Source organism: Stieleria varia (assembly GCF_038443385.1).
Classification (GTDB): Bacteria; Planctomycetota; Planctomycetia; order Pirellulales; family Pirellulaceae; genus Stieleria; species Stieleria varia.
Window position 1 is genome coordinate 1,614,803 of sequence record NZ_CP151726.1, and the last position, 57,671, is coordinate 1,672,473.

52 protein-coding genes (1 of these 52 cut by a window edge) are annotated in these 57,671 nt (G+C 54.5%); 32 read left to right on the forward strand and 20 right to left on the reverse strand.

What is annotated here, in order from left to right; all coding sequences use genetic code 11:
• The 3 genes in view from modA to Pla52nx_RS05625 are tightly spaced (each overlapping or abutting the next) and all read left to right on the forward strand, a layout consistent with a single transcriptional unit that may run on beyond the window.
• Positions 1-1,194, forward strand: the 3' portion of a protein-coding gene (gene modA, locus Pla52nx_RS05615; RefSeq protein WP_146519566.1) for a molybdate ABC transporter substrate-binding protein. The gene continues 333 nt to the left of window position 1, outside the view; only the last 1,194 of its 1,527 coding nucleotides appear in the window; its start codon lies beyond the left edge, outside the window; it ends in the stop codon at positions 1,192-1,194.
• The gene (locus tag Pla52nx_RS05620; protein ID WP_197454486.1) at positions 1,187-2,029 is read left to right on the forward strand and encodes an ABC transporter permease; all 843 of its coding nucleotides are present in this window, start codon (positions 1,187-1,189) and stop codon (positions 2,027-2,029) included. The genes modA and Pla52nx_RS05620 overlap by 8 nt, the downstream gene beginning before the upstream one ends.
• Positions 2,026-2,679 carry an ABC transporter ATP-binding protein gene (locus Pla52nx_RS05625; RefSeq protein WP_146519567.1) on the forward strand — a complete coding sequence of 218 codons (654 nt, stop codon included), beginning with the start codon at positions 2,026-2,028 and terminating at the stop codon, positions 2,677-2,679. The genes Pla52nx_RS05620 and Pla52nx_RS05625 overlap by 4 nt, the downstream gene beginning before the upstream one ends.
• Before the next feature lie 686 nt (positions 2,680-3,365).
• On the opposite strand, the gene moeB is transcribed toward Pla52nx_RS05625, so the two are convergent.
• From moeB to Pla52nx_RS05640, 3 genes are read right to left on the reverse strand one after another with little or no spacing between them, the layout of a single operon-like run.
• Positions 3,366-4,511 (reverse strand): molybdopterin-synthase adenylyltransferase MoeB, encoded by a 1,146-nt coding sequence (gene moeB, locus Pla52nx_RS05630; RefSeq protein ID WP_197454487.1) that lies wholly within the window; start codon positions 4,509-4,511, stop codon positions 3,366-3,368.
• A gap of 3 nt (positions 4,512-4,514) precedes the next feature.
• The gene (locus tag Pla52nx_RS05635) at positions 4,515-4,784 is read right to left on the reverse strand and encodes a ubiquitin-like small modifier protein 1 (RefSeq protein WP_197454488.1); all 270 of its coding nucleotides are present in this window, start codon (positions 4,782-4,784) and stop codon (positions 4,515-4,517) included.
• Positions 4,781-5,560, reverse strand: a complete 780-nt coding sequence (locus Pla52nx_RS05640; protein ID WP_146519568.1) for a HesA/MoeB/ThiF family protein — start codon at positions 5,558-5,560, stop codon at positions 4,781-4,783. Before Pla52nx_RS05640 ends, Pla52nx_RS05635 begins: the two co-directional genes overlap by 4 nt.
• A 188-nt stretch (positions 5,561-5,748) precedes the next feature.
• Here Pla52nx_RS05640 and Pla52nx_RS05645 point away from each other — a divergent pair, with 188 nt between their 5' ends.
• Both Pla52nx_RS05645 and Pla52nx_RS05650 read left to right on the forward strand, forming a co-directional pair.
• A complete protein-coding gene (locus tag Pla52nx_RS05645) occupies positions 5,749-7,074 on the forward strand; it encodes a protein kinase domain-containing protein (RefSeq protein WP_146519569.1) in 1,326 nt (441 codons plus the stop codon).
• Positions 7,075-7,190: 116 nt separating this feature from the next.
• Positions 7,191-8,030, forward strand: a complete 840-nt coding sequence (locus tag Pla52nx_RS05650; protein WP_146519570.1) for a glycerophosphodiester phosphodiesterase — start codon at positions 7,191-7,193, stop codon at positions 8,028-8,030.
• Positions 8,031-8,131: 101 nt separating this feature from the next.
• Here Pla52nx_RS05650 and Pla52nx_RS05655 read toward each other — a convergent pair whose 3' ends face one another.
• The 5 genes from Pla52nx_RS05655 to Pla52nx_RS05675 all read right to left on the reverse strand — a co-directional run bounded on the left by Pla52nx_RS05655 (position 8,132) and on the right by Pla52nx_RS05675 (position 15,897).
• Positions 8,132-9,445: a DUF1552 domain-containing protein gene (locus Pla52nx_RS05655; protein ID WP_146519571.1), complete on the reverse strand. Its 1,314-nt coding sequence runs from the start codon at positions 9,443-9,445 to the stop codon at positions 8,132-8,134.
• A 35-nt stretch (positions 9,446-9,480) separates the two neighbouring features.
• Complete coding sequence (locus tag Pla52nx_RS05660) at positions 9,481-12,420, reverse strand: DUF1592 domain-containing protein (RefSeq protein ID WP_231741894.1); 2,940 nt, start codon at positions 12,418-12,420, stop codon at positions 9,481-9,483.
• Positions 12,421-12,732: 312 nt separating this feature from the next.
• Positions 12,733-13,734 carry a threonine ammonia-lyase gene (locus tag Pla52nx_RS05665; protein WP_146519573.1) on the reverse strand — a complete coding sequence of 334 codons (1,002 nt, stop codon included), beginning with the start codon at positions 13,732-13,734 and terminating at the stop codon, positions 12,733-12,735.
• Between the two features lie 4 nt (positions 13,735-13,738).
• Positions 13,739-14,686: an amidohydrolase family protein gene (locus tag Pla52nx_RS05670; protein WP_197454489.1), complete on the reverse strand. Its 948-nt coding sequence runs from the start codon at positions 14,684-14,686 to the stop codon at positions 13,739-13,741.
• Positions 14,683-15,897 carry an ArgE/DapE family deacylase gene (locus Pla52nx_RS05675; protein WP_342190344.1) on the reverse strand — a complete coding sequence of 405 codons (1,215 nt, stop codon included), beginning with the start codon at positions 15,895-15,897 and terminating at the stop codon, positions 14,683-14,685. Before Pla52nx_RS05675 ends, Pla52nx_RS05670 begins: the two co-directional genes overlap by 4 nt.
• 443 nt (positions 15,898-16,340) lie before the next feature.
• Here Pla52nx_RS05675 and Pla52nx_RS05680 point away from each other — a divergent pair, with 443 nt between their 5' ends.
• The 6 genes from Pla52nx_RS05680 (at position 16,341) to Pla52nx_RS05705 (ending at position 24,487) form a co-directional block, all read left to right on the forward strand.
• Positions 16,341-17,867, forward strand: a complete 1,527-nt coding sequence (locus Pla52nx_RS05680; RefSeq protein WP_197454490.1) for a sodium:solute symporter family transporter — start codon at positions 16,341-16,343, stop codon at positions 17,865-17,867.
• A gap of 100 nt (positions 17,868-17,967) precedes the next feature.
• The gene (locus Pla52nx_RS05685) at positions 17,968-19,221 is read left to right on the forward strand and encodes a Glu/Leu/Phe/Val family dehydrogenase (RefSeq protein ID WP_146519575.1); all 1,254 of its coding nucleotides are present in this window, start codon (positions 17,968-17,970) and stop codon (positions 19,219-19,221) included.
• 394 nt (positions 19,222-19,615) lie between these two features.
• Complete coding sequence (locus tag Pla52nx_RS05690; RefSeq protein WP_146519576.1) at positions 19,616-20,674, forward strand: transposase; 1,059 nt, start codon at positions 19,616-19,618, stop codon at positions 20,672-20,674.
• Positions 20,675-21,530: 856 nt separating this feature from the next.
• A complete protein-coding gene (locus Pla52nx_RS05695) occupies positions 21,531-23,378 on the forward strand; it encodes a hypothetical protein (protein WP_146519577.1) in 1,848 nt (615 codons plus the stop codon).
• Positions 23,371-24,129: a hypothetical protein gene (locus Pla52nx_RS05700; protein ID WP_146519578.1), complete on the forward strand. Its 759-nt coding sequence runs from the start codon at positions 23,371-23,373 to the stop codon at positions 24,127-24,129. The genes Pla52nx_RS05695 and Pla52nx_RS05700 overlap by 8 nt, the downstream gene beginning before the upstream one ends.
• A 229-nt stretch (positions 24,130-24,358) precedes the next feature.
• Positions 24,359-24,487, forward strand: a complete 129-nt coding sequence (locus Pla52nx_RS05705) for a hypothetical protein (protein ID WP_261344240.1) — start codon at positions 24,359-24,361, stop codon at positions 24,485-24,487.
• 372 nt (positions 24,488-24,859) lie between these two features.
• On the opposite strand, the gene Pla52nx_RS05710 is transcribed toward Pla52nx_RS05705, so the two are convergent.
• The gene (locus tag Pla52nx_RS05710; RefSeq protein WP_146519579.1) at positions 24,860-25,627 is read right to left on the reverse strand and encodes a hypothetical protein; all 768 of its coding nucleotides are present in this window, start codon (positions 25,625-25,627) and stop codon (positions 24,860-24,862) included.
• A gap of 236 nt (positions 25,628-25,863) precedes the next feature.
• Here Pla52nx_RS05710 and Pla52nx_RS05715 point away from each other — a divergent pair, with 236 nt between their 5' ends.
• Positions 25,864-26,331, forward strand: coding sequence for a hypothetical protein (locus tag Pla52nx_RS05715; RefSeq protein ID WP_146519580.1), 468 nt, complete (start codon positions 25,864-25,866; stop codon positions 26,329-26,331).
• Here the strand turns inward: Pla52nx_RS05715 and Pla52nx_RS05720 are convergent.
• The 3 genes from Pla52nx_RS05720 to Pla52nx_RS05730 form a co-directional block, all read right to left on the reverse strand.
• The gene (locus Pla52nx_RS05720) at positions 26,309-26,905 is read right to left on the reverse strand and encodes a LysR family transcriptional regulator (RefSeq protein WP_146519581.1); all 597 of its coding nucleotides are present in this window, start codon (positions 26,903-26,905) and stop codon (positions 26,309-26,311) included. The two genes, Pla52nx_RS05715 and Pla52nx_RS05720, sit on opposite strands and share 23 nt — an antisense overlap.
• 154 nt (positions 26,906-27,059) lie before the next feature.
• Positions 27,060-28,649, reverse strand: coding sequence for a hypothetical protein (locus Pla52nx_RS05725; protein WP_146519582.1), 1,590 nt, complete (start codon positions 28,647-28,649; stop codon positions 27,060-27,062).
• 142 nt (positions 28,650-28,791) lie between these two features.
• On the reverse strand, positions 28,792-29,169 hold the full coding sequence (locus Pla52nx_RS05730) for an SLOG family protein (protein ID WP_197454491.1): 378 nt from the start codon (positions 29,167-29,169) through the stop codon (positions 28,792-28,794).
• A gap of 311 nt (positions 29,170-29,480) precedes the next feature.
• Here Pla52nx_RS05730 and Pla52nx_RS05735 point away from each other — a divergent pair, with 311 nt between their 5' ends.
• From Pla52nx_RS05735 to Pla52nx_RS05750, 4 genes are all read left to right on the forward strand, one after another.
• On the forward strand, positions 29,481-29,909 hold the full coding sequence (locus tag Pla52nx_RS05735) for an NADAR family protein (RefSeq protein WP_146519584.1): 429 nt from the start codon (positions 29,481-29,483) through the stop codon (positions 29,907-29,909).
• 212 nt (positions 29,910-30,121) lie between these two features.
• Entirely contained in the window at positions 30,122-30,286 is a 165-nt protein-coding gene (locus Pla52nx_RS05740; RefSeq protein ID WP_197454492.1) for a hypothetical protein, read from the forward strand.
• A gap of 325 nt (positions 30,287-30,611) precedes the next feature.
• Positions 30,612-30,896: a hypothetical protein gene (locus Pla52nx_RS05745; protein WP_146519585.1), complete on the forward strand. Its 285-nt coding sequence runs from the start codon at positions 30,612-30,614 to the stop codon at positions 30,894-30,896.
• A 79-nt stretch (positions 30,897-30,975) separates the two neighbouring features.
• Entirely contained in the window at positions 30,976-31,251 is a 276-nt protein-coding gene (locus Pla52nx_RS05750) for a hypothetical protein (RefSeq protein ID WP_146519586.1), read from the forward strand.
• Positions 31,252-31,647: 396 nt separating this feature from the next.
• On the opposite strand, the gene Pla52nx_RS05755 is transcribed toward Pla52nx_RS05750, so the two are convergent.
• On the reverse strand, positions 31,648-31,887 hold the full coding sequence (locus Pla52nx_RS05755; RefSeq protein ID WP_146519587.1) for a hypothetical protein: 240 nt from the start codon (positions 31,885-31,887) through the stop codon (positions 31,648-31,650).
• Between the two features lie 256 nt (positions 31,888-32,143).
• Here Pla52nx_RS05755 and Pla52nx_RS05760 point away from each other — a divergent pair, with 256 nt between their 5' ends.
• The 5 genes from Pla52nx_RS05760 (at position 32,144) to Pla52nx_RS05780 (ending at position 37,535) form a co-directional block, all read left to right on the forward strand.
• Complete coding sequence (locus Pla52nx_RS05760) at positions 32,144-32,515, forward strand: hypothetical protein (protein ID WP_146519588.1); 372 nt, start codon at positions 32,144-32,146, stop codon at positions 32,513-32,515.
• A gap of 12 nt (positions 32,516-32,527) precedes the next feature.
• The gene (locus Pla52nx_RS05765; protein WP_146519589.1) at positions 32,528-32,983 is read left to right on the forward strand and encodes a hypothetical protein; all 456 of its coding nucleotides are present in this window, start codon (positions 32,528-32,530) and stop codon (positions 32,981-32,983) included.
• Between the two features lie 251 nt (positions 32,984-33,234).
• The gene (locus tag Pla52nx_RS05770) at positions 33,235-33,600 is read left to right on the forward strand and encodes a hypothetical protein (RefSeq protein WP_146519590.1); all 366 of its coding nucleotides are present in this window, start codon (positions 33,235-33,237) and stop codon (positions 33,598-33,600) included.
• Between the two features lie 1,148 nt (positions 33,601-34,748).
• The gene (locus Pla52nx_RS05775; RefSeq protein WP_146519591.1) at positions 34,749-36,011 is read left to right on the forward strand and encodes a DUF1254 domain-containing protein; all 1,263 of its coding nucleotides are present in this window, start codon (positions 34,749-34,751) and stop codon (positions 36,009-36,011) included.
• Positions 36,012-36,065: 54 nt separating this feature from the next.
• On the forward strand, positions 36,066-37,535 hold the full coding sequence (locus Pla52nx_RS05780) for a DUF1254 domain-containing protein (protein WP_146519592.1): 1,470 nt from the start codon (positions 36,066-36,068) through the stop codon (positions 37,533-37,535).
• 615 nt (positions 37,536-38,150) lie between these two features.
• Here the strand turns inward: Pla52nx_RS05780 and Pla52nx_RS05785 are convergent.
• The 3 genes from Pla52nx_RS05785 to Pla52nx_RS05795 form a co-directional block, all read right to left on the reverse strand.
• Positions 38,151-38,348, reverse strand: coding sequence for a hypothetical protein (locus tag Pla52nx_RS05785; protein WP_146519593.1), 198 nt, complete (start codon positions 38,346-38,348; stop codon positions 38,151-38,153).
• 85 nt (positions 38,349-38,433) lie between these two features.
• Positions 38,434-38,661, reverse strand: a complete 228-nt coding sequence (locus tag Pla52nx_RS05790) for a hypothetical protein (RefSeq protein WP_146519594.1) — start codon at positions 38,659-38,661, stop codon at positions 38,434-38,436.
• A gap of 58 nt (positions 38,662-38,719) precedes the next feature.
• On the reverse strand, positions 38,720-39,685 hold the full coding sequence (locus Pla52nx_RS05795) for an AraC family transcriptional regulator (RefSeq protein WP_146519595.1): 966 nt from the start codon (positions 39,683-39,685) through the stop codon (positions 38,720-38,722).
• A 227-nt stretch (positions 39,686-39,912) separates the two neighbouring features.
• On the opposite strand from Pla52nx_RS05795, the gene Pla52nx_RS05800 reads away from it, so the two are divergent.
• The 4 genes from Pla52nx_RS05800 to Pla52nx_RS05815 all read left to right on the forward strand — a co-directional run bounded on the left by Pla52nx_RS05800 (position 39,913) and on the right by Pla52nx_RS05815 (position 45,644).
• Positions 39,913-41,433: an arylsulfatase gene (locus Pla52nx_RS05800; protein WP_197454518.1), complete on the forward strand. Its 1,521-nt coding sequence runs from the start codon at positions 39,913-39,915 to the stop codon at positions 41,431-41,433.
• Between the two features lie 90 nt (positions 41,434-41,523).
• On the forward strand, positions 41,524-43,074 hold the full coding sequence (locus tag Pla52nx_RS05805; RefSeq protein ID WP_146519597.1) for an arylsulfatase: 1,551 nt from the start codon (positions 41,524-41,526) through the stop codon (positions 43,072-43,074).
• A gap of 176 nt (positions 43,075-43,250) precedes the next feature.
• Entirely contained in the window at positions 43,251-44,828 is a 1,578-nt protein-coding gene (locus tag Pla52nx_RS05810; protein WP_197455184.1) for an ISKra4 family transposase, read from the forward strand.
• Between the two features lie 213 nt (positions 44,829-45,041).
• Positions 45,042-45,644 carry a hypothetical protein gene (locus Pla52nx_RS05815; protein ID WP_146517957.1) on the forward strand — a complete coding sequence of 201 codons (603 nt, stop codon included), beginning with the start codon at positions 45,042-45,044 and terminating at the stop codon, positions 45,642-45,644.
• 476 nt (positions 45,645-46,120) lie between these two features.
• Here the strand turns inward: Pla52nx_RS05815 and Pla52nx_RS05820 are convergent, their stop codons facing one another.
• The 4 genes from Pla52nx_RS05820 to Pla52nx_RS05835 are packed head-to-tail and all read right to left on the reverse strand — an operon-like array spanning position 46,121 to position 53,162.
• A complete protein-coding gene (locus Pla52nx_RS05820; RefSeq protein WP_146517958.1) occupies positions 46,121-48,925 on the reverse strand; it encodes a protein kinase domain-containing protein in 2,805 nt (934 codons plus the stop codon).
• Complete coding sequence (locus Pla52nx_RS05825; RefSeq protein WP_146517959.1) at positions 48,922-49,521, reverse strand: RNA polymerase sigma factor; 600 nt, start codon at positions 49,519-49,521, stop codon at positions 48,922-48,924. Before Pla52nx_RS05825 ends, Pla52nx_RS05820 begins: the two co-directional genes overlap by 4 nt.
• Positions 49,522-49,578: 57 nt before the next feature.
• Positions 49,579-52,779 carry a M56 family metallopeptidase gene (locus tag Pla52nx_RS05830; protein ID WP_146517960.1) on the reverse strand — a complete coding sequence of 1,067 codons (3,201 nt, stop codon included), beginning with the start codon at positions 52,777-52,779 and terminating at the stop codon, positions 49,579-49,581.
• Entirely contained in the window at positions 52,776-53,162 is a 387-nt protein-coding gene (locus Pla52nx_RS05835; RefSeq protein WP_146517961.1) for a BlaI/MecI/CopY family transcriptional regulator, read from the reverse strand. Before Pla52nx_RS05835 ends, Pla52nx_RS05830 begins: the two co-directional genes overlap by 4 nt.
• Positions 53,163-53,265: 103 nt before the next feature.
• Here Pla52nx_RS05835 and Pla52nx_RS05840 point away from each other — a divergent pair, with 103 nt between their 5' ends.
• From Pla52nx_RS05840 to Pla52nx_RS05870, 7 genes are all read left to right on the forward strand, one after another.
• Entirely contained in the window at positions 53,266-53,592 is a 327-nt protein-coding gene (locus Pla52nx_RS05840; RefSeq protein ID WP_146517962.1) for a hypothetical protein, read from the forward strand.
• A 34-nt stretch (positions 53,593-53,626) separates the two neighbouring features.
• Positions 53,627-54,403 (forward strand): hypothetical protein, encoded by a 777-nt coding sequence (locus Pla52nx_RS05845; RefSeq protein ID WP_146517963.1) that lies wholly within the window; start codon positions 53,627-53,629, stop codon positions 54,401-54,403.
• A gap of 5 nt (positions 54,404-54,408) precedes the next feature.
• Positions 54,409-55,389 carry an imm11 family protein gene (locus tag Pla52nx_RS05850; protein ID WP_146517964.1) on the forward strand — a complete coding sequence of 327 codons (981 nt, stop codon included), beginning with the start codon at positions 54,409-54,411 and terminating at the stop codon, positions 55,387-55,389.
• Between the two features lie 25 nt (positions 55,390-55,414).
• Positions 55,415-55,828: an SUKH-3 domain-containing protein gene (locus Pla52nx_RS05855; RefSeq protein WP_146517965.1), complete on the forward strand. Its 414-nt coding sequence runs from the start codon at positions 55,415-55,417 to the stop codon at positions 55,826-55,828.
• Between the two features lie 72 nt (positions 55,829-55,900).
• Positions 55,901-56,245 (forward strand): hypothetical protein, encoded by a 345-nt coding sequence (locus Pla52nx_RS05860; RefSeq protein WP_146517966.1) that lies wholly within the window; start codon positions 55,901-55,903, stop codon positions 56,243-56,245.
• 3 nt (positions 56,246-56,248) lie between these two features.
• Positions 56,249-56,968, forward strand: a complete 720-nt coding sequence (locus Pla52nx_RS05865) for a DUF4262 domain-containing protein (protein WP_146517967.1) — start codon at positions 56,249-56,251, stop codon at positions 56,966-56,968.
• A 31-nt stretch (positions 56,969-56,999) separates the two neighbouring features.
• Complete coding sequence (locus tag Pla52nx_RS05870; RefSeq protein ID WP_197454193.1) at positions 57,000-57,464, forward strand: DUF4265 domain-containing protein; 465 nt, start codon at positions 57,000-57,002, stop codon at positions 57,462-57,464.
• The last annotated feature ends 207 nt before the right edge of the window (positions 57,465-57,671 follow it).

Sequence of the window (57,671 nt, forward strand, 5' to 3'; positions counted from 1 at the left end):
ATCGCCAGCATGCGTGCCGTCGTGGCTGTCCGTAAAGACAATCCCTTGGCGATTTCCCGACTGGACGATCTGCTCGATGAAAACGTGCGGTTGGTGCAAGCCAATCCAGACACCGCGGCGATCGGCAAAGTCGTGCGAAAGACACTGACCGCATCCGGCCGCTGGAGCGACTTGGATCAGGCCACGATGGCATACCGGGCGACGGTCAATGAAGTGGCCAATGATGTTTCGGTCGGTGCCGCCGATGCGGGGATCGTTTACGACGCGGTCTTGCACACGTATACCGATTTGACATATGTCAAACTGCCCGAGTTGGACGGCACCGCGTCCGACATCGCCGTCGGCGTGTTGCAGACTGCCAAGGATTCCGCATCGGCACTTCATTTTGCACGATACATTGCCGCCAGTGATCGGGGATTGGTTCACTATCGCGAGCATGGATTTCGCGTCGGCGCCGGCGACCAGTGGAGCGACCGACCAGAGTTGTCTGTTTTCGCCGGTTCGATGTTGCGACCGGCGATCGAAGAAACGATCACGGCATTCGAGAAACGCGAGGGCGTCAACGTGACGCGGGTCTACAACGGATGCGGAAATTTGGTCGCGCAGATGAAAGCCGGGCAGCGCCCCGATGCCTATTTCGCCTGCGACAGCGAGTTCATGGATCAAGTCCACGATCTGTTCCCCGAACCGGTGCCGGTGTCACAGAACGAACTGGTTATCTTGGTCCCCAAGGGCAACCCGAAAGGGATCCGATCGCTGCGGGATCTGACACGTCCTGGCTTGGAGATCGGCATCGGTCACGAGAAACAATGCGCCATGGGATGGCTGACGCAAAACACTTTCCGAGAAGGCGGCGTGCAAGAATCCATCATGCCGAACGTCAAGGTTCAATCACCGACCGGCGATATGTTGGTCAATCAGATGCAAGCCGGTTCGTTGGACGCTGCGGTCGCTTATTTGAGTAATGCGGCGGGGGCCAGTGAGTCCCTCGACGCAATCCGAATCACCGGTTTGGAGTGCAGCGTGGCAACGCAACCTTGGGCGGTTGCCAAGGAGTCCAAGTACCCGCAACTCGCCGGGCGATTGTTCGAAAGAATTTGTTCAGCCGAGTCACAGCAGGTGTTCGCTGCGGAAGGCTTTCGCTGGCAAGAACTCAGCAGCAAGGCGTCATCGGATCCGGTCAGCGATGAGTGACGTTCCGAGTTCCAGGCCGACACGCAGTGGCCGCAGAAGCGACAAGCCTTTCTTTTTGGTGATGGGCGGGATCTCATCATGCTTTGTGATTTTGATCTTGTTGTTGCTGCTGGCCGATCTGCGATTCACATCGCTCGCAGATTTCCGCGACGCGCTATCGAAGCCTGAGATCAGAGCCGCGTTTCGGCTGACACTTTTGACTTGTTCAGCGGCCGCGATCATGTCCCTGTGGGTGGCGACGCCGCTTGCTTACGTGCTGTCCCGCTATCGGTTCCCAGGTCGATGGTTGATCGACACACTCGTCGACATTCCCATCGTGTTGCCGCCGCTGGTGATGGGGCTCAGCCTATTGATCCTGTTTCATTTGACGATTGGTGATTGGCAGCTGGAAAGATTCCTCCGCGATCGTGTCGGATTTCCCGTGACTTATAAAGTGCCTGCCGTCATCCTGGCGCAGTTTTCCGTCGCATGTGCTTTCGCTGTGCGGACCATGCGAGTGACATTTGATCAGATTGATCCACGCGTGGAAGACGTCGCGCGGACACTGGGTTGTACCCGCAGCCAAGCGTTCTTGCAGATCGCGTTGCCGCAAGCTTGGCGGGGAATGATCGCCGCGACAACGATCGCATGGGCACGGGCTTTGGGGGAATTTGGCCCGATCCTGGTATTCGCGGGTGCCACTCGTATGCGTACCGAAGTCCTGTCGACGACGGTTTTTTTGGAACTCAGCATCGGAGAGCTTGATGCCGCCGTCGCAGTCTCGTTATTGATGGTGGCCATGGCCGTGGTGGTGCTGTTGATTCTCAGGTTGCTCGGGACGGGGTTGAGCGATTGATCGAGTTGCATAAAGTGACGATCGACTCCGGTGGATTCCGTCTGCCGAATGTTTCATTTCGTATTCCTCAAGGTGCGTACGCTGTTTTGATGGGACGCACGGGATTGGGAAAGACAACGATCCTAGAATCCATATGTGGCTTGCGTCGCGTCACGGCTGGCAAAGTGTTGATCGGCGGGATTGACATGACCCATTGGCTGCCCGGTGATCGTCAGATCGGCTACGTGCCTCAGGATCTGGCGTTGTTTCCCACACTCAGCGTGGAGGAACATCTCGCGTTTGCACTCCGCTTGCGAAAATGGCCGACGGCCGAGATTCGCTCTCGCGTGGCAGAACTCTCAGATGTTCTGGGGATTCGACATCTGCTGCTGCGGAGCGTTGCCATGCTCAGCGGCGGAGAATCGCAGCGGGTGGCTCTCGGGCGCGCGATCTCCTTTCGCCCTGCTGTCTTGCTGCTCGATGAACCGCTCAGCGCCTTGGATGAATCGACACGCGGTGAAATGCAGAATCTGTTGTTGCAAATCAAGCAAACGACGGGCGTGACAGCGTTGCACGTTACGCACAGCAGCGAAGAAGCCAACGCGCTTGCCGATTATCGATTGCTGATCGACAGCGACGGAATCAAAGGGCTCAAATCAAAATCGCCGTAATGGATTTCGCCAGAAATCCCCCTCATCTCACCGTAGTGGTAGGCTGTTTAAAACTTGGTGTCGACTGGGCTGTCAAAATGTTGGGGTTGTACGGGGATTGGCATGCGCAACTTTTCTCCCAATACGCCGAAGGCGTTCAACAATTACGCCGAAGGCGTTAAACAACATAGCCCAGGGTTAAAGCCGTCATTCGCCTTGGCGAATTGACGCTGCAACCCTGGGTATTGATAAAGTCCCCACCAGTACCTCACTCCCGCTCCGATTTTGGCGGCTTCGCCGCCAAAATCGGAGCGGGAGTGAGGTGAGAGTCGATCGCGTTTTCAACCCAGGGTGGCGGTCCCACTCGTTACACTCGCGGGAACCTTACCCTGGGCTATGTTGTTAAACGCCTTCGGCGTATCTTCCAAATGGAGGAACAAAACTGGTCAATTGAAGTTGCGTGTCAAGACCAACGTTTTGACAGCCCACGCTCAGCCTTCTAGCCCCGATTATTCATCAGCCGGCACGCGATAGCGTCCGGTTCCCGATTACAGGCGAAAGAACCGGACGCTATCGCGTGGCGGCTGGTGCATCAAACGGTAACGTTCTACTTTCAAAGTAAACCAAATCGTTACTACCCCTTGCGTTATAGCGGCCGGTATCCCATGCAATATCCAGGCTTCGAAGGATTGGATCGTCGCCATAAGTTAATAGCTGGGCATAGACGGATCGATTTCTTTTGCCCAACGCAGAATGCCACCGTTGAGATTCCACACGTCAGGGAATCCGAGTGCACGGAGTTGCTCGACAGCCTGAGCACTCCGTCGCCCGGATTTGCAGTGAACGATGATGGTCTCTGTGCGGGGTAAATCGGTGTGTTGCTGGGCGAGGTTTCCCAAGGGAATCAAAACACCACCGAGGTTGCAGATCGCGAATTCATCGGGCTCTCGAACATCCAAAATCATCATCCGATCGCCGGAATCGATTCTTTGTTTCAGCTCGGCGGGTTGAATATCGAAATCACTTTGAGGTGAGTTCGGACTGGCAACACCACAGAACTGCTCATAGTCGACAGGCTCTGTGATTGTCGGCGAGTCACCGCAAACCGGACAAGCAGAATCACGTTTGACGGTCAGCTGCCGAAACGACATTTCCAACGCATCGAACAGCAGCAGTCGACCTGAAAGTGAATCGCCGATTTCGAGCAACAGTTTGATCGCTTCGGTGGCCTGGATCGTGCCCACGATTCCTGGCAACACTCCTAAGACGCCGCCTTCGGCGCAATTGGGGATCATCCCGACCGGCGGCGGTTTGGGATACAAGCAACGATAGCAAGGTCCGTCTTGCCAACTGAACACGGACGCTTGGCCTTCGAAGCCAAAGATGCTGCCGTAGCAATTCGGTTTGCCCAGCAGCACGCACACGTCGTTGACCAAATAGCGTGTCGCAAAGTTGTCGGTGCCGTCGATCACAACGTCGTAGTCTGCGGCGATATCAAGGGCATTGGTACTGGACAACGCGGTTTCGTAACGCTCGACGGTGATCAGCGGATTGACTTGTGCGAGTGACTCAGCCGCCGAGTCCACTTTGCTGCGTCCGACGTCTGATGTGCCGTGGATGATTTGCCGTTGCAAATTGGTTTCGTCGACGCGATCAAAATCAACCAACCCGATACGTCCCACTCCTGCGGCAGCGAGATACAAGGCCACTGGCGACCCCAATCCTCCCGTGCCCACCACCAGCACGGAGCTTGCTTTGAGCCGTTGTTGTCCAGCGACTCCGATCTCGCGCAGCGAAAGATGCCTGGCGTAGCGAGAGAGTTCCTGTGGCGTCAATGGTTCGGAGTCTCGCATGATTCAGCCGCCTGCGATCGCGGGAACCAACAGGATTTCATCGGAATCATTCAACACGGTTTGTGTTTGCTGCAAGTCTCGAATGTTCTCGTTGTTGACAAAGACATTGACGAAAGATGCTAATTGATTTGAATCATCCAGCAACTTGTCGCTCAGGTCGGGGTACTGTTGGATCAAGCTTCGTATCGCCTCATCGATGGTGTCACCGTTCACCGTGACCGTTTTCAGTCCGGCGGTGTGTTTTCGTAGCGCGGTGGGGATCAGAACTTTCATGATTCGGTAGTTGGGAGGGAATCAGCGAGGTGTCCGCAAACGGTGCAATTGGATTCTCGTTTGACACGCAGCATGTGAAAACTCATGTCTCTCAAATCCATTTTAAGCAAACGATTGGCCATGGGTTCTCCGATACCAGAGATCAGCTTGATCGTTTCGACGGCAGCCATGCAAGCGACCGTTCCCGAGACAGCACCGAACACGGGGAACTCTCTTGTCCAAGTCGGCGGTTCGACGGGAAAGTAGCATTTCAAGCAGCCAGTTTGGCCGGGAATGATCGTCGTCAGATGAGCTTCCATTTCGTACATCGCGCATTCCACCATCGACTTGCCCTGCCGGACGGCTTGCTCATTCATAGCGTATCGCTCAGGAAACAGCGGAGCGCAGTCGACAACTACGTCGCACTGCCGGACCAGGTCCGCGGCATTGGATGGGTCAACGTTTTGAGCAACATCGATGATTTCAAGTCTCGGATTGAGTTCCAGCAGGCGTCGTCGAATTGATTCGATGCGAGGCTTGCCGATCCAGTCGTGGGTCATGAGCAACTGGCGATTGAGGTCGCTCGGTTTGACGTTTCCCGCATGGGCGAGCACAAGTTTTCCGATGCCGGCCGCTGCCAGTTCATAGGCGACGACGCTGCCAACGCCGCCCACACGCGAGATCATGACTGATGCAGCTTTTAGTTTTTCTTGGCCGATTTCGCCGAAATCCGGAACCCACATCTGCCATTGGTAGACGGCACGTTCCTCATCGGTGAGTGGTTTTTGGGCTTTCATACCATTGCTTGTAAAGTTGATCCAAGAGGTGATTGATTTGCCAGCGACGGAAGCCATCGTTCACTGTATCTTTGCACACCAGCGGTAAACGAGTGTTTTCGTTGAGATTAAGAGTTCGAATGGTCGGAAAATCCGTTATTCTAGTGTAAAGGCGAAGTCCAAAAACATTGATTTTGGAGATCGTCACGATGGCACGTGACAATGAGCGAAGTGAATCGTCGCGGAATACGGGTGATACAACCTGTGTTGTGACTGGGTCTCTAACTGGGCCAGACGCCAATTCGACAGACTTCGAACTAAATGTCGAAGCGCCAGCGTTCGAGCGATACGATGTCATCGGCGAAATCGAACGCGGTGGTCAAGGTGTGATCTACAAAGCGATCGACAAAAGGTTGCCACGTGAAGTCGCGATCAAAGTCCTGCATCCGGGGCACTGTGGCAACGAAGTGGTCGCAAACGGTTTGGCAAATGAAGCTCGCGTGATGAGCTATCTGTCTCATCCGAACATCACGCCGATCTTTGAAAGCGGAGTCAGCAAAGGCGGCCGTCCTTATTATGTGATGAAGTACATCGATGGAACAACGCTGGCAAAGGTGCTGGCCAAAGGTGACGTTCCTCCGCCGCTCTGCTTGAAGATTTTTGCCGATATTTGTCAAGCGATGGCGTATGCACACTCACGTGGCGTGATCCACTTGGATTTGAAGCCACAGAACGTGATGGTGGGGCAGTTCGGCGAAGTACACGTGATGGACTGGGGACTTGCCCGCTTTGCCGAAAAACCGCCTCCGATCATTCTGAGTCACGGTTGGGCTGAAAGCGTGGAGCCCGGCAAACGCATCAATGGAACCTTGAGCTACATGTCGCCCGAACAAGCACGCGGCGAACCATTGACCACGGCGACTGATGTATTCGGCCTCGGTGCGATTCTCTGTGAAATCATTCTCGGGCATGCTCCCTACGTTGCCGACAGCTGCAGAAAGCTGTTTCGGCGTGCTCGAAAGGCATCAATGCCGGAAACACTCTCGGGGCTCGATGAATCTGAAACGGATCGCGTGTTGGTTCGGTTGGCCAAGAAGTGTTTGGCAGTTGACCCGCGGGATCGACCCCAGGATGCGATTGCCGTGGCCCAAGAGGTTGCCGACTATCAGTCGTCCGCCTTCGAACGAGTCGAGAGCGACATGAATCGATTCTTTGAACTTTCACTGGACCTGTTCTGCATCGCCGACACGCATGGCTACTTTCGTCGCGTCAATGAGAACTTCACACGAGTGCTGGGCTATTCCAAGAGCGAGTTGCTGGCTCGCCCGTTTCTCGATTTTGTCATCGAAGAAGACAAGGAAAACACGCTGGATCGCATGAGCGTTTTGAGCCAAGGACAGCACGTGGTCCGATTTCGCAACCGCTATATCAGTGCCTACGGCAGCATCGTGACGTTGGAATGGATGGCAAAGTCGATCTCTGGCGAAGGCCTCGTCTTTGCCGTTGCCCGCGACGTCTCACAGTCTCTCGCTTGACCCGCTTCTCGCGTAGCCTATTCTGGTGTGCCGTCGAATCCTCTTCCGTCAGCGTGAGGCCTCTTTCGTCAGCCTCGCTCAGCCCACCATAATATCACCATCCCAAGCCGATCATGATGTCCTGCCGACCCTACCTCTTTGTGATTCTCGTTGTGATCCACAGCATTGCTGCCTCCGATAGCGTGTTTGCTCAGATGATCGTCGGCCACCGCGGCGCATCGGCCGACGCGCCGGAGAACACGTTGTCCGCTTTTCGGCTCGCGTGGGAACATGATGCCGATGGCGTGGAAGGTGATTTCTATTTGACGTCGGATCGACAGATCGTTTGTATCCACGACAAAGACACCGAGCGGACGGCCGGCGTGAAACTGCTCGTGAAAGAGTCCACGCTTCAGCAACTTCGGCAACTTGAATACGGCAAATGGAAAGCCGACAAGTGGGCGGGTGAACCCATCGCCACGCTGGAGCAGGTTTTCGATACGGTCCCCGACGGCAAGACTATGGTCATCGAATTGAAATCCGGACCCGAGATCGTCCCCGTGCTGGCGGCAGAGTTGAAACGACTGGACACCGACAAGATTAAGATTCTCGTCATCGCGTTTGATCAGGACAACGTGGTGGCATGTAAGCGACTTCTGCCCGATGTTCGCGTGCATTGGCTGACCAGCCTGAAGCAAAAGACGCCGGCGTCCTCTTTTCGCCCTACCGCAGAAGAGATCGCCAAGACGGTTCGAGAAACGGGGGCCGACGGGGTTGGACTGCAATCTCGCCCCGAAGTCATCACGAGTACCTTCGTCGAAAAACTCAGGCAAGGTGATTGCAACGAGTTCCATGTCTGGACCGTCAATGATCCCGGCGACGCAGAACATTATGCAAAACTTGGGTCCATCGGAATCACCACTGATCATCCGAAACTCATCCGACAAACTCTGCAGCGCCGCTCCAAGACGAACTGACTCTCCTCGTAACAGTATGTCAGCCTTTCCAGGTTGACACTCACCTCTCTTGTGTTGACCGATATAAAAAAACCGCTGAAATCAGCGGGAAGGGTCGTGAATCACAGCCGCGCGAGCTGCTTTTCGGCATCGCCGAACCGACCCAGTTTCACGTCCATGCGATCCATGATCGACAAGTACATGCTGCACAACTTGCGATCCTCGTCGTTCTCACCGATGTAGTCCAGCACGCGTCCGGTCTCCAATCGGCCAGACAATCCGCCGGTCAACAGAACCGGCACCTTGCTAGAATCATGGGCGTTTCCCGACCACATGCTTGAGATGAACAGCAGGCAGGAGTGATCCAGGACCGTTGCGTCCCCTTCCGGCATCGCATCGAGTCGTTTCGCCAGATAGGCGTACTGATCACAGTAGTACCTAGAGATGCGTTCGTATTCGTCGGAGCGGTCGTTGTGAGACGCCGAATGGTGGGTGCTCTGGACGTCCAGGAATGGATAGAACAATCCGGACAGATCGCGATTCAACAGCAGCGTCGCCACACGTGACTTGTCCGTCTGGAAGCCGATGGCCACGATGTCGCACATCAATCGCATGTGTTCACGAATGTCCTCCGGCAGCCCATCATCGGGACGCTTCATGGCAGCCAGTGGCTTACCCTGATCCTTGGCCCGCGAAGCCGCCTTGGCTTGAGCCGCTCGCATCGATGCGGCCCGCTTTTCTACTTCGCGAACGCTATTCAAATACTCATCGAGTTTTGCTCGATCGGACTTACTGACTTGTCGACTCAGCGATACCGCATCTTCTCGAACACGGTCCAAGATGCTCTCGTTGCGTCGGGTCCCCTGATTGTCGAACAACGCGTCAAAGGCCAGCGACGGGTAGACCTCCATCGGAACCGGCGACGTTGCATTCTGCCACGAGATGTGCGAACTGTACGCCATCGAAAAATTTGTTTCGTGGTATCCGGTGACTGGCTGTTCACATCCGAGCACCAAACTCGGGACGACCGTGGTTTCCGCGAAATGATTGGCGAGCACTTGGTCCATGCTGATGTCACCACGCAACTCAGATCCTTTCTGCAACGATGCTCCCGAAAGAATGTTGCCAGTTTGACCGGGATGGATTCCGACGTGTGTCGCGTTCTCGTTGAACAATCCCGTGATGAAGTTCATCTTGTGCTTGATCGGCTCCATGGGGGCAAGGCTTTTGCCCAGTTCCATCTCTTGCCCACTGCCCTTGGCCCACCAGTGATCCTGATTGATGCCGCAGCCCATGAACAAGGCGGCGAAACGTTGGGGAGACGGCGTGACGTCGTGATTCGCCACCGTTTCACTTCCCCAGACTGGAATCGACTCCAGCCACGGCAACGCCATCGCAACGCCGGTCCCACGCAATAGGGTTCGTCGAGTAATCATCGGTCCAGATGCCTTAGGTCGAGGCTTGCTAGGTTTCACGGATTGGCCACCGTATCATTGAGAGAAATGCGAATGCGTTTGTTTAGGAACGCCGGACTCGTCACGATCACCTCCAGCATGGCAGAGAAGCGATAATCGTTCTCCGCCAAACGCTGCTTCATTGTCTCGATCGTCGACTCGTCCGAAAGTTGTAATGTCCGCTCCAGAGCGAAAGCCAACAGTTTACGACACAAGTTGTCAACGAAATCATCTTGGCGTTCTTGGCGAATGTAGTCGCGTAGACCGTTCACGCCCCGGCCCTCGCTGCCGTCGGGGAACACGGCGGAGTCGTCGATCGCTCGACCGCCCAAATCATTGGAACGTCTTTCACCGACAGGTCCATAGCCCTCGAACACCAAACCCATGGAGTCAATTCGATTGTGGCATCCGGCACATGCGACGTCTTGTCGATGCCGCTCCAGAGTTTCGCGAAGCGTCAGATCGCCCAGTTTGGATTCGTCGCTTGGCAGCTCGGGCACCGTCGCCGGAGGTGCGGGAACTTGCTCGCCCAACATTCGTTTGATCAACCAGTTGCCTCGCTTCACCGGACTGGTCCGCAACCCCGGTGAGTTGTTCGTCAAGAAGACCGCCATGGGCAACAACCCGCCGCGACCGAAATCATCGGCGCGCTGGATCTTGATCCACTGCTTCCCTGAGCTTGCAAATCGATCTGCGATCCCATCCTCGATCGTCATGCCATAGTGATCACTCAACGTGCGATTGACGAAAGTGTGCCGGGCATACAAGAAATCCAAAATCGAGCCATCTCGGGCGATCAGGTCCTCAAAGAAGCGAATGGGTTCATCGGCCATCGCCTGTCGCAGTTCATCGGTGAAGGTCGGAAACCTTTCGCGATCGACTCCGTTGTGCTGATCAAAGCGCCGAAAATCCAACCAGTTGCCGGCAAACTCAATCACAAATCCTTTCACACGATCATCGCCAAGCATCCGTCGCATCTGTTCGATGATGATGTCCGGTTCATGCATTCGGCCCGATTTCGCGACATTCATCAACGTCGAATCCGGCATGCTGGACCAGACGAAATAGCTGAGACGGCTGGCCAAGGCGTAGTCACTCAGCGGCTGCACTGCGTCTTTGTTTTTTGTATCTGTATTGTCCGTTTCAGTTTCCAACCCACTCGGCAGATCGATGCGGTAACAAAAGTGCGGCGACATCAAGATCCCAACGACACTGTCACGAACCGCGTCTTCGTGACTCAGCCCATCCTTACGACGCATTGATTGATAGAAGGAACGAATCGACTCCGCCTCGCTCTCGGAGAGCGGTCGACGAAAGGCTTGCTCGGCGAATCGGACCACCGCCTCCACCTGCCTGGGTTCTGCAGCCAATCGCAATGATTCTATCCGACGAAACGTTTTCGACATGTCGGAAAAGTAAAACCGAAGTGCCTCCAATGCTTCCTCGCTGGCACCCGCTCGCTCCGCTTTGGTGCAGTATGCATCGGCGAGTCCCGCGACCTTTGCAGCGGAAGTGCAATCTTTGTCTTCTGCTCGATAGAGATCAAAAGCACGGTCACGCATGAAACGCGAATCGGTGCGATCAAACCAAATGAACCCTTGGTACTGACGCATCGGTGCCGAGGTGACAACGTCCAGTTCCAGCCACAGACGATCCAGTTCCCGTTGCTCTGCCTCATCGAGCATCAAATCATAAAGTGGCTTGTCGTCGCGAAAGTATCCCATCTGGCTGTGGAACCCAGCGCTCAAGAACCTGCCGGTCAGCTTCTTTTCGTCTTTCGGATCCAGATACACGCGTGCCCGCTCGGAAACAAAAAACTGATCAGGAAAGACATCACAAAATCGCGTCAGTTCTTTTCTGTACGTCGCCTCGTCCGTGTCGTCGCCCACGCGCATCGCAATTGCGGCAGCCGACTTGGCGTCCAACCCAAAATCTCCGCTCGGCAGCTCTCCCGGAATATAGCGACGTCGATTGGCAACGAACTGCCGGTTCTTCCAAAGCACCAACGGCTGCGAGCCGTTGTGAACTTCCGGCGAGGTCAAGTTAGGAATGTCGGGAACCAATGACTCTCTGAGACGGGAAACGAATGACGCCACCCGCTCACAGTCCTCCCGTGCCACGGCAACACTTTCGGGAGTCAACGTATCGGGCAGTTCATTAAACAGCAGTCGCAGCGCCGCAATCGGGCCAACCGAGCTCGCGTCTTCTGTGTCGTTGAGTAGTTGCCAAAGCGTCTGGCAGTAACGTGCGCTCAGACCCCGCTCGCGAGCCAGTTGAGACAGTGACGGGTTCTGATCGTCGTCCGCATCAAGGTCTTGTCCCAACTCTCCCGACGCAACTCGACAACGGAATCGCCACAGCAATTCAAAGTATTCGGCGTAGTCGGTTTTGCGGTCTCGGTAGAAGTCCATGATTCGGTTGACGCAGAACTTATCGCGATCGGTATCCGTGATCACGGGGTGCGGAGCGAACTCCAGACCGCGAGGCGTCAGTGCCAAGTGATCGGAGACCTTGCGTGCCGCTTCGAGGTACTTTTTTAACAATGCAGGTGACATGGACAGCGATTCGCCCGAGTTGTCAAAACCTGCTTCGTTCGCCGGGTCAACGGGAAACGACTCGGCCGGTCGTATGTCAAACCCTGTCAAATCGCGAATGGTGTAGTTGTACTGGCTGCTGCTCAAACGGTGGGGCAACACAATCCCTGGGTCACCAGCGGTCCGTTTCGATTCCGCCGACTTGACTTGTTCAATCCATTGGATGACAGCGGCACGTTGAGCGTCGGTGGGATGCCGCTCTGCATCCTCAGGTGGCATATCGGCCGCCCGCAATCGCTCCAGCACCACCGACCAACGACGAAAATTGCCGACGACCGCTGGCAGATCCTTGTCGACGCTCAAGTCCAGATCACCCTCCATGGTCTGGCCGTTGTGACACTGCAGGCAGTTGGATCTCAGCATCGGTTGGACGGTATCTCGAAATACAGTCTCCAACGAGTCATCCCCACTCGCGGAACAAGCGAGTATCAAGATGGATAACAGGAGACACATCGTTCGCATGGGGCACCGAACAAGCGGGAGGAATGGCTGGCAGGCGGAAGGGCAAGCGGGTGGGAGGCGGGATTGTGCCGATCGATTCGGCGGCGGGACCTTCATCCTAGACGAATCCTCAGCGGCAAGCCAGCGCAGCGTCGTCGAAAAAGCAGTCGGGGCGTCTCCGCTACAGGATCGCCATGTGGGAGGTCGATCGTCCCGGGCGGTCTCATTCAGTTCTCAGATCGAAATCCAATCGCGAAACGGTGCTTCGTCAACATTGCGACCGCTGATGACGACGACGACGTCACCGTCGCCCTCCGGATCGATCTTGCCAGTCAACAATGCCGCCAACGCAATCGCTCCCGATGGTTCGCAGCGAAGTCCATGATGATGGTACAGCCACTTCATTCCGCGTCTCGTATCATCATCTGGTACGACCGAGACATTGGAGACATGCCGTTGCAGGATCGGCCAATTGTGCTCGCCGACATCGTACGACAGTAGCCCGTCGCAAATGCTCTTGGGATGTTCGATGCGAATACGTTCTCCCGCACGCATCGATTGGGCGAAGTCGTCAGCCGAATCGGGTTCGACGCCAATGATATTGGCCCCCGGAAACGCGTCCGCGATGGCAATCGCGTGTCCCGCCATCAAGCCGCCTCCGCTGACTTGGCAGACAAACGTTGACAATCTCCGCCCGTGTTGGCGAAGGTCCTCTACGATTTCCAACCCACCAACACCATGGCCGGCAATCACATGCGGGTCGTCGTACGGCGAGGCTTGAATGGCATTCTCTTGCTCCGAAATCTCGCGAGTGATTCGATCACGAACTCCTGTTTTGTGGTCCGTGGCGATGTCATAGGTCCGAATCTCCGCGCCGAACGATTCTGTAAGTCCAAACTTGACCTTCGGCGCATTCTCGGGCATCACGATGATCACCTTTTTGCCATACTGTTTTCCTGCAAATGCGATTCCGCTCGCGAAATTGCCCGAGGAATGCGCGGCGATGGGGCGGTCAGCAATCCGCTCATGGTTCCGGGCGACCCAGTTCAATGCTCCGTAGACCTTGTACGATCCGACAGGTGTCCATCCATAGTCTTTCAACCAAACCTTGCGGGTTGGCGGCAGACCAAGTTCTTTCTCCATCGGGTACGAACGGATCAGCGGCGTCCGATCAAGATGCTGATGAACGATTGCCTCTGCACTGCGTACGTCTGTGATATCGCTGATCTGAATCATTGCATTAACTGAAAAACAGTTTTTCTGCCGTGGTCTGCAGGATAGATCGTTTCTCCGCCGCATTGAGAAACTCGATTCGATCGCGGATCAATTCGATAGAACTCTGGTAAGTGTTTCCATTATCGAGCTGAAACGGGCAATCACTTGCCCACATCAACCGATCAGCTCCAAACGCATCTCGCAATTGGCGAATCATAGGTGCAAGCTCGGTGTGCGGTGGCCGCTTGTTTCCCAAAGCATAAAACGCAGATGTCTTGACGTACAGATTCTTGAACTTTGACAATGCCTTCAGTTGGTCCAGTTGTTTTTGGTTGACCGTTCCCGTCATTCCGATGCGGGCGAAGTGGTCGATGACGACTTTCGTATCCGGAAACCGTTCGCATTGTTGATGTATCGCGGGCAAAGACTCTGGATCGGTCAGCAGGCACATCGCCAAGTTTCGGTCCGCACCCGCACGCCACATGGCGTTGATCCCATCGTTGGTCGCCCAACCCGATGTGTTCTTTTCATTGGCATACAAGCGAAAGCCTCGCACGCCATGTTCGGCCAATTGTGACATCCTTATCGCGACATCCGGTCGAGAGCTGTCCACGATCGCGACACCGCCAAAGACCCCAGGATGCTTTTTCATCGTGTCGATCATGTAGCGATTGTCGTACTGATAAAAGCTCATCTGAATCAGAACGATGCGATCCACAGAGTACGGCTTGCAGGCCGCAAAGAGCTCAGCGGGTGTGAAACTGGCCGGTTTCATCGATTGCTTGTCGTACCCCTCAGCCAAAGGATACGTGTCGGTGTCAGGTGTCCACACGTGGACATGGGCATCGATCGGACTGAGGCCTAGCGAATCGTCAGCCATTGCGTTGGTGTCCATTGCGCATGATGCACCCAACGTCCCCGTTGCCGCAGTAGTGACAGCTGCGATAAACTCGCGGCGGTTGATTTCACTCACGCGAAACTCTCCATGATAAATGTTCTGTAAAAGCGTCGAGCTAATTCTACTTGATCCAGTTCGACGAATTCGACATCCGCGTGGGCTTGGTCAATGTTCCCTGGCCCAAAGATAATCCCCGGCACTCCGGCTCTCGACAATTTGGTGGCATCGCAGCCGAATGGTACGCCGGTACTCTCGCATGAAATCCCGACGCTTTGGGCCACTTGTTTGGCGGAGACGACAACAGGTTCGTCCTCTCGCGTTTCCATCGCATCGTCGGACAAAATCGGTGGTTGAACTTGGCACTCAATCCCGGGGATTTTACTCACCAGATTGCGGTAGTGCTCGAACACCTTTGACGCAGATTCATCCGGCAACAACCGACGATCCAGTGAAATTTGACACCGATCGGGAACGAAATTGATCTGAGAACCTCCCTCGATCATACTGATGCAAAGCGTCGGTGGGCCAACGAGCGAATGCCTCCGCTGCTGGAGTTTCAGTGAATCCGCTTGCAGGGCAGCGATGACCTGCATCATGTCCGTGATCGCGTTCCGACCTAGCTCAGGTTTAGAACTGTGTGCGGATTTTCCTGTCGTGATGATTCGCCATCGCAAGACTCCCTTGTTTGCGGTGACGATCCGACAGTCCGTTGGCTCCGCGACAACGGCGACGGTGCGCGTTTCGACTTTCTTGATGCGTGCAATTCCGGGCGGCGTAACGCCAGAGGTCGTCTCGGAGGACAGTCTATCGATCAGCGACGACACGCCGCGAAACAAGTGTTCTTCGTCAACGACTGCGGCCAGCCAAACATCGCATGGCGGTGTGATTTTCGAAAGGTGAACATCGCGGATCGCGTGCATCATTGCCGCCAAGCCAGCTTTGACGTCGCACGATCCTCGACCGAACAAAATCCCACGACTGATGACGGGTTCGAAGGGAGGGATCGTCATCGAACCAACCCCGACCGTATCCATGTGTGCTTCCAAAACAATCCTACGGCTGCTGTCTCTCCCGGGCAGCTTGACGTAAACATTGGGCCGATTCGGCAACACATCCCACAACTCGCACTCAAGTCCTACAGCACGGAAAAAAGAAACGACATACCGTGCGACGTCGACTTCACCGGGTCCGCCCCACTCGGGGTTGACGCTGTTGATCGCGACCAATTCAGCGAGCGTCTGTGTTAGCTCAGACAGGTTTCGTTCAGGCAAGGTTAGCTCAGACAAGAAAGTGTCACTGTGGGGGATGTTGCTATCGGCGTTTCTGTATTGCTAAGCGATCGCACCTAGCCCGGATATTGCATCAGCCGGAGTGCGCTAGCACCCGGTTCTCGTGTTTCGCCGAGTGATGCGGACACTATCGCGTTCCCGCTCATGCATCAATCTGTAACGTTCTGCTTTCAACGCAAGCCAAGTCGATACTACCACATGCGTTGCAGTGACAGGCATCCCATGCAATATCCGGGCTACCGCCAGAATCGCGAGTTGAGCTCTGATTTCAGTACGACGCGCACGCGAGTGATTCACGGAATTTCATTCACTCGCTTGCGCTTCGTGCTGATATTGGCATCGTTTCCAATCAAGAGCAATTCACGGTCGCAGCACTAGTGTATCATTCAGCGATCAGCTGCGCAGCAGAGTACGCCCCACTCGCCTCAACGATGATTCGCATGCATCCGCTCGACCTACTTGTGATTGCGATCTACCTGATCGTGATCCTCAGTTTGGGATTCGTTTTTGGACGAAACCAGTCTCGTAGCGAGTTTTTTGTTGCCAGCAGATCGATGAATTGGCTGACGGTGGGTCTAAGTGTCATGGCGACCCTTTTTTCATCCAATAGTTTTGTCTTTTATCCCGCAGCAGCGATGGGAGACAGTCTTCGTATCGGCTTGTCCCTGGTCGCATTTGCGTTGATGACACCGATCGTGATGTTCGTTTTCGTGCCGGTCTACGCGAGATTAAAAGTCGAAACCGCATACGAGTACTTGGAGTTGCGTTTTCAAGTGTCTGTGCGTGCTCTTGCTGCAGGACTGTTTGTGTTGCTCCGCATCGGCTGGATGGCGTCGGCGACCTACGCGGCATCGCTCGTCGTTTCGGAAGTCGCTGGGGTCCCACAAACCGTTGTGATCGTTGGCCTTGGAGTGATCGCAATCGGTTACACGATGGTCGGCGGCCTGAGAGCCGTGATGTGGACGGACGTGATTCAGTTTTTTGTGTTCGCGCTGACCATTCTGGCAACCTTCGGTCTGATCTTATCTAAAACCGATACGGGGATCGGCGGTGTCCTGTCGACATACTTTGATGGTCGCAGCGGCATGGTGGTCGACTTTGAATTGTCGTTGACGCTACAGTACGGAAGCTGGGCGATTCTGATCGGCGTTTTCCTGGAAGGCTTGTCCGCATTCGGAGTCGATCAAGTCGCAGTGCAGAGGTATCTCTCCGCAAAATCGATCAGGACTTCTCAGGTAGGAGCGATGTTGAATTTGATCGGAATGTGGGTGGTGGTGCCCGCCTTGTTGATGATCGGAGTCGCTCTGTACTCGTACTATTCGCAGCATCCAGACGAGCTCGCACCTGCAAGACAGATTGTTCAGACGCTGCCTGAAATCATTGCCGACAATCCCAAGATTGCCGATCATGCGATGCCGAACTTTGTCCGCGTCCATTTCCCCGCGGGCATGGCTGGATTGTTCTTGGCGGCGTTGATGGCAGCGATCATGTCGAGCATCGATTCCGGGGTTCACTCTGTGACGACCGTGCTGGTGGTCGACTTTCGTGATCGTCTCTTTCCAGACCTACGTCCAGACAGCGCACGAGGCGAGTTGCGAATGATTCGAGTCATGGTGTTGCTGATCGGTGTTCTGTCGATCGGGCTGGCTTGCATGGTGGGGCCGATGGGCAATGTGTTCGACATCGGAAAGAAGCTGACGGCAGCTTTTGGAGGGCCGTTGCTGGCGATCTTTGTTCTGGCACTCTTTACGAAGCGAACCTCCGCGATCGGAGTGCTGGTTGGCGCGGTCAGCGCAACGGCGGTCACGCTGGTCCTGATGTACACCCAAACTTGGTTCTCCGTTTGGTATTGGCCCATCGGCTTTGGAATGTCGCTCACGCTCGGATACGTCATCAGCTTGATGCGTCCCTCACCCGCCACAGAATTTACCTTCAACCGCATCATGCAAAAAGTCGTGCCCGATTGAGTGCCTCGCAGTCGATCTCTTCTTTCTCGCGACACAGTGAACATCGTTTGGACTAGGATTTTGACTGTGGGAATGAACCTCCATTGCTTAGGAAACTGGAATGCTAGACGAGAGCCGATTCTATTTTCACCATGCCGCCAATCAACTTGGGCTGTCCGAACGCGTCCGCGACATCCTGCTGGCGCCTCTGAGAATCGTTAAGGTTGAACTGATCACCGAGTCTGATGAAGGTAAGTTGATCAAGCACTGCGGGTATCGCGTTCAGCACAATCGCGTGCGTGGTCCCATGAAAGGTGGCTTGAGATACCATCCGACGGTGGACGAAGACGAGGCGACCGCACTTGCCAACTTGATGACATGGAAAACCGCGGTCGTCGATGTTCCCTACGGCGGTGCCAAGGGGGGCATCAATTGTGACCCTAAGCTGCTGAGCGAACGTGAACTTAACGAAATCACTCGCACATTCGTCGGGCAAATCAAAGAAGTCATCGGGCCGACCATCGATATCCCCGCACCCGACGTGAATACCAATGCAAAGATCATGGGCTGGATCATGGACGAATACTCCAAGTACCAAGGCTTCTCACCGGGTGTCGTCACCGGCAAGCCGTTGCACTTGTTCGGCTCCGAAGGACGTGAGGAAGCGACCGGGCGCGGCGTCATGATCGTTTTGGAAGAAGTGCTGAAATCTCAGAATCGCTCGATGAAAGATGTTACCGTCGCATTCCAAGGTTTCGGCAACGTGGGAAGTTTCGCAGCCCTGCTGATGGCAGAACAAGGAGCCAAGGTCGTCGCCGTTGGCGATCATGCGGGCGGAGTCTCGAATGCGGACGGACTCGACATTGTGAAACTGATCCAGTGGACGACCGAACATCGCACGGTTGCGGGTTTCCCCGGCGGAGATGCATTCGAAAGCCCAGAGGTGCTGACATGGGATGCGGACGTGCTGGTCCCTGCCGCGCTGGGCAACGTGCTGACGAAAGACAATGCGGCGGATGTTCGAGCGGGGATCATCGTCGAAGCCGCCAATGCACCGACCACACCGCAAGCCGATGAGATTTTCCGAAGGCGCGGTATCCTCGTCGTTCCTGATATCCTGGCCAATGCCGGCGGCGTGACCGTCAGCTATTTTGAGTGGGCTCAGAACATACAGCAGTTCCGCTGGGAGTTGGATCGAATACGAAACGAGTTATCCAACCACATGCGCAAGGCCTACGCGAGCGTCTCGGAGGTCGCGCAATCACGCGGTGTGGACCTTCGCACCGCAGCGTTCATCTTGGCCATCCAACGTGTCGGCAAAGCCGCACTCGCCAGACGCCCCTACGCGGAAGCAAGCGATCTGCCACAGCAATAGAGTCGGTTGCGTCGGATCAGTTCGAGCTTGCTAAAGCAATCGTAGGTCATGCTGTGCATGACGAAATCAAGTGCGTCGATCTTCACGCTGGCCATCTGCATTGGGTCAAAACTCCCGCTGACGTCCGGTGCGGCGGCGTTTCATTGGACGGATGAAAAAACTCAGGGGACACAGCACTTTAAAAAAAACTCAGGGGACACAGCACTTTATCGAGAAGGAAACTCAGGGGACACAGCACTTTATCGAGGGTTGACGGTTCCACCTCAGGTGATAGAAAGAACAGCCTCATCAGGAAACTCAGGGGACACAGCACTTTATCGAGGGTTGACGGTTCCACCTCAGGTGATAGAAAGAACAGCCTCATCTGATTCTCATCGCTTTGGGGGCACACACCATGGCAAGACTCGCTCGCGCGGAGGTCTTCGATCCCAACGAAGTCGCCTTCGCACACGTGATCGCTCGCACCGTCAGACGGTGCTTTTTGTTCGGAGACGATCCCGTCTCGGGGAAAAACTTCGACCATCGCAAGATCTGGATTGAACAATACCTTCAGCATTTCGCTGCATGCTTTGGGATCGACCTGATCTGTTTCGCGATTCTTTCAAATCATTACCACCTCATCCTCAGATCGCGTCCGGACGTGGTCAAGAACTGGGATGACACGGAAGTCGCCCGGCGATGGTTGATGCTGTGCCCCCATCGCAAAGATGCCGAGGGCAATCCTTGTGAACCCTCCAGGCCTGAGCTCGACGCCATTCGCAATTGCCCGCTCAAACTCGCTGATACCCGCTCCCGATTGAGCAATATCTCGTGGTGGATGCGTTTACTGAACCAACGGGTTGCTCAACGGGCCAACGCCGAAGACGAAGAAAAGGGGCGGTTCTTCCAGGATCGATACAAAGCCGTTCGACTGATCGATGAATCCGCGGTGCTGGCCTGCGCGGCTTACGTGGACCTCAACCCGATCCGCGCCGCGATGGCCGAGACGATCGAGCAAAGCGACCACACATCGGCACAACGTCGCATCGAAACACACACGCAACAACCTGCCGAAAGCCACAGCGACGGACTGCGGCATGACGATTCGTTTCTCTCACCTGTGGAGATCGACGAAGCGGAAGACGAGGTTGGTCCTGTGCCAAGTCAATCCGGCAAACGCTGCAGCGACAAGGGATTCCTGTGGTTCTCGCTTGAGCGATACCTTGAACTGCTGGACTGGACGGCTCGCGAAATCGCAGATGGCAAACGCGGCCAGACACCGCAGCATCTCGCCCCCATCCTTCAGCGACTCGGTTTGGAGTCTTCTGTCTGGTGCGAGTTGGTCGCGGACTTTGGCAAACTCTTCAAAACGGTGGCGGGCAGTCCGTGTACGGTGGACGAGTATCGCAGTTGCCAAACCAAACGTCGCTTCCGTCTGCCCCGCCGCATCCGCGATCTGATCCCTTCGGACTAAAAGCTTCCCGCGATCAGCCCCTTTTCTAAGTCGCTCTCTACAGCGACGCCGCTAGCGTTCTGGACATCAGTTGCCCCATTCGCCCAAAACCTCTCGCCCGGATATTGCATGGGATGTCTGCTACTACGACGCAAGTGGTAGGGGTGATTTGGCTTGCGTTGAAGTGAGGGCGTTACCGTTTGATACATCAGTTGGAACGCGATAGCGTCCGGTTCACCCGGCAAAACAGGAGAACCGGGTGCAAACGCACTCCAGCTGATGCAATATCTGGGCTAGCGAAAACCTCCCATCACGTCGATCAAGGCCAACGAAGCCCCGCCCGAGACCGCTCATTGTCCCAAACACCTCGGGAGCCAAACGGAACCACCCCAGCAAAGTGCTCTGTCCCCATCACTCACCATCACTCCCATCCTGTCCCCATCACTCCCATCGTGTCCCCATCACTCCCATCGCTCCCATCCCCCAGCAAAGTGCTCTGTCCCCATCACTCCGTCCCCTCCGTCCAGCAAAGTGCTCTGTCCCCATCACTCCGTCCCCCCCCAGCAAAGTGCTCTGTCCCCATCACTCCCCCCATCACTCCCCCCATCACTCCGCCATCACTCCGTCCCCCATGTCAACACTGGCAAAATTGCGTGAGGAATCCCGCTCGACCGCATTCATTACCCCGATTGGAAGCAGCGTGGACGCCGGTTGGCCCATCCCCGACTTCCGCGCGTGGACAGCAACGCGCCAGCGCCTCGATCGCTCACCCTTAGTAGAATGGAACGAAATGCCCGAAAAACGCATCCAACTTCGAACCCAGCGCAAGGTTTGGCGAGTGCAGCAAATACAAGCAAGCAAGCGAGGTTGGAGCATCATGAATCGAAATATCCAAACACGGATCGTACTTGCTCTCATCTGCTGGTTTAGTTGGATGAGCGTTGCGAAGAAATGCCGGGCGGATCTCTACACGGCCGCCGCGGCGTCGTTGGAATGGAAGGTGGACTCGGCCGACGAAGTGTATTTAGCCGAGATCGTTGAAGATGCCGACGCCAAACACGGATTACGCTTCCAGCCACTCGAAGCGTTGATGTCAAATCGCGAACTGAATATTTTTCCACACGCGACTGTCCATCAGTGTCGATTGGGCGGGTGCCTGGATTCACGCAGTCAATTTGCGGTAGCAGGCAGCCGCTGGTTGATCTTCGTTCGAGGTGAGGGTGAGCAGATTCGAGTTTCAAACGCAATCTCGCTCACCCACCCGACCGCTGACTGGACGTATGCTGCCATTTCGGGGTTCGGCAAAGGCGACGAACGTGTTTTAACCAAATCCGAAGAGATCATAGACCGAGTCAAACAGCGTATTGCAGTCGACCGACCGCTGCCGATGGATTGCGACCCGGACTTGACGGATCACCTGTACGGCAAGCGGTTGTCCGAGATACCTTTGGGTGCATGGATGGGCGGCAAGCTACTGCATGTGGACATCATGCGTTGGGATGATCCGAATGAATTCGGATTCGACCATGACACTTTGGTTAGTCCGCTGCTCGTACCGATCGACGTGCCCCAGGGCGAAGCCAGCGGACAACGTAGCGTCGCCGATGTACATGAAACCGAACTGATTTTTCTCAATGGTTCCAGCAGCGAGTTCTTCCGTCATGGCCAACCCGAACAGAACAAGTCATCGCTTATCGGAACATGGCAGTGCGAACTTCTGGATCGCGTGCTAACGATTACGTTCCACCATCGACTGACATGCCTCTACTCGATGGAAATAAAAGATCAGGCAGATAGCGATTATCTAGCTTCCAACGGCGGCACAGTCTTCGGAGCGGGAACCTGGACCGTCGACGGTGGCTTCTTGAACTTGAGAAAGAATCGGCGAGTCGAAGGAAGATGGCACCGTGGTCGAAGCTGGATGCGACATGGCGAAGATGACCTACCACGTGGCCGGATTGTCAGTAAATCGGATACGGAGTTTCAGCTCGCCGACGGGACCAAATTTGTTCGCCACAACGAGCCGGTTACGGCTTACGGTCATCCTCATGAGCACCCCTGGTACCTCATTTCCGAGGGCTGGGGACTGCACCGAGTCAGCCCAACGGTAGAAATCACATTTACGATGGCGGGGCAACCGGAACCAAAACCATTGAACGATTTGGTGCTAATGTGGCGCCAGCGAGGCAGTCCACCCATTCAAGGCCCACCTCGACCGGAGAGGCCTCGTACCGTGCGCACCCTGCTTGGCGATCAAGGCTTTGAACCGAGGATCACCGTGCTTCGAGCTGGCGACACGTTCGAAATTGAAGCGACCGGTTCGCGACCGATCATCGACCACAACATTAACTTGGCGTGGTTCAACAACAGCCAACGAGGTTTCGATCCTAGCCTTGAACCTCCACTAATTTATCAAGAAACGGTCGCTCGCGGTGAACCCGGGCTCATGCATATCGAGTGCAATATTCACGATGACGAACATGGTTACGTCGCGGTAACGGAACATGGCAACATCGCAGTGACCAATAACGAAGGGTATGCGAGACTAACCGATTGGCCGATCGGCCGACAAAGACTTGTGCTTACCCATCCCGACTATCACTTTCGCGATGCAGAGGTGTGGGCAGACGGTGAAAAGCTGGAAAAGAAAGGTGCCGCATTATTCCTTGAGATTCGCGACGCAAACATCGAACTGCGCATTACTGGAGTAAAGCGAAATGAGTAAGACGAACGTCATCCTGCCTTTCGCTATGATGACAGCAGTCATTATCGGTTGCGGTGATCATAAGACGACACCAGCAAACACCGAACCGGGCTTGTCAACAAAGCTTGAACCAACCGAATCGGCGTCTGAATCGAAACCATTGCCACGTCGGATCACGAACCAGTTTGGAATGACATTCTGTCTGGTCGAGGTTGACGTCGAAAAATGGGAGCACCTGCCAACGTATCCGTCAAAGTCTTACTACCTGCAAGAAAGGGAATTGCGACACGAAGATCACGAACGGTTTCGGCAGGCTGCATTTGGCGATGGAACCTATGAGACCATCGACTGGCATTTTAACAGTGGCTTCCCCGGTGAATGGCGGCAGGTTTTCCTGTATGGAAAAGCGATCTCGAAGTTTGACGCTCAATACGACTATCGCCTTCCCACTCTTCAGGAATACAGGTTTGCGTGCCGCGACGGATACGACCAAAGCTGCCCTGACTTTGAACCAACCCATGGATTACCCGCCGAGACGAACGGAGAAGCTCCCAATAAATTTGGCATTTACGGGTTGAACAGCGGGGATGTCGAATGCGGCGACATTCCCGGACTGTTCTTCGGTCGTCATGGCCGGCCAGTGGATACCCCACCAAAACCCGACTGTCGTTGCGACTGGTGGACGAAGGGCAACGCGGATGCCGACGACGGCTTGAATGAGTTGATCACAGCACGTTTTGTTCTGGTTGTGGAGGATAATCCAAGCAAATGAAACCTAAAAATCCACTTTCCTTGCTCTTCATCGTGGCCTCTATCACGCTGGCACCGCCTGGCTTGGTTCGCCGCTCGAAATGGCTAGGACTCTGTGCTTTTTTGCTAATCAGTTTGTCGAAGGAACTTCGGGGGACACAGCACTGAATCGAGAGTTGCCGGTTCCACGTGAGGTGATAGAAAGAAAATCCTCATCTGATCTGATACTCATCGCTTTGGGAGCACACACCATGGCACGACTCGCTCGCGCGGAGGTCTTCGATCCCAACGAAATTGCCTTCGCACACGTGATCGCTCGCACCGTCCTTGTGCGGTGGACGAGTATCGCAGTTGCCAAACCCAACGTCGCTTCCGTCTGACACGGCGTACCCGCGACCTGATCCCTTCGGACTAAAAGCTTCCCGCGATCAGCCCCTTTTCTAAGTCGCTCTCTACAGCGACGCCGCTAGCCCGGATTATTCATGCGGATGATTGATTTTAGCGCAAACAGATCCTTGACAATGAGTTGTGACATCGTCGGGTTATGAATAATCGGGGCTAGCGCCTGAGGCTCACTTTGATTGCGATGCATGGAGCGAAAACATGGACTGAAAAAACAATGTCAACCCCAAACTTTGAGCAGCCCAGGACTAGCCCAACTACCCCAGCGTAGTGCTCTGTCCCTATGATCCCCTCCGCCTATGATCCCCTCCATGATCCCTGCACGATGAAGATGAACCTGAAACGCGTGATTACACGTACCAGTATCGTTCGGGATACCGCGTTTGATACTCGCGTTGCTGCTTAATGCTCATGGTGACGTGCCGTGCTGGTTCGATAACGTCTGCAATTTCAACTTCAAAACCGAGTTTGCGTAGTCGCTCGGGCCAGAGCTTGTGACGCGGTTTTGGTTTTCCAGGAAGTTCGTAGCCGAGATACGTCAACGCTGTTTTGGCGTGGGCACGCTCGATTTCGTAGGGATAGGGATTGCGACCGAGGCGACGGTGGAGCTGTGACTTCACGCGGGTGCGTCGGTATAGGCCGCCGCTAGGATCAGCTTCCCAATCACGCAATTTCAAGATCGTTCCATGGGTTGCATCGGTTCGCCGGATGACTGCGGCGTGCGTCTTGCCAGTGAACGCGATGGCATCGTATTGGTGCCTCATTAGCAAGTATATGTCCCAACGATCGGGAATGTCGGGATAGCGGTTTTCACTTCCCACGGGTTCCCATTGATCGTTGAGCGGTTTGCAGTGGCACAAGATTGCTTGGTGGTGAGGAACAAATTCGGACTTGCGACTTCCTGGAGGCACGCCAGGCAACAAGCGTTCGTCTACCAAAAACTGGCCGCTCACAGCACCCGATGCCGGTTGCAGTAAGCCACGCCAATGCATGCATGCGTGTCTGGGCAGATTTAGATAGCTGTCCGAAGCGGCATACCTATTCAACGGATGAGCAATCGAAAGGGGCGACTCTCTCGTGAAGGCGTCGACTTGTTCTTGAAGAGATTTTCGAGACATCGGTTGGGTCCTTGGGCCTAGCTTGAGGGTTTTGTAAAAATACTCCTGTTCGCTGACAAGACCAGCGGGGAGTGAATTTACAACACCCAGTGATCCACCAAGCCTTTTATTTGCTTTTTCCGTTGGTTCTTGCAGATTTAACGGAAAGCATTCCTGTGTGCTTCTAAAGGAATGAAGAGCGCCGCCAATCTCGGCGTCTCATTTCACAACTGAGTCTCATCACACGGAGCACGCGAATGAAGATTGGTTTCACTGGTTCTCGCAACGGCATGACTGAACAGCAGAGGACTCGCTTTAGGCAGTTGCTCAACCAAACGTGCGCGTCGGAAGCCCATCATGGCGATTGCGTCGGTGCGGACGCGGACTTTCACGCGATTTGCGTTGAACTTGGCGTTGCCGTAGTGGTTCATCCACCGTCGAACTCGAAGTCACGCGCCATTTGCAGTCCGGTTTCGGAAAGACGACCGCCGCTGCCGTACCTGCAACGCAATCAAACCATTGTTCGTTCGACGGTCGCATTGATCGCGGCCGTGAGCGGACCAGAACGCGTGCGTTCCGGAACTTGGGCCACCATTCGCTTTGCCCGAACGCTGCGGCGGCCTATCTTTCTTGTCGATGCGGCTGGACACGTTACAAATGAGAACGACGCATCGCGACTGCTGGAAAATGCTTCCACCAAAGTCATTCATTCCAAAGACGCATGAATAGTGGCAGGTAGACGCGGCGCTGACCGCCACCGGTCCGTGTGACCAGTTCACCACCCCAGTTCAGTTCCAGCTCATCCAATCGGCGACGCACGGTCGATTTGGAAACTTGGGCCGCGTCGGCGGCGGCGGCGATCGTCACCCAGTCGGCGGTGCGGTCGTAGAGGTACTCTTTGATCGACCATCGGTCTGGTGAGAATGGCCGGATGTCGCGAAACGAATTGCGGCTTCCTTCCGTTTCTCGTGGGCCGAATGTAATCTCGATCCAGCGATCACCTCGTTGCAAGTGGAGCCAGCTTCCTGGATCCTCAGGTGGTGTTGCCATTCGCAGTGCTTGGGCATACGCGAGCAGGCCCGCATCCCGATCGCAGGGGATCAATGGGCCGACCACAAGCTCGCGACAAGCAATCTCTCCTTGGGATTCGAGGCATGACTGGCGGACGACCCAGTAGATTTTGAACTCAAGACGAATCAGTGTCAGCGCAATCGCTGGATCATTCTCGATCGGGCGAGTCGATACTTTGGTCAGCTTTGCGGCGTATGGTTTGTTGGTCTGGAAGTTGTATCGGGTCATATAGTCTTGACGTAAAGATTAATTGGGGACCTGTACGAAAGGTATCGTAGCTATGAACAAACCGCTCGCGAGTCATTCGCGAGCGGTTTGACATTAAACGGGAAGTTGGCCTTCCTCCATCAAGGATTTCGCGACTGGAGCTGATCCGAAGCGACTAAATCTCTGTCTCGCAACCCGATCGAAGGAAAATACGCCGATATTGGTGAGCCAGCTTGGGGTCCGCCATGATCGCTTCCTCGCCTCGAACGAATCGTTCCCCGATTGCTTTGGCATAGTTTAACGAACAGATCGGATCCTTCGCGATGGATATCTCCAAGAACTGAACTCGTTGATTAAGCCTCCGGCACATTTCTCTAGCGATCTCAAGTTGTGACTTCGCTTCTTCTCCTTCCCCGTAGTTGCGAGAAAAATATGACTTCAGTTTTAACCGATAACGGTTCGCCATCTCGGACGTTGCGATCGACGCTAAGAATCGACAGTATCGATCGAACGAATAGCGGCGGTCCAGCAGGCTGACTTCATAACAAGCATCCCGCTGCCGAGACTCCGCGTGTCCTTGATTGCTCCAGCGACTCGGCCTCCAATGCGCCTGTGGGTCTTGTGTTCTCCAATCCTTCAATTGTTGCATGAAGATCTCCTCATCCGATTTGGCGATCGAACCTGGAAACGCCCTGCGATAGTTTGCTAGCGGTCCAACCGACCGTTTGATTTTGTTCTCGAATTTCCTCCATCGTTTTTTGCGAACTGTTACCGCGTAATCGACCGCTTGCCTGGCAGTCAGATCGGCAACCCGGACATGTTGCTCGAATCGCCGCCACGGTCCACCGATGACTTCGGTGGCGTAGCGGATTGCGAGTTTCACGTCCTGCAGAATTTCGCTTGTTTCCTCTCCTGTCAGCTTTCGCTTTTCTTGGATGGCTCGTTCGACTCGATCTCGTCGTTTGGCCTTTTCGATTTCGTGAGAATCGGACACATTGCTCCGAAGCTCATTAATCCGATTTCTGACAGCTGTGCACGGAACCATGTCCCACCTGTCCTTCACCTCCATTCCATTCGCAAGATAACGATTTCCTTCATGATCCAAAATGAAGTCAAACGGAAACGAATAGTTCATTGGGTCGCCGTGTCGAACACACCACGATGTGTCTTGGCCGAAACTTTGAAGTGCTCCTGTCGTGCGGATGCGGATGATGGTGAATTTGTCGTCCTGGTGGACGATTTCTGATCCGTCCAATGCGACCGGTTCGCCCATTCGTATTCGCTTATCCTCTTCGTCAATTCGAATGATCTCGGCGATCCGTCCGCCGAGCGTTGCCAAAGATTCCGGCGTGTATCGAAAGATGTCGGCGTGATAACCGGCGTCTTCCAGTCGCAGCCCCGTCCAGCTTAGCGGGGAAAAGTACTTGGCTCCTTTGTGGTGCGTTTCGAGGTATTTGGTGACGCGTTTTTGGTCAGCGTCGGTTGGGTTCCACTGGCCGGTCCAATGCTTGACCAGCCAGGCGAGATACTTTTTCTTTGGGGTTGGGTCGAGTTCGGCAAGTTCGAGAATAAGGGGGCGGAAGTCAGGATCATCGTCAAAGTGTTTTTTCAGCAGAAAGTCGATTCGTTTGTCGGCCTGAGATCGTTTGAGCGTTTCTTTCGGTTTGGGCTTCTTGCGGTGATGTCCTGGGTTGGTTGGTGGCGAGTCGTTTTCGGCTGATTTGGTTTGTAAAGACGTGATTGGCGGGAGTGTGGCTGCTTTCAAATCGGACTCCGGGGTGAATGGGCTCTTAAACAAAAAAAGACGCGATCACGTGCGCGCAGCTGAATATTTACATGTGGCGCCGGCGAGCGTTTCGTTAACCTCGCACAGGGCCTCACGCGGAAGAAATCCGCATCAGAGGGGTTCAAGCATTCACGACGGCCACATGAACCGGCATGCCGGCCGCTTTCATGTGGTCGATCATGTCCTGTGTGCCCGTGCTTTCACCGTCGTGAATCGCGATCAAGGCTTCGCCGGCTGCGGCAAGCTCGCGGTTGGCGATCAAGCCCGCACCACGACCGAGTTTCCAATTGGGTTTGATCACGGTGGTTGGGAGTCCGTTGCGAGCGGCCCACTGCTCGCCGGCACGGTCGGGGCCTCCAGCGCCGCCCGAGATGACTTCGGTGATTTGGAAGCCCGATTCTTGGATCGCGGTTTCGAGAATGGTTGCAAGTTCGTCGTAGTCCCAGCGACGAGAGCTGATACGGGCAACGCTGCGAGATCCGGCGATAATGACTTTCAAACGGTTAACTCCAAATTCGGGGAAGTGTCGACACAACGTTGGGCCTCATTGACTAAAACCGTCTCGCTGCTCCAACGGACTCGCGTGACAAGTTTTCTGACAAGTTTGGTCCGTCGTGACCCAAGGTGCCTTGCAACTGTAAATTTGCTCCCGCTTTTCCGCATTGCCACGGAGAGCGAGTTTACAAAACGTGCGGTTCTAACGGGTTATTCGCTGCAATTATCAATGCGTGGCGGACGAGTTAACGAGTCCCACGACGGCGCACTTTTGATAGGTAAACGAACAACGTTTCCTTTTGCCTGGAGTTGCCCATGCCGTTTGGCGCCTGTGCCCCTGTCTGTTTTGCCGCGTCGCCCGATCAAGTTGTCATTCGTAAAGTGGCAGAGCCCCGAGGCTGGCTCAGCAAGATGAGCCCGCACCCGATTGTTTATGAGGGCCGAAAGTGGTGGCATGCCGTGGCGCTGTTTCAGGCTTTGCGTTTTGCCTCCGATGATAAAGAGGCCCGCGAGGCGGTGCCTGAGCCGCGTTCGCCAACGAAGAAAAAGATGATTGCGAAGAGATTCCGGGCGCGCCGAGTGGTTGCGCCGCTGAGTGATCAGGATGTGGAAAATATGGGGCTCTGCCTGCGGTTGAAAATGGATGCCCATGGTGGCGTGCGGCGGAAGTTGATTGCCAGTGGTGAACGGCTGTTGGTGGAGGATTGCAGTCCTTGGGGTCGCCGGGTGAATGATTTGTTTTGAGGGGCCGTGCGCGTGTCGGATGAAGCTTGTCCGCTTGGATATGCCTGGGAAGGTCGCAATATCCTTGGCCGCCTTTGGATGGAAGCGAGGGCAATGCTGCAGGCTTTGATCAGTTGGTCGCGTCATGCTTCGCTCCGCAGTAGTGCGGCAGCTTGCCTCGCCATCAGGTTGCCATGTTTTTAATAGAACAAATTTCGATTCGTGAGCGACTGATGACCTTCAAAGTTGAAAAACTACTTGGTGAAACATACGACCGCAAAGCTTGGCTCTACTCCATCCGCGATGTTGAAACAGGCCGCGAGCACTTGTTGTACTTTCCCAAAACGATGAAGGGCGGGTGGGCGTATCGGATTCTTTTGCTCGACAAAGTGCTGTAACCGTTGGCTACCTGACCGTCAAACTTGTCAAAGAACCTTCCAAATCTGGATGTCTTTCGAACATCCCGATAACCTTTCAATCCTTGTTCCCAATCCTCACATCAACCGGAGCCAACCATTTGGTCATCACTGTCCTCTGCCCGCATTGCGGTCGCCCCAACACCGTTCGTGATCGAATTCGAAACGGCACTCAACGAGAAACCTGCCGGCACTGCAACAAGAACTTCGGCGTTCAATTCCGAAACGGAGAATTGTACGACATCACCAGGTAAATCATCTCGCAACCGAATCTTACTCCTTCATTCACCCTCACTGGATTTGCCACATGTCACATATCAAAAGCTTGCTGCTGCTGTCTTGCCTTCTACTTTTTGCTGGCTGCGGCGGTAATCCGATCACCAAGGACAATTACACCGAAGTCAAAACGGGCATGACGCTCGATGAGGTTGAGTCGATCCTCGGCCCTGGAACCGAGCAGGCCAGCAGTGACGCCAGCTTTGGCGGCATCGCCATCGACATGAAAAACATGGTTTGGCAGAACGAAGACAAAATCATCTCGATCACGTTCTCGCATGGCAAAGTGAAAGCAAAATCGCAGATCGGGCTGTAGTTTGTCTGGCTCGCGTTAAGCGTGCTTGAATACACAAGTAGAATAATCGCCTCACACATCTTCCCCTGAAGAATCGCGTTTGCGAAAGATCGCCAAACTCGTCTCGCTGTTCTACGGTTGCCAAATGCTGCTCGCCAGTCTCGGCACGGCGTTGTACTGCTGTCTCGATCCCAACGCATTCGGAAGTCTCGGCAAGGAATCCGGCATCAACTTGCGGCTGTTCTTTTTGACGGCCGGCTTGCTCCCCCAAGCCGGCCTCGGATTGCTTATGATATGGCTCGGCATGCCCAGCCGAAGCCGCGTGCGAACCTGGCGTGTTGCCAGAACAACGATCAAGCAGATCGTTGAGAACTGAAAACGAAACAAAGGAAAGCAACTTGCCATTGATTAGTTATGGTCTTGACTTGTCGGGCTATTCGTCGGGCGGATCTTCACTTGCCCGAGCAGAACGACGAGATGATTCGGGTGTTGATATTCGCATCCTCGACAAATCCGTCTTTCGGCGAAAGACGAAAGGAACGAGTCCACTCAATCGTGTAAACGAGGCGGAGAGTGAAGAGATCAAATTGATGTTAGCTGGGGGTACTTTGGTTGTGGACGTGTGCATTGATCTGCAAGGATTGCCGAATCCTCCCAACGCTAATGGTGTTTGGCAATTGACTCGGCGGCCCGTTGATCGAGCTTTTGATGCATTGACTCCGATGGCCGACAAGATCGGGGCGTACGTCGCTCGGATGCAAAGGCCACCAACCTAAACCGTCTGGGATGGGATGCACTGGATGGCATTCAATTTAGTCACGATGATTTTGACGCTGCGATCTGCGCTCTCACTGGCTTCACTGACTTTGATGGAATGCTTGCCAGCGACGAGCTTCAGCGAATGATGCAGCAGCGATTGATTGAGCGAGGTGATCTGACGAACGAGGAATGCTCCCAAGTGACTCTGCCTATTGGCTATCGATTGCTTCAATCTGCCCCAAAAATTGTCCATATTGTTTCAAACGACAGGAATTTACAGTGACAAAGACGTACGAAGACGCAATCAAGTTCCTCGACAATAATCCCGGGACACACCGTTTTGGCGACCTTGCTGAAGGGCTCGGCTACACCCGCGCCACGGGCAGCCAAGCGATAGGTTCAATGATGAGAGCCATTCACAATCGCGGTCTCCACCATTATTGCCGTCGTGTTGTTAGCGACGCAACTGGACAACACGGTTGCGACGCTCCCGTGCAGGAGGTGGATCAATGAGCAGGCTTACCCTCGGACTCGACCTAGACGGTTGCATCACAGAAGCACCAGAATTCTTCTCGGCTTGGACACACTCCTGGCCGGAGAAGGTGATTGTGATCACGTATCGACGCGATCGTGCGAAGGCGATTGCAGATCTTGATGAACGCAATATTCGTTACGACGAAGTGGTGCTGGTCGATCGCTTTGAGGCGAAAGCGGAAGTGATCGCCGAGCATGGCGTCACGCTGTACGTCGACGATCAACCCGAAATGCTCAAGAACGTTCCTGCGGGTGTACACGTCATGCTGTTCCGCAACGAGGGCAATTTTGATTTCGCGGATCAACGCTGGATGCTTAGCCAGGAAACTGGCAAGCTCGTTTGTTAAAGGGTTGGGCCTATGGAAAAACATTTGAATCAAGTTGCCGAGTTCCATCGGAAGATTGGCGAAACCGTTTCCGAGTCGCCCAAGCTACTCGACCACGAATCGGACCTCGATCGCGATTTGGCTCGGTCGCTACGGCAGATTGCCGAGGCGTTCAACCAACCCGACAGCCCCAAAACGCAATTGACTCGACGGGCACTGATGGCTGTCGAGGAATTGGCCGAGTGGATTGAAGCTCACGACGATGACGACCTTACCGCAGCAGCCGATGCTTGGGCCGATCGAATGTATTTGCTGTTCGGTGATGCGGTTGCGACCGGATTGCCAGCCGAACCGTTACTAGACGAGGTACATCGTTCCAACATGACGAAAGCCGCGGCGAGCGAAAGAACCGGAAAGGGCACTAAAACAAGTGACTTTCAATCACCCAACATTCAAACGCTGTTGGCTGACCATTTAGAGGAATCCTGACGAATGGCATCGTCTTTTATGGTCAAGGGTGACGTTCATGTCTGCCGTGATTGCGGTGGTTCGATGACAGGTACCGCGTTAGGTGCCTATTGTGAAAACACGACGACAATCGGCAATGCAAAAGATCCGAAGGATGTGTGTGAACCACTCGGACGCGAACGTCGATTGTTTTGCGAGCGCTGTGGCGAGCCGGTGCCTTATGGCGAGACGGTGTGTCCGAGTTTTGATTGCGGGAAGACGGCGAACCGCCCATGAAAAACAATCCACAGATCGGAATTTGGTGGGATAACGGCAAGCAAATTGTCGTGTTTCCGCATTCGCCTGGCAAAGCGGATTTGGCGACGGGGCTTTGCGACAGCGATGATGCCCACAACGACATCTGGCCGGATGCCGCGATGCAGTTTGGACTGACTGAATTTGCAGAATACTTCAGCGTACCGCGAGGACGAGTTCTTTGGGCGCCGTCGAAGCGAATCAGTATCATCTACCACGGCAACGCAACCGCAGCCGACCGATTGGATGAGATTGCCAAGGTGTTTCATCTCGGCCAATGGGAGTCGCGTACCGATATTCATTACATGATGGGCAGTTCAGTCGATGACCTGTTTGACGACTGACAGCCTAAGTCGATAGGAGCAAACATTGCCCTTGCCAATTGTTTCTCAAGCACACTGAGGGTGTTTCGCTCTGAAACTACGGATCATTCAAACGCTTGACCGAGACGAACTCGAGAACCACTTCGTTTCTCGCCACTCTCACGCAGTCATCAGTGTCCATCGGCCGGGGAACTTCCGGAAACTTCGGGGGACACAGCACTTTATCGGAACTTCGGGGGACACAGCACTTTATCGAGGGTTGAGGGTTCCATCTCAAGTGAAAAAACGAAAAGTCTTGTCTGGCACTCATCGCTTTGGGGGCACACACCATGGCAAGGCTCGCTCGCGCGGAGGTCTTCGATCCTAACGAAGTTGCCTTCGCACACGTGATCGCTCGCACAGTCCTTGTGCGGTGGAGGAATATCGCAGTTGCCAAATCAAACGTCGCTTCCGTCTGCCCCGCCGCATCCGCGATCTGATCCCAACGGACTAAAAGCATCCCGCGATCAGCCCCTTTTCTAAGTCGCTCTCTACAGCGACGCCGCTAGCGTTCTGGACATCAGCTGCGAATTCGCCGAAAGCCTCTAGGGAAAGCATCCCATCACGTCGATCAAGGCCAGCGAAGCCCCGCCCGAGACCGCTCGTTGTCCCAAACACCTCGTGAGCCAAGCGGAACCACCCCAACAAAGTGCTCTGTCCCCATCACTCCCACACCATCACTCCCATTCGCCCCGGCAGCCCTTTAAGAGTCTGTAGTCGTGAGTCTGCAGCCTTGAGGCACGATCGAAACTCTCCGGTCTGTTGATCAGGATGAGTTCCGATCAACTCACATTTACGTTCGGAAAATTCAGGAAAGCAAAGCGATCTGCGATTTCCTCGCCTTAGCACTGTGCACAGTGCAGCTAAATTTATTTAGATCAGCAGCCCGCGGATGCACAGTTCATAGAGCTACAATGCATTGCGGCGTGTACGAGGCGAGCCGATGGAGTCGCCCTATAAACCTGAACCCCAAACATTAGCACCAGAAGCGAGAGACCATTAAACCAATAACCATAACCACGTTCGTTGCGCTCGCCGCATTCGCCTACCCCTCCCTCGCGCCGGCTGCCGATATTACCCCAGCCGAAGTCCGCACCATCGCCAAGGATGCCTATATCTATGGCTATCCCATGGTGGACAGCTACCGCATCCAATACGGCTACTTCGTTGATAAGACCGACCCCGAATACAAGGGTGCGTGGAACGCGACACACAACACGCCGCGCGTTTACACACCGGCGGACAAGGCCGTCCAGACGCCCAATTCCGACACGCCGTATTCCTTTCTCGGTGCAGACCTCCGGGCCGAGCCGCTCGTGCTGACCGTCCCTGAACTTCCCAAGGACCGCTATTTTTCGATTCAGTTCATCGACGCCTATACGTTCAACTTTGCTTATGCTGGCAGCCGAACCACAGGTAACGAAGCGGGTAGCATCATGCTGGCTGGCCCGAATTGGAAGGGCGACAAACCACAGGGAATCAAGAAGGTCATCCAGTCAGAGACTGAGATAAACGTGCTCATCTATCGCACTCAACTTTTTGATCCGTCCGACATCGACAACGTCAAAAAAATCCAGGCCGGATACAAGGTGGAGCCGCTTTCGTCCTTTCTCGGCACCGCAGCGCCCACCCCCGCCCCGACCGTCGACTTCATCAAGCCGATCAGCCAGGAAGAGCAGAAAAGTTCTCTCGAGGTGTTCAATATCCTGAATTTCGTTCTGCAATTCTGCCCCACCGATCCGTCCGAGAAGGAACTCATGGAGAGGTTCGCCAAGGTTGGCATCGGTGCCGGAAAGACCTTTGATCCGACGAAGCTGTCCCCTGAGATGAAGAAAGCCTTCGAGGAAGGCATCGGCGACGCCTGGAAAGAATTTGCGGGCGGCGCGAAGTTAATGGCGGAAGGTAAAATTACCTCCGGCGATGCCTTCGGTACGCGCGCATCGATGAAAAACAATTACCTCTATCGCTGGCTCGCAACCATAGGCATCTGGGGAAATTCAAAACAGGAAGCGATGTACCCAATCTATTTTAATGACGCTAGCGGCCAAAAGCTCAACGGCGCTAATCGCTATACTCTGCATTTCCCCAAGGGAAAACTGCCACCCGCGAATGCGTTCTGGTCGCTCACCATGTATCAGCTGCCGGAGAGCTTGCTGGTAGCCAACCCCATTGACCGCTACCTCATCAACTCGCCGATGCTGCCGGAGCTGAAAATGGACAGCGATGGCGGACTCACGCTCTACATCCAGCACGAATCACCCGGCAAGGACATGGAATCGAATTGGCTTCCTGCACCCAAGGGGCCATTCTCATCTTACCTGCGCATCTATTGGCCAGCAGAAGCCGCCCTGGACGGTTCATGGAAGGCACCTCAACTTGAAAAAGTGAAGTGACTCGCTTTTGGTCCCGAAATACTGCCACCAATCTAAAATCAAACGATCCTAACCATGATGAAAAGACATTTATACCGAGCCTCCGTACTCGCAGCCTTGGCACTTGCCTTGACTGGTTGCGACAAGAAGAGCGATGCGATTTCTGAGGCAAAGAAAGCCGACAATGCAGCGGTCATCGACGCCCCTTCCATCGAGCAGGTTAAAGCCATCGCCGAGGAAGGTTTCGTTTACGGTCTGCCCATCGTGATGAATTACGCGGTCATGTATGAGTACTCGGTGGACAAGGAATCGGGGCAGTACAAGGCGCCGTTCAACCAGATCCACAACGAGGCCCGCGTCTTTACCTATGAAGACACGGCCGTCGTGACACCAAACAGCGACACCCCGTATTCGATCCTGTGGCTCGATCTTCGTGCCGAACCCATCGTGCTCTCGGTCCCTCCGGTGGAAAAGGATCGTTATTTCTCGGTGATGCTTTGCGATGGCAACACGTTCAATTACGGATACATGGGCAGCCGGTCCACCGGCAACGAACCCGGCGACTACCTAGTGGTCGGGCCGAACTGGAAGGGTGAGACTCCCGCCGGGATCAAAAAGGTATTCCATTCCTCCACGGAGTTTTCGGCCGTGGCCTATCGGACTCAGCTCTTCAATCCGCAGGACATGCCCAATGTGGTCAAGGTACAGTCGGGCTACGGCGTTCAGCCGCTGTCGGCATTCCTGAAGCAGCCCGCGCCGCCTGCCGTGCCGCAGATCGACTTCCCGAAGATCGACAAGGAAATGGTGAAGACGGGCTTCTTTGACTACCTCGACTTTGCCCTCCGGTTCGCGCCTGCCGGGCCTGAGGAAAAGGAAATCCGTGCCAAGCTCGCCAGCATCGGCATCGGCCCGGGCAAGACCTTCGACTTCAAGGATCTCTCCAAGGAACACAAAGCTGCCGTCCTGCTCGGCATGAAGGACGCGACGGACAAGGTAGAGAAGGCCGTTGAAGGCATCGGCAAGACAATTAACGGATGGGGAGTCTACACGGCCTTCGGCGACCGCGCCTTTTTCAACGGCGACTGGCTCCTCCGTGCAGCGGCCGCGAAGATCGGGATCTACGGCAACGATGCTGAGGAAGCGATGTATCCGAAATGCCGACAGGATGCCGACGGCGAAGCTCTTGATACCAGCAAGCACAGCTACACGCTGACCTTCGCCAAGGATCAGTTCCCGCCGGTCAACGCCTTCTGGTCGGTCACCATGTATGACGGCAAGAGCCAGCTTCTGATCAAGAACCCAATCAACCGCTACCTGATCAACTCGCCGATGATCCCGAACATGAAGAAGAACGATGATGGCTCCCTCACCATCTACATCCAGAAGGACAGCCCTGGCCCCGACAAGGAGGCCAACTGGCTGCCAGCACCCGACGGCCCGCCCTACCTGATCCTTCGCATGTATAGGCCCAAGACCGAAGCGCCTTCAATCCTGCCCGCCGGTGATGGAAGCTGGCAGCCCCCGGGCATCGTGAAGGCGATCTAATCCACTCGTCGATTTTCAACCATAGGTGCCGACCGTCCATCGGTCGGCGCTTGCATTCGACGTAGACTCCGTTGCCAAACTCAACCAGAGCAATGCGGCACTTGGGTCTTGATGTGACTATAAGTTCCGAAGTTCCTTTCACTGGCGGGACGGGAACTTCCCACTTCACCCAGATTATCTTGCCATTCGTGCTTGGCGAGGGACTTGAAGCTTATTAGGTACACCATCGTGCCGGACCTTCTAACACCTACCCACTCGCTGAGTTCGCAACTTGTCGCTTCCTGCCGAGTCGGACCAGCGAAAAAAGAAATCCCGAGTGAGTCGGAAAGGGAATTACCCAAAGTCGTTAACCCGGCGGTTTTCATAACCCAGAGACTCTGAGAGTATTTGTCTCTGATTGGCCCCCAGAGAGGGGCCGTTTTGGCGAGAGTCGCGGACGGGAATCGGGTCTCTGGAGATTGTTCGGGCCGAGCGTCCACGGACGAGCGACCGATCTTTGCGATCGCCGTTCTTGCTCAGAATCCCTGACAACAACTTAAACATCCGTGACTCAATCCCTACTGTTAAACCCGACACCCCTGCCTATAGAAACAAGCTCGATCAGTTGCGAACCAATTAGTCCGCACCCGGTGGCATGAGCTTGTTGAAACGAAGACCACGCTTCGGTTGAGAGGCGGCTGCCTTGGACGCCAGATGCTTGTCAGCAGCGATCTGCTCGGTCAGCTTATGCTGCTCGACGCTACCGGCATCTCCCGATGCCTTAGCGGGTGCCTTGGCACTCTCGCGAATCGTTTCTTGCAGGTTGTCTGACATACTGGAAACCCTCTTCGAGTGAATAAGAAACTCGATAGCCTCTTCCAGTACTAACTATGCAATTTGTCCGAACGACGTCCCAAAATTATTTGCGTCGGTTCTGCTGGACGTCCTTAAGACTCAAGCGTTTTGGGGATATTTCGCGTGTTGACTCCGTTCCAAATAAAATTGCTCCCTGCATCGAAGCCGCAACGGCGGAACCGACGAGGCAGTCGAACCAGTGGTTGTCCGGCTGCTCCGGTCGCTGCTTCCACTCGTCGACGCTTCGGCCACGGGCTTCCGTCTTGACGAAGTACTCACGTCGGTAGAACATTTAGTTTTGTAGACGTCTTACCAATGTTCAGTAGTGACTACAGGTTGGTTCCTCAATATCACGATCCTCTGCGAAGCGTCTCTGAAGGATATTCCCCAAAAATTTGAAAGTATCGTCCCGCGAATCTTCCAATATCAAAGAAGCCGAACTTCATAGCGACAGCGGCAACGGTCGTACTGTGTGGAGTGCTATTCATCAGCACCCGACGAGCGAGATGGTGCCGATGGTTTAGGAGATAAGTTTTCGGAGTTAGTCCAAGCTGCTCCTGAAATGTCGCGAGAAGCGTGCGCTGACTGACTCCGAGCATAGTGGCTATTTCGGGCACCGACGACTCCCATGCACTCGTGTCATTGACCAACTCGATCGCTCGGCAAATCAACGCTTTGCGATTTACTTCTGACTTGAGTTCAATTGGACGTGTTGAGCTAGTTCGTTCTTCGAACAGCTCGCGGAATACAAATAGAAGGTTCGCCTGTATCGTTTCTGCGACGCAATCCGAACATGTGTCAGAACTTCTACTCGTGGCCGCGGGGAATGCTGCATCCAAGGCTGATCTAATCCGGTGGATAAGTCGGCCATCGACTTCGATCACTCCAGCCGAACCTAGCTCCGTTGGGATCTTATCGGGAACGGCAAGGCAGATGCTTGGTATGTAGACGGTATACCATTCGACGGGCCCTCGACCAGAAAAACGGAACTCGGATCGCGGCGGTAAGACAGCGATCGAGCCATCTACCAGAAGTTTCCCATTGAGAGGTACGGGGGCTCCGGATCGCAGAAAATAGAATGCCCAGCCTTCGGGTTTGACGGCGCCTTGCGTCAGTAAGCCGCTACCCTCAATTCCATGTTGTAATCGCAGCGACCCAATTTCCCGCTGCTGGATTGACCAGCACCTCTCGTACGGATGCAGCAGCCGGACATCTAGATCCGCATCATGGATGGCCTCAGCGTAGGCTTCAAAATTGGTGAAGGTGGTCGTCACGGTCGCTTTGGCATGCTGAAGTTGAAAGTTTAACCGAGCCATGGGAGGGTGCCCAGCAAGGAAATTTTACCAGATTTTCTTGATTTTGCGAATTCTACGTAGAGCTTCCGGTCCAATTGGTTACGCTCCACAGGTTTAGCCCAGAAGTCTTCTTGTCCGGCACCCCGGTCTTTTCAGGAACGACTCATCTTCCACTGGAGACACGAATGAGAATCCATTTGCCTTCCCACATCCTTTTGCTGACGGCCGCGGTGGTGGCTTCCGTGGCAATGGTACCCGCGGTTCAAGCTCAAACTGCAAAGCAACCTAATGTGCTCGTCATTTGGGGCGACGACATTGGCACCGAGAACATCAGTTACCACAACCGCGGCATGATGGGCTTCAAGACGCCGAGCATCGATCGTATAGCGAAAGAGGGCGTGTTTTTTACTGACTACTATGGGCAGCAAAGTTGCACAGCGGGTCGAGCGGCCTTCATCAATGGCTCTTGCCCCGTTCGTACCGGCATGACCAAGGTCGGCATACCCGGCGCACCTGAAGGGTGGCAAAAGACAGACGTCACCATGGCCACGGTCATGAAGAGCCTCGGCTACGCCACTGGTCAGTTCGGTAAGAATCACCAAGGGGATCGAGACGAGCATCTGCCCACGATGCATGGCTTCGATGAATTCCTCGGCAATCTCTACCACCTCAACGCCGAAGAAGAACCAGAAAACGAGGATTACCCGGGCGACATGGTGTTGCCTGGAGGAAAGACATTCAAAGACGTCTTTGGCCCTCGCGGTGTGCTGCGTTGTAAAGCCGACGGCAACGGTGGCCAAACAATCGAAGATACAGGACCGTTGACCAAGCAACGGATGGAAACCATCGATGAGGAAACTCTGGCCGCCGCCAAGGAGTTCATCACTCGCCAGACCAAGTCCGGAAAGCCGTTCTTCTGCTGGTGGAATGGCACCCGCATGCACTTTCGAACTCACGTCAAGAAAGAGAATCGTCACAAAGGCAATGACGAATACACCGACGGAATGATCGAGCACGATATGCACGTCGGCGAGCTTCTCAAGCTGCTGGATGATCTCGGAATCGCAGATAACACCATCGTCCAGTACTCGACCGACAACGGTCCGCACTACAACACTTGGCCCGATGCGGGAACGACTCCTTTTCGCAGCGAAAAGAATTCGAACTGGGAAGGCGCCTACCGCGTTCCTTGCTTCGTTAGGTGGCCCGGCAAATTCCCAGCTGGCGAAGTACGCAACGGCATCGTCTCGCACGAAGACTGGTTGCCTACATTCGCCGCCGCCGGTGGCAACACAGAGATCGTGGAGCAGCTGAAAAAGGGAGTCGAGCTCAACGGCCGCACTTATAAGAACTTTATCGATGGCGCTAACCAACTGGACTACATCAACGGCAAATCCGCCGAGTCACCACGACCCAATTTCATGTATGTGAATGACGACGGCCAAATCGTTGCCATGCGATATAATGATTGGAAAGCAGTCTTTCTCGAAAACCGCGGCCAGGCATTCGAAGTTTGGCGGGAGCCCTTTACCGAGCTACGCGTGCCGCTGTTGTTCAACCTTCGCCGCGATCCTTACGAAAAGGCTCAGCACAATTCGAATACATACAACGATTGGTTCCTCGATCGCGTTTACATCCTCGCACCCATGCAACGAGTTGCTGGACAGTTCCTCATGACGATGAAGGACTATCCGCCCAGCCAGACGCCTGGATCCTTCAACCTGGAAGGCATCCAGAAGAAGATCGAAGCCACCATGGGTGGCAGGTAATATCCGCGAACGATCAATGGGCCGTCGCCAGTTTCGGCAACGGCCCATCAGTCAGAAGCTCTCGAATCAAAGTTCCAATTTGCACATTATATGAAAAATAAGAACGTACTCCTCGCCATTCTCTTTGCTGCCATCGCAGTGACGTCCGTCCAGGCACAGGACAAGAAACCCAACATCCTCGTCATTTTCCCAGATGATGTGGGGTGGCAGAATATCAGCGCCTACGGCCACGGCACGATGGGCTACCGGACGCCTCACATCGACCGCATCGCTCGTGAGGGAGTCATGTTCACGGATCATTACGCCCAGCCGTCCTGCACCGCCGGACGTGCCGCTTTCATTACCGGCCAGTATCCCATCCGCAGCGGCATGACCACCGTCGGTCGACCCGGCGCGGCACTCGGATTAAAGCCGGAATCTCCGACTCTGGCAGAAGTGCTCAAACCGTTGGGTTACGCCACCGGACAGTTCGGCAAGAACCACCTTGGCGACCGCAACGAGCACCTGCCGACCGTGCATGGATTCGATGAGTTCTTCGGCAATCTCTATCACCTCAACACCCAGGAAGAATTCGAGCAGGTGGACTATCCAAAGGACCCGGAGTTCTTCAAGAAATACGGCACGCGCGGCGTGCTGCATAGCTATGCCACCGATGTCGATGACCCAACAGTCGATCCCCGCTTCGGCAAGGTCGGCAAACAAAAGATCGAAGACACCGGACAACTTGGCAGAGAGCGGATGAAGACGATGGATGAGACATTCATGGCTACCAGCCTCGACTTCATGAAACGCTCGCAGGAGGCGGACAAGCCGTTCTTCGTGTGGTTCAATACCTGCCGCATGCACATGTATACGCGGCTGAGCGACGAGAGTCGCTACCTTGCCCAACCCTATACAACCGAGCACGATTTCTATGGCAGCGGTTTGATCGAACACGACATGCAGATTGGCAAGCTGCTCGACAGCATGCAAGAGATGGGCGTGCTGGACAATACCATCATCGTTTACACCACCGACAACGGCCCGGAGCACAGCGCCCGTCTCCATGGCGGCACTACGCCTTTCCGCGGCGAAAAAATGACGACCTACGAGGGTGGCGTGCGCGTCCCGATGATGGTGCGCTGGCCCCGCCATATTCCCGCAGGTCAAGTGCTCAGCGGCATCCAATCCCACATGGACATCTTCACCACGCTCGCCGCAGCAGCGGGCGCACCCGACGTCGTGGCCAAGATGCGGACCGAGCGAAAGCAGTACATCGACGGCGTTAACAATCTCGACTACTGGCTTGGGAAGACCGAGGAAAGTGCCCGAGACAGCTTTATCTATTACCACGAGTCCACGGTTCGGGCGATCCGCTACAAGCAGTGGAAGCTGAACTTCGAAACCAGCGAGAACTACTACGATCCTTACGTGAAGCAGAAGTTCCCAGTCATTTTCAACCTCCGCATGGATCCCTTCGAAAGCTTCGACGGTCTAACCGACCGCTCCGACATCGTTCAGGCCAAGCAGTGGCTGAACGAACCGGTGCAGGAGATCCTCGGCGAGCATATCCAGTCACTCACCGAATTTCCTCCGGCTCAGAAAGCCGCAACCTTCGACTTCAGCGAGATCATGAAGTCGTTGCAATCCGGAAAACAGTAGCTGCGAATATTAAGCGACGAGTAAACGGCCAATCGCCATCTTTCGTCCTCGATGAGTGTGACCGGCAACCCGCGAGGCTTCTGCGGAGCATTGCGGAATCTGGGTAAACAAAAAGCGGCCAACCTGCCATGATTTGGGTTCTAACTTCCAGGTATCAAAGGCAGGAGGCCGCTGAAATGAGCGTCGAACATTCAAGCGATATTGACAACCCCACTTCGTCTTCTTTTCCGCAGTCGCCCGAGCAAATCGCCGAGAAACTGCAGCAGTGCGGCGACACCATCCGAGAACACGTCGTCAATGCTTCTAAATGCGGCCAGTCTTTCGATGAAACCGAGCGTGCCGTGTGGAATCTTGTCTTGAAAACCGGCTTTCTGGCGATGGAGCTCTTCACCAAACTCCAAGGCAAGGGGGACCTTGGTGATCAAGCGGTCAGCGAATCAGGCAAAACACTGCGACGCAGCGAGAAACCGACCGACACGGTGGTTCGGTCGATTTTCGGTGAACACGCCTTTCAACAGTACACCTACAGCCCGGGAAAGAACAAGAGAATCGAACTGCATCCGATCAGCGCCCGCATGCAACTGCCGGAGCACCGCTGGTCGTACCTGCTCCAAGAGTTCTCCCAAATGTTCTGCGTCGAATCCGCATTCAACCAGGCCGCTGATAATCTCGAACTCGTTTTCGGAGCGAAATTCTCGATCGACACGCTCGAACAGACCAGCCAGAGAATGGGGGTCCAGGCCGATGCCTTTCTGGACGACTTGCCCACGCCCAAAAAGAAGGATGAAGCCGAGCTTCTCGTCGCTTCGGCCGACTGCAAGGGCGTTCCCTTGATCAAAGACGATGCCGCCAAAGTGGCTGCTTTTGAGACAGCAAAGAAACGGCCCGGAAACCGTCGCATGGCAACGGTCACGAGTGCTTACACCGTCGATCCCTATGTTCGCACAGCCGAGCAAATTGTCGCTGCCTTGTTCCGTGATGACAAAGAACCCGGCACGCAATCACGCAAGAGCAAAAAGAAACGACCGCGGCCAAAGCACAAGCATACATCGGCTCACTTTCCCGCGACCTTCGTGGACGACGATACGGAGGTTCCCATCAGCGGTATCCACGAGGGGATCGCATGGCTCGCAGATCAAGTCAGTGTCCGCCGAAAGAAACTCCAAGTGATCATTCTGTTAATGGACGGTCAGCAGAGCCTCTGGGAAGTCGCGCAGTTACACTTAGGCGACGATCCATTAGTGGTGCCAATCTTGGACATCATTCACGTAGCGACTTACGTGTGGGAGGCTTCGTCATTGTTCGAGAAATCCAGCGAAAAGCGAGCAGCGTTTACGCGGGAGCGATTGCTGAAAATCCTGCGTGGTGAGGTCAACGGGGTGATCCGAGGGCTACGTCGAATGGGTTCGCTTGGGAAACTCAAGGGCGATAAACTCAAAGACCTTCGACGCATCTGTGGTTACTTCGAGAAACACAAGGATCGGATGCGTTACGACGAATATCTTGCTGCAGGCTACCCGATTGCCTCGGGTGTGATCGAAGGCGCGTGCGGGCACTTGGTAAAGGACCGCATGGAACGAAGCGGGATGCGTTGGACGCTGGAAGCTGCACGGAGCATGCTCAACGTGCGGGCGGTATTTCAGAGTGACTACTGGGATAAATTCTGCAAACAGCGAGTCACGGAGTTGAGCGAGAGCACCCATCCAAACCGTAACATGGTCTGCCACTACACTCCGCTTACCATGGCATGTTAACCGGCGGGTTGCCGGTCACACTCGTCCTCGATGTCAATCCTCAACTGACGCCAATATGATTTTTGGAGTCTGTGATTTATGAACTCCAGGCGCAAACCGAAACTCCTCGCAGTAGCAATCCTTTTCGCGGTGTTTTGCACGAATGCCTTCGCGCAGCAAGTGCCGTTGCCCAAGACAGCGGCGGACGTGCTTGGCCCGCCCGGCGGCACCTTGATGACCAAGGAATACGTCCAGGCAGTCGGCCGCATGGCGTACATCTGGGGCTGGCCGCTGGTCAACCTGGGAAATCGCAGCGTCGCGTTCAGCAGTTTCAAGCAGCCCGTGTCCTTATTTTTTTCTTTCAACGTCGAGCACTCGTCAAAGAATTACCTAATCATGAACTTTCGAAGAGCTTGTAAGAACATAGGCAACGGAGTTGCTATGCTCAGTCTCGCCAAGGCAACAACTTCGGTTTTGAACCATAGAGGCAGCGCTTTCACAGAATCGATCCCTGTGACGCATTTTGGAATCTGGATCGCACTCGCGATCGTTGGGGCAGCACCCGTGTATGGCCAAGTTGCGGACAAAATCTTTCGCGGCGGCAACATCGTAACAGTCAACGACGCAGAGCCGATTGCGGAAACAGTAGCAATTGAAGATCGAAAGATCTTGGCTGTTGGCTCCAATGATGAAATCGTGAAACACCAGGCCACAGAAACGGAAGTAGTCGATTTGGCTGGCCGTGCGTTGCTTCCTGGATTCATCGATGGCCAGGGTCATTGCTTTGCAACAGGTATTCAAGCTGCCTCGGCAAACTTGCTCGCTCCCCCAGATTAAGCAAACGTTCTGTCACAACTTGAATCAAACGAAACTGCCTTCAATCCCCCGGAGCTCGACGAAAAGGGGAAGCGAAACGCTGCTCGGATGATGCAGGAGATGGAATGTGACGTTCAATTTTGGTGGATTCGGCCTTCGCGCAACTCAAGATCGACGGGATTGGAAGGAAGGTTCCAATGTACAACCGCGTGGCAATATGGATGAAAATCAAGCCCCTCCTGGCCGACAGAAGTTGATGCCAAGACAAATGGCCAGAATGGGGAATCGAAAGCGGATCGAACCTGTGAACGCATCAGCCTGAGATTTCGTCGTGCGGAGCGATAGAGCTCCTGCGACTTCCTGAACAATCTGTTTGGCGAACTGTAGGCTCGGCTTGCCAGGCAATCCGATTGCACGATCGGTTCGTCGATCGACATCGCTCACGACAGTAGCTCAACAAGTTGGAAGAGTTTTCGCCAAATACTTGGACTGATTATTCATTCATCGGCTACCCCCGATTTTGACGCATTCTTGTGACCTTTTCTCAGTAGTCCTTCCATCGCTTCGTCTATCTCTGCCGTGTCATAGCCGCCCTCACCGTAATATGGCATATGCAACGGAGGATGCAGCATGCCATCGGCGTCGATGATGCAAGCTGTTGGATAGCCTTCGATGCCCCAATCGAGTTGAAGTGGGCCATTGAGCGGTTGTGAAATGACCGTCCAATTGATGTCGCCACGTTTCGCCGCTGCGTGCAGGTGCGTTTGATCGGCATTGCTCATAATTCCAACAACTCGCATCGGAGCTTGTTTGTACTTGGCTACCAACTGACGCATCGGTGCGTACATGTCGCCATAGTCATCATTCACACTCTGCGCGAACATCAAAACTACGTGCTTGCCGCGAAGCTCGCTCAAACGAAACGGCTTGCCATCGATATCGAATGCCTCGAGTTCAGGAGCGGGTTGGCCTATGATGACCTTGTTGATCGCATGCGAAAGTCGTTGGGCCGCAGTGCCGCCGGTGCCATAGTGCTTAACACTTACATCGGAATAGAGTTTGGCGAGTCGTCCCAACTTTTCGTTCAGGTCGCGACGCAACTGATTGAAGTCCGTGTTCTCCAGCAACTTGAGGCGTTGTTCAAACTCGTCACGCAGCGTCGGCGGTGCCTCTTTCATCCGATCCTGGACGGCAGCACGAACCTTTGGCATTTGCGACTCGACCATCAGTGCCTCTTTGCCAAAATTAATCTGGGCAATCAGTGCCTCGGCTTGCGTCTTCCGAAAGGGACTCCTTTCCACGAGAGCTTGCAGAAGCTCGTCCGCTTGCGGCACGAAAGGACCACCGCCCAGCGTTGCGATAATGGATTCCAAATCTTCTCGTTGAAGATAGTGTTGAATCACTCGCTTGACAGCTTCCCTGCGTCCTTTGCCAGCGGGCGAGTTCGCACCAGCTACGCTGCGTGCCATGCCGCAAACTTGCACCAACGCCTTCAGCCCCTCGTCGGTGCCGCGGTACGTCTCCTCCATTGCCAAGTATTTCGAAGGCATGATATGGCGCGGGTCCATTTCCTCGTAAACGCGATCGAGTTCGACTTCGTCGACCGCGTCTTCGGATGCTTGGTGATAGGCGGACTCGAGCTGGTTGTACTCCGCCTCCAACTCTGAGAGAGCTTTTTCCGCAGGAGAGAGTTCGCGTGGTGGCTCGTCCACTTGAGAATGATCTGCCGACTCACTTTGTTCGCCGATTACTCGCCTCTCGGAAAGCTGATACAGTTCGCTAAACTCGGAACCGGAGTCCTCAGGCGTCCTGACAACATGGACGATCTCAACTGCTCCTCGAGTAAGCGTAAGGATGTCATCCTCGACGTAAACTCCGTCAACTTCACCATCGATTTCGACAATATACTTTCCTGCAGAAATTCGAATTGAGTTCTCTCCTTTAACAATGATCATCTGCTTGACGGCTTTCTCGTCCTGCACAATTCGTATGGGAACATCGTCAACTTCGGATTCAATCGTCAACGTTCCTTTATTCAATTCCAGCACAATCAATATTCCCGCAAAGAACAGAGCAACGCCACCGGCTGCCGCAGCGATGTATTTTGCGATCGGAGGGCGGCGAGTCCTATTTGGCGCTAGGGCAGTGACTGCCTCAGGCAATTGAACCGCTGCCGGTTGCTGCACATGAGCCAAACAGCCTTCCAGCAACTCGGCAACCTGAGCCGTTGATTCGATGCGGTCTTCGGGTCGCTTGGCCATCAGGCGCTCGATAATGTGGCCGAGCCATTCAGGGACGTCGGAGTTCACGTCACACACTGGAGTTGGATTGTCGTTGGCGATGCGATGTAACACTCCGTATGTCGTCTCGGCACGGAACGGCGATCGGCCAGCGCACATGGCGTACAACACGCTGCCGAGCGAGAACAGATCGCTGCGGGCGTCGATCGGCTCGCCGCGTGTTTGTTCAGGCGACATGTACTGCGGCGTGCCTGCAATCACGCCACTGCGTGTCATCGATGCATCATCGACAGCTCGTGCCAATCCAAAGTCGGTGATTGTGACCCGCTCGACACCCTCTTCGAGCAGAATGTTCGCGGGCTTGATGTCGCGATGCACCAGGCCTTGCTCATGAGCAGCGGCAAGTCCCGCCGCGATTTGTGCTCCTATGCGCAGCACGTCTTTCAGCGGCAATGGCCCCTGTGAATCGATTCGCTTTTGTAACGAAGCTCCGCGCACGTACGGCATTACCAGATAGGGATTCGCATCCTCGCTGGCGACACTGTGAATGGCAATGACATTGGGATGAAGGACCGCAGCGGCCGCTTTCGCTTCGCGAGCGAATCGCTTACGAGCCGAACCGCTGCTGGCCAAATGCGGCGACATGACCTTCACGGCCACGATGCGATCCAGCGAACGGTCTTGCGCCTTAAGCACAACACCCATGCCGCCAGCACCGACAACTCCGGTGACTTCGTAGCCGCCGATGCGACCCAGCGATTCTGGATCGTCGGTCGGCGCGAGCGTATCGAGCACTTGGTGGATTCGCTGTGACCCTTTAATTGCCTCTTCTTGGCGGCCTTCTGAATCTTCAGACGATTCGCGCAAGGCTCCACTTCCAAAAAACTGCTTGGCTTCGTTCCAAGCATCCGCGTCCGCCGCTGCGTCTTCGAGTCGCTCACGACACACGACGCAATCATTCAGGTGCAGCTGCAATTCGGACTCCTCCTTGGAACTCAGTTGTCCGCGCAGGAAGGTGAGCAGATGGTCGGGAGTGGCACAATGTTGTTGGGTCTGTGTCATTGGTCTTGTTCTCCAAGTTCAGAGATGACTACGCGCAGTCGAAACATAATGCGACTGCGCGCGGTGTAGATCGCTCCGACGCTCTTGCCAAGCTCGGCGGCGATTTGTTCAGTCGATAGGTCGCCAGTGAGCGACAATTCAAACGCCTGCCAGGAATCGGGACGGAATTCGACTCTCACCCTTTCAGCCGCTCGCAAATAAATTTCGCGACGCAGTTCGGTCTCAATCAATGCCGTCGTTTCCCCATCGCGATCGACGGCCTCACGAAAAAGTTCTTCGACGGAGGAGCCACCCACAGCCTGATCCCTGGGCCGCCGCGTCAGGGCATTGAGAATCGCGTTCTTCGTCACACGGCTCAGCCAATGCCGAAACCGAGTCGACTCGTCCCGCTTTTCCCAATCGCCGATCGCGCTGGCCACCGCCATCAGAACTTGTTGCGACAAATCCTGAGCGTCCGCGTACTGCAGCCCCCGCCCCCGAGCGATCCGGACGATCACAGGCCGGTAAATCCGAGTGAACATCTCCCATGCCTCACGATTGGCAGGATCTTGGACCTGCACCAGTAGACTGTCGCGTGTTTCTGGAAATTCGCTCAAGAAAATGGTCTCCTACGAGGACTAACACAGCCCGAGACACATTCTGTCAGAAAGTTCTTAATCACTTAGGCGAGTCGCTCCAGGACTCGCAGCAGCCACCGCCGACGACCGAACTCCCGCAGCGTGCTCGATTTCGACGTGCAGTCTCAGCTTGGCGTCAGCGTTCAACTTCGCAAGCCATTCTGTTGACAGCGGTTTGTCGGGATAAAGTTGCCCGAGTAGCTTTGCGTGGTCGCGTGCGATCGGCGCATAGTGCGGGGAGTCCAGCGGCACCCGCTGCATCGCGATGGACGTTGCGACGAATCGTTTGCTGGGGTCTTTCACGGCTCGGTCGTCGGTGATTTGGCGATAGATCGACCAGTGCTGATTTTTTTCTCCGAACTCGCGTTCAAAGGTCGCCGTCGTGTCTTCGATCGCTTTCATGTCGCCCTGATCAACGTGAGCCATCGCCAGTGAAGCGAGCGCGGCCTCTCGCATGAGCGGTGAAGGCGATGACTCCATGCGGCGAAGGAACTCCATGTCGCCACTCTCGCGAGCTCGGTAGGCCACCCGCGACACGAATGAAGGACTCATCCAATTGCGATCCAGCTTGAGGAACAGCTCGTAGCACAAGTCCCGTTCCCCAGAGCTGTACGCCGTCAGTGCCGACACGGCCAAAAACCGACGATAGTCCCAGATTGATTCCGAGGATTTGGATTTAATCGCAGACTCTTTGTCATAGGCTAGCTTGACATGTTTTCGCAGACGCTCCACCGCATCGGTGTGTCCTGCCGCTGCCAGCTTCGTCACGATCCATTTCGATCCATTGATGTTGCGATCGTCAAGCAACTTTTCGACATGGCTTTCTATTTGATCGATGTGACCTTGCTCGATTAGTAGGTCGATGGATTGACTCAATCTCGGCAGAAGCTCTCGATTTAGGTAGGGAACGTCATCTGGAGAAATTGTTGGCTTGGAAACTCGCTGTAAATGAAGGCTTAGAAATTCGGGCAAATTGCGTTCGATGTCGCGAACGGTGGCCTCGTCATGCTGCTGGGCAAACCGCTCGTAAAACGGTGTCAGTTGTCCTACGATCCGATCGAAAATCTCCTGATGATCGGCCAGTCCGTCACCAAACCCAACCAAGTCGGCAAGTCGAGAGAGCGATGCCAGTTTGACGGTTTCATCCTCGACCAAATCAACGATGGAAAACGCTTGCTCGATACGATTCTGTTTGTGCAACTCGGTGATGGAATACAAAACCGGATGCCGGTCTGCGCCGCTGAGGTCCATGGCCATAAATTCCCCCATGACCAACAACGGAATGCGCGTCGAAAGTTCAACGGCCAGTTCATAGTGTTTTCCGTTTGCCGCATAGAGCGCCAACTGTTTCTCATAGGGAGCCCGGTTGTCATCCGCGAGCTTCGCAACCTTGGTTCGGAATCCTGGCAACCGCTGTTCGAAAGTACCCCATGACATCAACGCATACTTGTGCATCGCCATGTCCAGGACTCTTACCTCAGCGGCGAGGTCATCGGGCCGAGACTTCGCAATCTCGCCACCAAATCGCCAGATTTTGTCCGGCTGATGGAGTCGATAGTAGCCGTACGCCAATTCGTGCTCGCAAGTCTTCAGAACTTTCGCGTCCGTTAATCGTCGCCAGAAAGCCTCGGCGTGATCGCCATGGCCACTTAATGCGACTCGCTCAACCGCCTTGTTCGCTATGCTCGGCCGCGTTCCTTCTGGCTGGGACTCAAGGAAGCCGATGGCTTGGTCAATTTGCCCCTTGGAAAGGTAGTAGGTCAAGATTGCGTTGCGAACATAGCCTTGTCCAGACGGATATTCCTTGGGCTCGTTCAGACGATCCAGCACCCCCATGGCAAAGTCGAGTCGGTCGTGCTCCAGTGCGGTCTCACAGATCTCCGCCACCACCCTGTAGTAGAACTTCGGCTCGAGTTTACCTTCGCGAGATTTTCCAAGCGGAGCCTTGGACAACCAGTCGAGTGCTTCGTCGTACTCACCTGCTTCGGCCATCTCCCTCGCAAGCTGACTCAGCCGCCCCCATTCCTCCAGTTCCACCGCACGAGTCATCCAGGCTCGCAGCTTGTCGGCATCTTTCGCTTTTGTTTCTTGAGCTGTCGAGTTGCCGGCATCCGCGACAAGAAAACAACCGACGCCAGTAACAAAGGCCAAAATGGCCGTGCTTGTCAGCGGGCCAATGCCGGTTGCTTTCGAACGCGATCCGACTATGCGAGCGATTCGATTGCTTAACGATCCTGAACCGGCGGACATGGCGAGTGTCATCGGCGCAGATGGTCCACGTGCTTCTTCCAGCCATACCAACAGTCGTGCGTAGCGAACTCTATCGCCAGTCATTAGGATAGCAATGTCGTCACAGCAGCTCTCGCGCTCAACACGCATCAAGTGCGCAGTCCACCACACCGCAGGATGATAGAAGAACACGGTCTCCATCAGCACTTGAAACACATTGACCACATAGTCGTATCGGCGAACATGAGCCAGCTCATGAGCTATGACGGCTTCGAGTTGTTCGCTCGACAGACCGCTGATCGCGCTGGCGGGCAACAGCACGAGCGGCTTGAGCCAGCCGATCACCGTGGGCACGTCGACCAGCGACGACTGAGCGACTTCGATGGCGCGACGAATACCAAGTTGCTGAGCAACTCGCGAGGCAATAGTCTCGATCGGCTCCGCAACTGGTAATCGACCGGAAACCCGCAGCGTTCGTATCGCTCGCCAACCGACGAGGAGCCGGATCGACAACACTGCGATTCCGATCAGCCAAACGGCAACGATGGCGTTCATCCATTCTTGAATGAAGTTGGGCAGTGCGGTTGTTATCAGCCGATGGGCGTTAGCCCCGGTTGCCGGCATAGGAACGACTGCCAACTCGATTTGGCTGGTTGGTATGACTTTGTGCTGGCCGTCCCGTGAGTCTGTCAGATTGATAGCGGAAGGATCGCGCCCTGCCGGCGAGGCTGGATAGACGTCTTCCAGCTCACGTTCAATCGCATTGTTGGCAACGAACTCAGCCGATACAGTCGCACCCGTTCCAACGACAAACAACGTCATCGCAGGTACGACTACCATCGCCATCATCGCGATCAGCATCAACGCGTAACGCACGTGCGAAGAACGCCGTCGAACTAACCCCAACGTAACGGCGAGAAACGCAGCAATGATGGCGAACTGCCAAACCGAATGGACCAATGTCCAGCCAACTCGTTGAGCAAGGTCCGAAACAAGTTCCATGTTCATGCCCCTTCCTCCAACTGGTCCAGCATATCGCGGATCTCGCGTAGTTCCTCAGTCGTCGCCTTCTTCGACGACAATGCGTGCAGCATCAACGCCGCCGCCGAGCCATCGTAAACCTTGTCAATCAAGTCGCTCAGCATCCGTTTTTGCGTCCGTTGCTGCAGCGCCGCTGTTCGATAAACCTGCGGTTTGGCGTCGTCATCACGCTTGAGCAATCCCTTTTCCATCATCACCCACAGCATTTTAACCGTCGTCGAATAGGTCGTCTGTTTGAACTCCTGAAGCGAATCGTGAATGTGCCGAGCAATGCTCGGTCCGTCATTCCACAGGATTCTCAGGATCTGCAGCTCGACCTCGGTCGGCTGCGAAGAAGCATGACGTGCCATGAACCAACCTCTCGAAAAACGATCTTCGGGAACTTTTGTGACGAACGAATTCGCCACAAAGCCACATCGTAGCGAACGAATTCGTCATGTCAAGAAGATTTAAGTGCAAATCAACACGGCTTGCTTCCGTCAGGGCTCGCACCGGCATAGCGACCACCGGCAGCTATTAGGCGACATGCTGTGCGATCATGTGAGCGTGGGCATCGGTCTTATCGACAAAGCGTTTCATGCCATTGTCGGTGTGGACTCGACCTTGGCGAAGCGTCGCGTGAATGAAGCGATTTCCCAGTCGATTGCCCTCGCGGGTGCTGCCGTAGTCGCGACCGTTGCTCGTGCTCGCGACCAGTGGATTATAGACGATCTTCTTGCAGTAGCCGCTGTAGCCAACTCCGTGTTGCTTGCCGTGAACTTCGATGGGAAAGCTATGTAATCTGAAACGGAGTCTAGATAGTGCACAGACAGAAGTGCTCGCAATTGAACACTTTGTCCTCGATGAGGAGAAAGCAGCGAGCTTTTCCGCTGCGATCTTCCGAATTGCTGAACTTCCGGCAGAAGTATTTGTCACCGAAGAGTTCGTCGAGCGTGCTTTTGCGTTCCAACTCAACGGGTTCGATTTTGTAAAGGCTTGGCCCGTCGAACCGGGTGTGATTTGGCGGCAGAACTCACTGCGTACGAATTCAGACAGAAAGCGGCCTGCAATACCTGGAGGTACTGTCAGCAACTACGTCATCAATGCAAGAGAACCTTTGGATGAGGAGCTGCTGTCGCAACTTAATGAAAGTATTGCGGAGGGAGCAAGTTTCATTCGATGTGCAAAATCCGATCGACCCATGGACATCGTTGTCAGAATTGAAGGCTGGCTAGTCGAGAACCGTTCAACACTTACACTCAATAATGAAACGGACGAAGAAGAACGAGATGCGATTGTCACCATGCTCGGAGCGCTGTATGGCAAGCAGTTTTGTGAGAGCTTTGGATGGACTTGGTCGATCGTGGATCGCAGCGATATCGAAGGCAGTACACTCGCAATCCAGGATCCATCGGGAGACTATGGCATTTTCCCGTTGCTCCATTTGGAACAATTATTCGTTCATCCATCGAGTTCGCCGAAGTTGCAATTGTGCTTCGACATGGTGCAGATGAATTCTTATGCCCAGCACGTAACGCGGAACACAAACGGGAGCTTTGTTGATTTAATAGGGGCTCTGCACGCAATTGTCCCGCCTGATGATGGAAAATGATGACCATGAACGTTTACGAATTGACCTATTTCGCGGACGATCCACGATTCAGTGGCTTTGAGTTCCCCGAGGACGCTCCTTCACTGATTGGTCGCGAATCGATTTCCAAAGACTTCGATGTTGAGCCACCTGGCAAGTTCGATTGGATGCCTGCTTCTCTGGCGAATGTTTGGGTTCCGCAAATAGTTGTTGGGGGAGTCCAGCCGTACAACGACTACCCTCGCGTGGGCATGTTGCCTGCCTTCAGTCGTCGCGCCGTCGATGCGTTGCGAGTCGAGCTTGAAGCGAACGGCGAGATCTTGCCTGTGCAATCGAAGACGGGTGATTACTTCGTTTACAACGTGCTGACGAAGTCGTTGGCGTTGGATGTAGATAAATCAGAAATCACTTTCGGGCCTCCTAACATCAGTAAAGAGACCGCTTTTATGGTCGATCGCTTTGAGTTTGACGAGACCAAGCTAGTCGAACATGCAATCTTTCGAATTCGCGAGTATCCCCAGGTCGTGTTGGTCACTGAGCAATTCAAACGCAAGGCGGACCAAGCGCAGTTAAACGGATTGAACTTCGTTCCGGTGTTCCCGATACCCGAAGGGCAGAATTGGGACGACATGGAAAGGGCTCGATGGCGAGCGAGAAGGAAGTCGGTTGAACCACTGCGAGGCCACTGCCTGACGATTGTGTTGCCGACCGCTAAGCGCAAAGCGACGGAGGATGAGAAGGTCGCAGCACGAAGAGTCCTCCACTCGCTTGAAAGCGTCTTGGCGGGCCACGTGGAAAGCATGGATCGCGGATTCATTGGATCGGTCGACGAGACGAGCGAGCGTAGGGGCGAACTGCTACTCTATGTCACTTGTCCTGACGTCGACGATCTGATCGAAAACCTTCGGCCGTGGGTTGCCGAAGTTGACTGGCCGAAACCGCTGAAGCTAGAAAAACTGTACTGCAGCCGATTCGATGTTCACGCAGAATGGGAACCGGTTGATTGATTTCCTAGCGTGAGAGAGCTTTCAAATGAAAGTGATTCAATTACCGGATGAGTTAGCGGCGAGATTAAAAGTGCTGGGCTGGGAAGGTGCGGCAACGATCGATGTCACAGCGTGCGAGAAGAAACTGCAGCACGCGTATGGGCTGAAGATTTCGGAGGTTGCACGTGAGTTCCTGCTGCTGTTTGGCGGATTGGCCATCAGCGACAATAACAACGTGACGGTCCATTTGACTCCGGCGAAGATTCGAACCAGGGAACGTCGCGGTCACCTTTCGTGGAGTAACAAGTCGCTCTACCCGATCGGTATACTTCGTGATTCGACCGTGATCCTGATGAATCCTGACGGTGTGACGTTCTCTTTTTGGGATTACTTGTCACCGTTCGCGGACACGCCGGTCGCGACTCTGCAGAGATTCACTCAGTCGATTTATCCGATTTGATTTGCACCACTTGATCCCGAACATACGCAACGCCCAAAAAAATTGACGGATGCTACGGCAACCAAGCGAGAAGTGAATCATTACCGGAAAGACGTCCTTGAGTTTACGCAAGATCTGCGGACAAACAGTCTTTTAGCCAAGTTTCGCGCCGCTTTGTCGTCGAACGGTTTCCCGGCTGATGAAGTGTTGCTTGCGGGCTACCTGGAGAACGAGGAGGGGATCGTCGTCGGCGCAATTGTTAGCAAGGACAGTGTGGTCCATGAATTCGAGTACGATCACGAAACAAAAAAGCTGAATCGGTTCAGCAAGGTAAAGCCGAGCTCGATTGAAACATACATCGACGCGATCCACGTTGCCGTCGAGTTCTTCGACGAGCTATTCGCTAAACTGCGAGTGCCCAAGAAAGGTGGCAAATAAGACATGAATGATCGAGACACCGCGATTCAAGCAATACGTGATAACATCCACAAGCACGGATTTCACATCTACTTTCTTGCTGCCGATTCGACTCCCCGGTGCTTGTACACGATCGGGCTGTCAGAGAAAATTGGCCACGAGCTTGCGTTTCTGGGTGGCGCCTACTTTGATGATGATCAGGCCGCTGAAATTGTGACTCAGATTGCTGAATCGCTGATCCACGAGCCCAGCGATGAAATCGCGATCGTTGATTATGGCGAGTTTTCAATTCGCGACGTTGACGAAACCTGGCACGGGTTGATTCTGATGGGCATCGCCGACTACTACCAGGGTCAGAGCGTTCGAGTGAGGCAGATTGTTCCAGACGACGATCACGAGACCGTTGATATCCCAGACATGTCGGAACCCTATTGCGAAGAGGACGACTCGGCTTGGAAGTGGTTGACTGCCGAGTGGTGTTACCCGATTGCGAGCGATTCGATTGCAGTTACTAATTTGGATGCGTTACAAGGATACGTCATCACCGAAGTGACTCGGTGGTCTGAAACCCAATGGGAAATGTTCAGCGGCGCGGGTCCAGACGTTGACGAATCGGATATTCGACTGGTCCCGATGGCAACGCTGCTTGGCGTTGACCCTACACTTGCACCCGTCACACGATTGGACGTGGAAGCAGGATTATGGAGGGATGACATCGAAGACGAATGGACTGTTTGGGAATAGACGGTCAGGCAATTTGCCGAAAGCAGCGAACATGAGTGCTAAGAAGAAGCGAGCTGATTCCCAGAAACACTGGGTGAAAATCAACTTCGCGCTCGAGCAAGAAGACGGATACCCGCCAGTGAGTTCCGAAAGCGTATGGGCGTCCCAGGCAAGTGACGGAACGTTGAAAATCGAGAGCATTCCATTTTTCACAGACGAAGCAACGTTTCAGGATTCCGTGGCCGTCACTGACGAAGAAGGCGAACTGTGGTTCGATGAACTGATCGAAGAGTCCGACAACTCATTGATTTGGATCATCTTCATGGAATCGGACGGCCAAGAGGTCATTGATGATCTGGAAGCTGCCGGATGCGACGTCGAACGATGTAACGAGTCACAGTGTGCGGTTAACATTCCAAAGAACGTCCGCTTGAAAAAGATTCGCAAGCTGCTTGATCAATACGCCCACAATGACGAATTGGATTACGCGGAACCAATCTTGAGACAAGGCCAATGAAGAAGAAACGTAAGAAAGCCAACCGATGGTTCTTTGGCAACAAGAAGGTAACGCCTGATTCGATTCGCAAACTCGGTACAAAGCTCGGCGTTGAGTTTCCTGAGTCCTAGTTAAGATTGTCTCGGCCCACAACGGAGGTTCCTCTAATGAGCACCCTGGAGAAATCACGCTCGCCGTGGTCGACGACGCGGCCGAGATCGTTGGCGA

Bases quoted from the DNA above. Each gene is read 5' to 3' on its own strand.
- Pla52nx_RS05620 (WP_197454486.1), top strand. From the start codon at position 1,187: ATGAGTGACGTTCCGAGTTCCAGGCCGACACGCAGTGGCCGCAGAAGC.
- moeB (WP_197454487.1), bottom strand. From the start codon at position 4,511: ATGCGAGACTCCGAACCATTGACGCCACAGGAACTCTCTCGCTACGCC.
- Pla52nx_RS05635 (WP_197454488.1), bottom strand. From the start codon at position 4,784: ATGAAAGTTCTGATCCCCACCGCGCTACGAAAACACACCGCCGGACTG.
- Pla52nx_RS05640 (WP_146519568.1), bottom strand. From the start codon at position 5,560: ATGAAAGCCCAAAAACCACTCACCGATGAGGAACGTGCCGTCTACCAA.
- Pla52nx_RS05645 (WP_146519569.1), top strand. From the start codon at position 5,749: ATGGCACGTGACAATGAGCGAAGTGAATCGTCGCGGAATACGGGTGAT.
- Pla52nx_RS05650 (WP_146519570.1), top strand. From the start codon at position 7,191: ATGTCCTGCCGACCCTACCTCTTTGTGATTCTCGTTGTGATCCACAGC.
- Pla52nx_RS05655 (WP_146519571.1), bottom strand. From the start codon at position 9,445: ATGATTACTCGACGAACCCTATTGCGTGGGACCGGCGTTGCGATGGCG.
- Pla52nx_RS05660 (WP_231741894.1), bottom strand. From the start codon at position 12,420: ATGCTGAGATCCAACTGCCTGCAGTGTCACAACGGCCAGACCATGGAG.
- Pla52nx_RS05665 (WP_146519573.1), bottom strand. From the start codon at position 13,734: ATGATTCAGATCAGCGATATCACAGACGTACGCAGTGCAGAGGCAATC.
- Pla52nx_RS05680 (WP_197454490.1), top strand. From the start codon at position 16,341: ATGCATCCGCTCGACCTACTTGTGATTGCGATCTACCTGATCGTGATC.
- Pla52nx_RS05685 (WP_146519575.1), top strand. From the start codon at position 17,968: ATGCTAGACGAGAGCCGATTCTATTTTCACCATGCCGCCAATCAACTT.
- Pla52nx_RS05690 (WP_146519576.1), top strand. From the start codon at position 19,616: ATGGCAAGACTCGCTCGCGCGGAGGTCTTCGATCCCAACGAAGTCGCC.
- Pla52nx_RS05695 (WP_146519577.1), top strand. From the start codon at position 21,531: ATGAATCGAAATATCCAAACACGGATCGTACTTGCTCTCATCTGCTGG.
- Pla52nx_RS05700 (WP_146519578.1), top strand. From the start codon at position 23,371: ATGAGTAAGACGAACGTCATCCTGCCTTTCGCTATGATGACAGCAGTC.
- Pla52nx_RS05705 (WP_261344240.1), top strand. From the start codon at position 24,359: ATGGCACGACTCGCTCGCGCGGAGGTCTTCGATCCCAACGAAATTGCC.
- Pla52nx_RS05710 (WP_146519579.1), bottom strand. From the start codon at position 25,627: ATGTCTCGAAAATCTCTTCAAGAACAAGTCGACGCCTTCACGAGAGAG.
- Pla52nx_RS05715 (WP_146519580.1), top strand. From the start codon at position 25,864: ATGAAGATTGGTTTCACTGGTTCTCGCAACGGCATGACTGAACAGCAG.
- Pla52nx_RS05720 (WP_146519581.1), bottom strand. From the start codon at position 26,905: ATGACCCGATACAACTTCCAGACCAACAAACCATACGCCGCAAAGCTG.
- Pla52nx_RS05735 (WP_146519584.1), top strand. From the start codon at position 29,481: ATGCCGTTTGGCGCCTGTGCCCCTGTCTGTTTTGCCGCGTCGCCCGAT.
- Pla52nx_RS05740 (WP_197454492.1), top strand. From the start codon at position 30,122: ATGACCTTCAAAGTTGAAAAACTACTTGGTGAAACATACGACCGCAAA.
- Pla52nx_RS05745 (WP_146519585.1), top strand. From the start codon at position 30,612: ATGTCACATATCAAAAGCTTGCTGCTGCTGTCTTGCCTTCTACTTTTT.
- Pla52nx_RS05755 (WP_146519587.1), bottom strand. From the start codon at position 31,887: ATGGACAATTTTTGGGGCAGATTGAAGCAATCGATAGCCAATAGGCAG.
- Pla52nx_RS05760 (WP_146519588.1), top strand. From the start codon at position 32,144: ATGAGCAGGCTTACCCTCGGACTCGACCTAGACGGTTGCATCACAGAA.
- Pla52nx_RS05765 (WP_146519589.1), top strand. From the start codon at position 32,528: ATGGAAAAACATTTGAATCAAGTTGCCGAGTTCCATCGGAAGATTGGC.
- Pla52nx_RS05770 (WP_146519590.1), top strand. From the start codon at position 33,235: ATGAAAAACAATCCACAGATCGGAATTTGGTGGGATAACGGCAAGCAA.
- Pla52nx_RS05775 (WP_146519591.1), top strand. From the start codon at position 34,749: ATGGTGGACAGCTACCGCATCCAATACGGCTACTTCGTTGATAAGACC.
- Pla52nx_RS05780 (WP_146519592.1), top strand. From the start codon at position 36,066: ATGATGAAAAGACATTTATACCGAGCCTCCGTACTCGCAGCCTTGGCA.
- Pla52nx_RS05785 (WP_146519593.1), bottom strand. From the start codon at position 38,348: ATGTCAGACAACCTGCAAGAAACGATTCGCGAGAGTGCCAAGGCACCC.
- Pla52nx_RS05790 (WP_146519594.1), bottom strand. From the start codon at position 38,661: ATGTTCTACCGACGTGAGTACTTCGTCAAGACGGAAGCCCGTGGCCGA.
- Pla52nx_RS05795 (WP_146519595.1), bottom strand. From the start codon at position 39,685: ATGGCTCGGTTAAACTTTCAACTTCAGCATGCCAAAGCGACCGTGACG.
- Pla52nx_RS05800 (WP_197454518.1), top strand. From the start codon at position 39,913: ATGGTACCCGCGGTTCAAGCTCAAACTGCAAAGCAACCTAATGTGCTC.
- Pla52nx_RS05805 (WP_146519597.1), top strand. From the start codon at position 41,524: ATGAAAAATAAGAACGTACTCCTCGCCATTCTCTTTGCTGCCATCGCA.
- Pla52nx_RS05810 (WP_197455184.1), top strand. From the start codon at position 43,251: ATGAGCGTCGAACATTCAAGCGATATTGACAACCCCACTTCGTCTTCT.
- Pla52nx_RS05815 (WP_146517957.1), top strand. From the start codon at position 45,042: ATGACCAAGGAATACGTCCAGGCAGTCGGCCGCATGGCGTACATCTGG.
- Pla52nx_RS05820 (WP_146517958.1), bottom strand. From the start codon at position 48,925: ATGACACAGACCCAACAACATTGTGCCACTCCCGACCATCTGCTCACC.
- Pla52nx_RS05830 (WP_146517960.1), bottom strand. From the start codon at position 52,779: ATGAACATGGAACTTGTTTCGGACCTTGCTCAACGAGTTGGCTGGACA.
- Pla52nx_RS05835 (WP_146517961.1), bottom strand. From the start codon at position 53,162: ATGGCACGTCATGCTTCTTCGCAGCCGACCGAGGTCGAGCTGCAGATC.
- Pla52nx_RS05850 (WP_146517964.1), top strand. From the start codon at position 54,409: ATGAACGTTTACGAATTGACCTATTTCGCGGACGATCCACGATTCAGT.
- Pla52nx_RS05855 (WP_146517965.1), top strand. From the start codon at position 55,415: ATGAAAGTGATTCAATTACCGGATGAGTTAGCGGCGAGATTAAAAGTG.
- Pla52nx_RS05865 (WP_146517967.1), top strand. From the start codon at position 56,249: ATGAATGATCGAGACACCGCGATTCAAGCAATACGTGATAACATCCAC.
- Pla52nx_RS05870 (WP_197454193.1), top strand. From the start codon at position 57,000: ATGAGTGCTAAGAAGAAGCGAGCTGATTCCCAGAAACACTGGGTGAAA.